54 protein-coding genes (2 of these 54 cut by a window edge) are annotated in these 57,671 nt (G+C 43.7%); 27 read left to right on the top strand and 27 right to left on the bottom strand.

What is annotated here, in order from left to right; genetic code table 11:
* The 3 genes in view from AB2J24_RS14680 to AB2J24_RS14670 are tightly spaced (at most 2 nt apart) and all read left to right on the top strand, a layout consistent with a single transcriptional unit that may run on beyond the window.
* A protein-coding gene (locus AB2J24_RS14680) for a di-heme oxidoredictase family protein (RefSeq protein ID WP_367385983.1) crosses the window boundary here: on the top strand, positions 1-256 show its 3' portion. It extends 1,274 nt beyond the left edge of the window; 256 of the gene's 1,530 nt are visible here — the last part of the coding sequence; its start codon lies beyond the left edge, outside the window; the stop codon is at positions 254-256.
* Positions 256-1,332 (top strand): imelysin family protein, encoded by a 1,077-nt coding sequence (locus AB2J24_RS14675; protein WP_367385982.1) that lies wholly within the window; start codon positions 256-258, stop codon positions 1,330-1,332. Before AB2J24_RS14680 ends, AB2J24_RS14675 begins: the two co-directional genes overlap by 1 nt.
* A gap of 2 nt (positions 1,333-1,334) precedes the next feature.
* Entirely contained in the window at positions 1,335-2,435 is a 1,101-nt protein-coding gene (locus tag AB2J24_RS14670) for a DUF1513 domain-containing protein (RefSeq protein WP_367385981.1), read from the top strand.
* A 24-nt stretch (positions 2,436-2,459) separates the two neighbouring features.
* Here AB2J24_RS14670 and AB2J24_RS14665 read toward each other — a convergent pair whose 3' ends face one another.
* Positions 2,460-3,107, bottom strand: a complete 648-nt coding sequence (locus tag AB2J24_RS14665; RefSeq protein WP_162654682.1) for a TetR/AcrR family transcriptional regulator — start codon at positions 3,105-3,107, stop codon at positions 2,460-2,462.
* 176 nt (positions 3,108-3,283) lie between these two features.
* On the opposite strand from AB2J24_RS14665, the gene AB2J24_RS14660 reads away from it, so the two are divergent.
* The 9 genes from AB2J24_RS14660 (at position 3,284) to preA (ending at position 12,703) form a co-directional block, all read left to right on the top strand.
* Positions 3,284-3,568, top strand: coding sequence for a hypothetical protein (locus AB2J24_RS14660; RefSeq protein ID WP_367385980.1), 285 nt, complete (start codon positions 3,284-3,286; stop codon positions 3,566-3,568).
* A gap of 37 nt (positions 3,569-3,605) precedes the next feature.
* Positions 3,606-4,856 (top strand): Zn-dependent hydrolase, encoded by a 1,251-nt coding sequence (locus AB2J24_RS14655; RefSeq protein WP_367385979.1) that lies wholly within the window; start codon positions 3,606-3,608, stop codon positions 4,854-4,856.
* A 14-nt stretch (positions 4,857-4,870) separates the two neighbouring features.
* A complete protein-coding gene (hydA, locus tag AB2J24_RS14650) occupies positions 4,871-6,328 on the top strand; it encodes a dihydropyrimidinase (RefSeq protein WP_420883660.1) in 1,458 nt (485 codons plus the stop codon).
* A gap of 8 nt (positions 6,329-6,336) precedes the next feature.
* Entirely contained in the window at positions 6,337-7,113 is a 777-nt protein-coding gene (locus tag AB2J24_RS14645; protein ID WP_162654679.1) for an ABC transporter ATP-binding protein, read from the top strand.
* A gap of 9 nt (positions 7,114-7,122) precedes the next feature.
* A complete protein-coding gene (locus AB2J24_RS14640; protein ID WP_367385978.1) occupies positions 7,123-8,010 on the top strand; it encodes an ABC transporter permease in 888 nt (295 codons plus the stop codon).
* Positions 8,007-8,873: an ABC transporter permease gene (locus AB2J24_RS14635; RefSeq protein WP_367385977.1), complete on the top strand. Its 867-nt coding sequence runs from the start codon at positions 8,007-8,009 to the stop codon at positions 8,871-8,873. Before AB2J24_RS14640 ends, AB2J24_RS14635 begins: the two co-directional genes overlap by 4 nt.
* Before the next feature lie 42 nt (positions 8,874-8,915).
* Complete coding sequence (locus tag AB2J24_RS14630; RefSeq protein WP_367385976.1) at positions 8,916-9,902, top strand: ABC transporter substrate-binding protein; 987 nt, start codon at positions 8,916-8,918, stop codon at positions 9,900-9,902.
* 134 nt (positions 9,903-10,036) lie between these two features.
* Positions 10,037-11,368, top strand: coding sequence for an NAD(P)-dependent oxidoreductase (locus AB2J24_RS14625; protein WP_367385975.1), 1,332 nt, complete (start codon positions 10,037-10,039; stop codon positions 11,366-11,368).
* A 24-nt stretch (positions 11,369-11,392) separates the two neighbouring features.
* Positions 11,393-12,703 carry an NAD-dependent dihydropyrimidine dehydrogenase subunit PreA gene (preA, locus tag AB2J24_RS14620; protein WP_162654674.1) on the top strand — a complete coding sequence of 437 codons (1,311 nt, stop codon included), beginning with the start codon at positions 11,393-11,395 and terminating at the stop codon, positions 12,701-12,703.
* A 154-nt stretch (positions 12,704-12,857) separates the two neighbouring features.
* Here preA and AB2J24_RS14615 read toward each other — a convergent pair whose 3' ends face one another.
* The 4 genes from AB2J24_RS14615 to AB2J24_RS14600 are packed head-to-tail and all read right to left on the bottom strand — an operon-like array spanning position 12,858 to position 17,556.
* Entirely contained in the window at positions 12,858-13,934 is a 1,077-nt protein-coding gene (locus AB2J24_RS14615; protein ID WP_367386010.1) for a BMP family ABC transporter substrate-binding protein, read from the bottom strand.
* A gap of 42 nt (positions 13,935-13,976) precedes the next feature.
* Positions 13,977-14,921: an ABC transporter permease gene (locus AB2J24_RS14610; RefSeq protein ID WP_367385974.1), complete on the bottom strand. Its 945-nt coding sequence runs from the start codon at positions 14,919-14,921 to the stop codon at positions 13,977-13,979.
* Positions 14,921-16,006, bottom strand: coding sequence for an ABC transporter permease (locus AB2J24_RS14605; RefSeq protein WP_162654671.1), 1,086 nt, complete (start codon positions 16,004-16,006; stop codon positions 14,921-14,923). Before AB2J24_RS14605 ends, AB2J24_RS14610 begins: the two co-directional genes overlap by 1 nt.
* Positions 16,003-17,556 (bottom strand): ABC transporter ATP-binding protein, encoded by a 1,554-nt coding sequence (locus tag AB2J24_RS14600; protein ID WP_367385973.1) that lies wholly within the window; start codon positions 17,554-17,556, stop codon positions 16,003-16,005. Before AB2J24_RS14600 ends, AB2J24_RS14605 begins: the two co-directional genes overlap by 4 nt.
* 264 nt (positions 17,557-17,820) lie before the next feature.
* Between AB2J24_RS14600 and AB2J24_RS14595 the strand changes: the two genes are divergently transcribed.
* From AB2J24_RS14595 to AB2J24_RS14540, 12 genes are all read left to right on the top strand, one after another.
* A complete protein-coding gene (locus AB2J24_RS14595) occupies positions 17,821-18,642 on the top strand; it encodes an alpha/beta hydrolase (protein ID WP_367385972.1) in 822 nt (273 codons plus the stop codon).
* A 31-nt stretch (positions 18,643-18,673) separates the two neighbouring features.
* Positions 18,674-19,852 (top strand): kynureninase, encoded by a 1,179-nt coding sequence (kynU, locus tag AB2J24_RS14590; RefSeq protein ID WP_367385971.1) that lies wholly within the window; start codon positions 18,674-18,676, stop codon positions 19,850-19,852.
* Between the two features lie 108 nt (positions 19,853-19,960).
* Positions 19,961-20,200: an Lrp/AsnC ligand binding domain-containing protein gene (locus tag AB2J24_RS14585; protein ID WP_162654899.1), complete on the top strand. Its 240-nt coding sequence runs from the start codon at positions 19,961-19,963 to the stop codon at positions 20,198-20,200.
* Positions 20,201-20,418: 218 nt separating this feature from the next.
* Positions 20,419-21,612 (top strand): ABC transporter substrate-binding protein, encoded by a 1,194-nt coding sequence (locus AB2J24_RS14580; protein WP_162654668.1) that lies wholly within the window; start codon positions 20,419-20,421, stop codon positions 21,610-21,612.
* 71 nt (positions 21,613-21,683) lie between these two features.
* Positions 21,684-22,499 carry an ABC transporter ATP-binding protein gene (locus tag AB2J24_RS14575; RefSeq protein ID WP_367385970.1) on the top strand — a complete coding sequence of 272 codons (816 nt, stop codon included), beginning with the start codon at positions 21,684-21,686 and terminating at the stop codon, positions 22,497-22,499.
* A complete protein-coding gene (locus AB2J24_RS14570; protein WP_162654666.1) occupies positions 22,496-23,200 on the top strand; it encodes an ABC transporter ATP-binding protein in 705 nt (234 codons plus the stop codon). Before AB2J24_RS14575 ends, AB2J24_RS14570 begins: the two co-directional genes overlap by 4 nt.
* Positions 23,201-23,204: 4 nt before the next feature.
* Positions 23,205-24,218 (top strand): branched-chain amino acid ABC transporter permease, encoded by a 1,014-nt coding sequence (locus AB2J24_RS14565; RefSeq protein ID WP_367385969.1) that lies wholly within the window; start codon positions 23,205-23,207, stop codon positions 24,216-24,218.
* Positions 24,215-25,534: a branched-chain amino acid ABC transporter permease gene (locus tag AB2J24_RS14560; RefSeq protein WP_367385968.1), complete on the top strand. Its 1,320-nt coding sequence runs from the start codon at positions 24,215-24,217 to the stop codon at positions 25,532-25,534. Before AB2J24_RS14565 ends, AB2J24_RS14560 begins: the two co-directional genes overlap by 4 nt.
* Before the next feature lie 379 nt (positions 25,535-25,913).
* Complete coding sequence (locus AB2J24_RS14555; RefSeq protein WP_367385967.1) at positions 25,914-26,933, top strand: amino acid ABC transporter substrate-binding protein; 1,020 nt, start codon at positions 25,914-25,916, stop codon at positions 26,931-26,933.
* An 85-nt stretch (positions 26,934-27,018) separates the two neighbouring features.
* Positions 27,019-28,203, top strand: coding sequence for an amino acid ABC transporter permease (locus AB2J24_RS14550; RefSeq protein ID WP_162654664.1), 1,185 nt, complete (start codon positions 27,019-27,021; stop codon positions 28,201-28,203).
* A 1-nt stretch (position 28,204) separates the two neighbouring features.
* A complete protein-coding gene (locus AB2J24_RS14545; RefSeq protein ID WP_162654663.1) occupies positions 28,205-29,332 on the top strand; it encodes an amino acid ABC transporter permease in 1,128 nt (375 codons plus the stop codon).
* A 23-nt stretch (positions 29,333-29,355) separates the two neighbouring features.
* Positions 29,356-30,147 carry an amino acid ABC transporter ATP-binding protein gene (locus AB2J24_RS14540; protein ID WP_162654662.1) on the top strand — a complete coding sequence of 264 codons (792 nt, stop codon included), beginning with the start codon at positions 29,356-29,358 and terminating at the stop codon, positions 30,145-30,147.
* Positions 30,148-30,208: 61 nt separating this feature from the next.
* On the opposite strand, the gene AB2J24_RS14535 is transcribed toward AB2J24_RS14540, so the two are convergent.
* The 13 genes from AB2J24_RS14535 to katG all read right to left on the bottom strand — a co-directional run bounded on the left by AB2J24_RS14535 (position 30,209) and on the right by katG (position 44,555).
* Positions 30,209-32,563, bottom strand: a complete 2,355-nt coding sequence (locus AB2J24_RS14535; protein ID WP_367385966.1) for a heavy metal translocating P-type ATPase — start codon at positions 32,561-32,563, stop codon at positions 30,209-30,211.
* A 77-nt stretch (positions 32,564-32,640) separates the two neighbouring features.
* Complete coding sequence (locus tag AB2J24_RS14530; RefSeq protein WP_162654660.1) at positions 32,641-33,561, bottom strand: LysR family transcriptional regulator; 921 nt, start codon at positions 33,559-33,561, stop codon at positions 32,641-32,643.
* 36 nt (positions 33,562-33,597) lie between these two features.
* A complete protein-coding gene (locus tag AB2J24_RS14525) occupies positions 33,598-34,623 on the bottom strand; it encodes an ABC transporter ATP-binding protein (protein WP_162654659.1) in 1,026 nt (341 codons plus the stop codon).
* Positions 34,620-35,612, bottom strand: coding sequence for an ABC transporter ATP-binding protein (locus AB2J24_RS14520; RefSeq protein ID WP_367385965.1), 993 nt, complete (start codon positions 35,610-35,612; stop codon positions 34,620-34,622). Before AB2J24_RS14520 ends, AB2J24_RS14525 begins: the two co-directional genes overlap by 4 nt.
* A 4-nt stretch (positions 35,613-35,616) precedes the next feature.
* Positions 35,617-36,561, bottom strand: coding sequence for an ABC transporter permease (locus AB2J24_RS14515; protein ID WP_367385964.1), 945 nt, complete (start codon positions 36,559-36,561; stop codon positions 35,617-35,619).
* A complete protein-coding gene (locus AB2J24_RS14510) occupies positions 36,558-37,538 on the bottom strand; it encodes an ABC transporter permease (RefSeq protein ID WP_162654656.1) in 981 nt (326 codons plus the stop codon). Before AB2J24_RS14510 ends, AB2J24_RS14515 begins: the two co-directional genes overlap by 4 nt.
* 113 nt (positions 37,539-37,651) lie before the next feature.
* Entirely contained in the window at positions 37,652-39,211 is a 1,560-nt protein-coding gene (locus tag AB2J24_RS14505; protein ID WP_162654655.1) for an ABC transporter substrate-binding protein, read from the bottom strand.
* Between the two features lie 187 nt (positions 39,212-39,398).
* Complete coding sequence (locus AB2J24_RS14500; protein ID WP_162654896.1) at positions 39,399-39,617, bottom strand: DUF6500 family protein; 219 nt, start codon at positions 39,615-39,617, stop codon at positions 39,399-39,401.
* 29 nt (positions 39,618-39,646) lie between these two features.
* The gene (locus tag AB2J24_RS14495) at positions 39,647-39,943 is read right to left on the bottom strand and encodes a putative quinol monooxygenase (protein WP_367385963.1); all 297 of its coding nucleotides are present in this window, start codon (positions 39,941-39,943) and stop codon (positions 39,647-39,649) included.
* Between the two features lie 81 nt (positions 39,944-40,024).
* On the bottom strand, positions 40,025-41,338 hold the full coding sequence (locus AB2J24_RS14490; RefSeq protein WP_162654653.1) for an NAD(P)H-dependent oxidoreductase: 1,314 nt from the start codon (positions 41,336-41,338) through the stop codon (positions 40,025-40,027).
* Between the two features lie 245 nt (positions 41,339-41,583).
* On the bottom strand, positions 41,584-41,988 hold the full coding sequence (cueR, locus tag AB2J24_RS14485; protein WP_162654652.1) for a Cu(I)-responsive transcriptional regulator: 405 nt from the start codon (positions 41,986-41,988) through the stop codon (positions 41,584-41,586).
* 16 nt (positions 41,989-42,004) lie between these two features.
* Positions 42,005-42,184 carry a hypothetical protein gene (locus tag AB2J24_RS14480; RefSeq protein ID WP_162654651.1) on the bottom strand — a complete coding sequence of 60 codons (180 nt, stop codon included), beginning with the start codon at positions 42,182-42,184 and terminating at the stop codon, positions 42,005-42,007.
* Between the two features lie 199 nt (positions 42,185-42,383).
* Positions 42,384-44,555, bottom strand: coding sequence for a catalase/peroxidase HPI (gene katG, locus AB2J24_RS14475; protein ID WP_367385962.1), 2,172 nt, complete (start codon positions 44,553-44,555; stop codon positions 42,384-42,386).
* Positions 44,556-44,717: 162 nt separating this feature from the next.
* On the opposite strand from katG, the gene AB2J24_RS14470 reads away from it, so the two are divergent.
* Together AB2J24_RS14470 and AB2J24_RS14465 are read left to right on the top strand one after the other, a co-directional pair.
* Positions 44,718-45,605, top strand: a complete 888-nt coding sequence (locus AB2J24_RS14470; protein ID WP_162654649.1) for a hydrogen peroxide-inducible genes activator — start codon at positions 44,718-44,720, stop codon at positions 45,603-45,605.
* Between the two features lie 68 nt (positions 45,606-45,673).
* On the top strand, positions 45,674-46,360 hold the full coding sequence (locus AB2J24_RS14465; RefSeq protein WP_162654648.1) for a fumarylacetoacetate hydrolase family protein: 687 nt from the start codon (positions 45,674-45,676) through the stop codon (positions 46,358-46,360).
* A 1-nt stretch (position 46,361) separates the two neighbouring features.
* Here AB2J24_RS14465 and AB2J24_RS14460 read toward each other — a convergent pair whose 3' ends face one another.
* The 4 genes from AB2J24_RS14460 to AB2J24_RS14445 form a co-directional block, all read right to left on the bottom strand.
* Positions 46,362-47,162: an ABC transporter permease subunit gene (locus AB2J24_RS14460; RefSeq protein WP_367385961.1), complete on the bottom strand. Its 801-nt coding sequence runs from the start codon at positions 47,160-47,162 to the stop codon at positions 46,362-46,364.
* The gene (locus AB2J24_RS14455) at positions 47,159-47,962 is read right to left on the bottom strand and encodes an ABC transporter permease (RefSeq protein WP_197742898.1); all 804 of its coding nucleotides are present in this window, start codon (positions 47,960-47,962) and stop codon (positions 47,159-47,161) included. The genes AB2J24_RS14460 and AB2J24_RS14455 overlap by 4 nt, the downstream gene beginning before the upstream one ends.
* A gap of 111 nt (positions 47,963-48,073) precedes the next feature.
* Complete coding sequence (locus AB2J24_RS14450; RefSeq protein WP_367385960.1) at positions 48,074-48,811, bottom strand: transporter substrate-binding domain-containing protein; 738 nt, start codon at positions 48,809-48,811, stop codon at positions 48,074-48,076.
* A gap of 19 nt (positions 48,812-48,830) precedes the next feature.
* Positions 48,831-49,604 (bottom strand): ABC transporter ATP-binding protein, encoded by a 774-nt coding sequence (locus AB2J24_RS14445; RefSeq protein ID WP_162654644.1) that lies wholly within the window; start codon positions 49,602-49,604, stop codon positions 48,831-48,833.
* Between the two features lie 226 nt (positions 49,605-49,830).
* Between AB2J24_RS14445 and AB2J24_RS14440 the strand changes: the two genes are divergently transcribed.
* Positions 49,831-50,433, top strand: a complete 603-nt coding sequence (locus AB2J24_RS14440; RefSeq protein WP_367385959.1) for an HAD family hydrolase — start codon at positions 49,831-49,833, stop codon at positions 50,431-50,433.
* Positions 50,434-50,435: 2 nt separating this feature from the next.
* On the opposite strand, the gene AB2J24_RS14435 is transcribed toward AB2J24_RS14440, so the two are convergent.
* From AB2J24_RS14435 to AB2J24_RS14415, 5 genes are all read right to left on the bottom strand, one after another.
* Complete coding sequence (locus AB2J24_RS14435; RefSeq protein WP_367385958.1) at positions 50,436-53,780, bottom strand: error-prone DNA polymerase; 3,345 nt, start codon at positions 53,778-53,780, stop codon at positions 50,436-50,438.
* Positions 53,777-55,303 carry a Y-family DNA polymerase gene (locus AB2J24_RS14430; protein WP_367385957.1) on the bottom strand — a complete coding sequence of 509 codons (1,527 nt, stop codon included), beginning with the start codon at positions 55,301-55,303 and terminating at the stop codon, positions 53,777-53,779. Before AB2J24_RS14430 ends, AB2J24_RS14435 begins: the two co-directional genes overlap by 4 nt.
* Positions 55,284-56,276 carry an ImuA family protein gene (locus tag AB2J24_RS14425; RefSeq protein ID WP_367385956.1) on the bottom strand — a complete coding sequence of 331 codons (993 nt, stop codon included), beginning with the start codon at positions 56,274-56,276 and terminating at the stop codon, positions 55,284-55,286. The genes AB2J24_RS14430 and AB2J24_RS14425 overlap by 20 nt, the downstream gene beginning before the upstream one ends.
* Positions 56,277-56,389: 113 nt before the next feature.
* The gene (locus tag AB2J24_RS14420; protein ID WP_367385955.1) at positions 56,390-56,626 is read right to left on the bottom strand and encodes a DUF2164 domain-containing protein; all 237 of its coding nucleotides are present in this window, start codon (positions 56,624-56,626) and stop codon (positions 56,390-56,392) included.
* A 31-nt stretch (positions 56,627-56,657) separates the two neighbouring features.
* Positions 56,658-57,671 carry the 3' portion of a CoA transferase gene (locus AB2J24_RS14415; RefSeq protein ID WP_367385954.1) on the bottom strand. Its footprint extends 357 nt past the window's final position, so only the last 1,014 of its 1,371 coding nucleotides appear in the window; the start codon falls outside the window, past its right edge; its stop codon occupies positions 56,658-56,660.

The raw sequence follows: 57,671 nt of genomic DNA, 5'->3' as shown, positions 1-57,671 counted from the left end.
CATGGGCGAAGGGTTGGCCGATGGTCAACAGGTTGGCATTGCCAATGGTCGGGAATGGCGCACACCACCATTATGGGGAATTGGGTTAACTAAAACCGTCAATGATCATACTTTTTTCTTGCATGACGGTCGCGCCAGGAACCTTACCGAAGCAATTGTCTGGCATGGTGGCGAAGCGGAAACTGCGAAAAATAAATTCTTGGAGCTTGATAAATCAGCGCGGGATAATCTTATAAAATTCTTGGCTTCGTTGTGATGCAGATATTTGTCAAATGTGTTGCGTCTTTAGGGATATTGCTAACCACACAACAGGCTATTGCGGCACCCACGACGGACCAGGTTAAATCTGTCATGCGGCAGACCATTGAGGATGTCGTGCGCCCAGCCTATCAAAATTTTGGGGCTCAGACGGAGCTTTTAAAAAACCAAGTTTCTCAGCTATGTACTTCACCCAATAATGCGGCTCTATCTACTGCGCAGAACCAATTTACAACAACGGCACATTCGTGGGCAAGTATTGAACTATTTCGATCTGGCCCGGTCATGGACAAGAATCGACTGGAACGCGTTCTCTTTTATCCAGATAGAAAAAGTACAGGGCTCAAACAGGTACAAAGGCTAGTTGCTAAAGGTGATTTGGCCACAATTGCACCGGATATCATTGACCAAAAGAGTGTTGCGGTTCAGGGTTTAGGTGCTTTGGAGTTTTTATTATTTGGCACTGGGCACTCAGAGCTTTCTACGAAAGTAAATTCATTCCGCTGTCAATTTGCAGCCAGCGTTACAAATAACCTTCATTCTATAGCCACAGAATTACAAACCAAATGGAATAGCGAGTATTCGGAGCAATGGATCAATACCGGGCAAAAAAATTCTGTTTTCATCAATGATCAAGAGGCAGTTATTGAGCTTTTAGGCACCGTTGTTCATGGATTAGAAGCAATAAAAGACATTCGCCTGAAAGCATTTTTACGCGAGGAACAACAAAGAGATCGTCCAAAATCAGCATTGTTCTGGCGTTCGGAAAACACACTTTCCATGATGAAGGCCAATCTTGAATTTGTCCACTCGCTGCTACGCGATGGTGGACTATATTCACTGGTTGGCAAAAACAGCCGCATTGCTGATCAGATCGAATTCGAACTAAAACAAAACAAAAAAGCCATCAACGCAATTGAAGGACCATTACTTGAAGCCCTCAAAGATCCAGCGCTTCGCAAAAAACTGGTGTATTTCGGGACCAGTCTCACATTTGCAATTGACCGTATCGATCAGCAATTTGCACAAGAGTTGGGTCTAAGTTCCGGTTTTTCATTCTCAGACGGTGACTAGTCATGGGATTATTTGAACTTGATAGACGACATTTCCTTGCAGGCGCGGGTAGCCTGTTTATATCAACCATAAATAGCCAAGCAAAAGAAAAAGTCGATCAATCCGACAGTCTGTTAGCATCTTGTGTCAAGCACCGTGACGGACATTATGGGGCGGTGTTACTCGATCATAATCTCGATCTGGTAAAACATATATCACTACCAGATCGAGGACATGATATTGTCTTCTCTCCAACCGCTCATAAAGCGGTGGCATTTGCCCGACGTCCGGGAAACTTCGCGGTGATCTTCAATACCTCACAAACATCCGAACCCATGATTATAATGGCACCTACTGGACGCCATTTTTATGGACACGGTGTATTCTCCAAAAACGGCAAACTGCTCTATGCGAGTGAAAATGATTTTGAGAATGCAATTGGGAAAATTGGCATCTATGACGCGACTTCAAAATTCAAGAGAGTTGGAGAATTCGACAGCTTCGGCATTGGTCCTCATGAAATCCTTCTTTTGGAAGATGGAAAAACACTTGTGGTTGCTAATGGCGGTATTGAAACACATCCAGATTTCGGACGCGCAAAACTAAACTTGGCAACAATGCAATCATCTATCGCATTTATCGATATTACAGATGGCTCATTGCTGGAACGGCATCTGCTGCCAGATAGCCTAAATAAATTATCTCTCCGTCATATGGTGCAAATTACCAATGATACAATTGTATTTGGTGGGCAATATCAAGGGTCAAAACAAGATAGGCCACAACTGATCGGAACTTGCAAGTTTGACGAAGGTTTGAAATTTTGGCGCCTTGCTAAAGATGATCTAGACATATTTGCAAACTATACCGGATCATTAGCCGTCGATCGAACCTTAAAACAAGTTGCTGTTTCATCACCAGTGAGAGGTGTTACGGGAATTTTCGATACGACTAATGGCTCACTACTATCAGTGATAAAACTGAAAAATGGAAACGGTGTTACGTATCAAAGCAACAACCTTCTTAGTAGTTCCGAGGGTGGTATATTGATGTCATCTCAGCCGCTTTCGAAACAATATGGTTTTGCTTTCGACAATCACTTGTCTTCAAATCAGATCATCTAATAATCAGTTACTGGCATTCTACCGTCACTCAGAGCTTTCATCATGAGGGCCAGTCATCCCAATTCCTCGCAATATAATCTCAGTGACGGTATTCTTCGCCTCGACCCACTGCTCATCACTCAATGAATTATCATTGTTCAATGCCTCAATCTGACATGAAAAATCGGCATAGTGCTGCGTCGTTGACCAAATCATATAAAGAATAGTTTTAGGATTGTTTTCTTTCAAATAACCCTCACTCATCCAACGGCGCAAAATTGATTCGCGAGATGCCGTCCACTCTTTGAGTGGACCTTCTATATAGGGTCCAATAAAGGGAGCTCCGTGTATAATTTCATTTGCCCAAACCTTGGAACCATATGGACGCTCACGAGCCGAATCCATTTTTTCATGGATGTATGATGTTAGAGCACCTGCGGGATTATCTGTATCATCCATTTCATTAGAAGCCTGTAACCAAAGGCTACAAATATCTTCCATCAAACGATTATAAAGCCCTTCTTTAGATTCAAAATAGTAAATAATATTGGACTTCGGAACGCCTGCCTCTTCTGCAATTACGCTAAGTGAAGCACCTTTATATCCTGAGATTGCAAAGATCTTTTCCGCAGCTTGCAAAATATTTGCGATGTTACGCTGCCTTGTCTGCGATTTAGTTTCATTTACGTACATACGGTCTCATTCCAAATCTGTTTTCGAATCTTAGCTTACTATCTATAGCGATTACCAGAAGAATAAACATGACTATTTTAGTCAAGTAAAGCAATTACTTACTTGAGTCAAAAAAAACTTGACCGATCGTGCAGAATGTTCTTGTATTAGATCAATAGAGGCTTGGGAGGGTCGATATGATCGACAAGCATGAACACAAAAACGGCACAACGATCTTTGCAAAAGATAACAATACCGCTCGCGATATTGATAATTACATTGAGGTTGAGCTAGGCAGCTTCAACAAATATGTTCTAGCTTTGGCTGTCAAATTTTCTATATCTAGATCTAGCACCGAATATGTTTCTTTAGATACTCCTATAAAAATGATGTTTCGACGCGGGTTCGACGAAATTAGAAATAATGTGGCCATTACATTTTTCTTAATTCCTAGAGGGAAATTCATAGGACATAACTTTTAAGCTGAATAATTTACAGACCGACCTTGGAGACACTGACATGACAGCACCGGGTGAAAACCTTCGTATCAATGGCGATAGACTTTGGGAATCAATTCATTCAATCGCGCAAATTGGACCGGGCATTGCAGGTGGCTCAAACCGTCAAACCGTCACAGATGAAGACGCTGAAGGTAGAGCATTATTTCAAAAATGGTGCGAAGATGCAGGCATGACGATGGGTGTTGATCAAATGGGAACAATGTTCATGCGCCGTGAAGGCACTGATCCAGATGCGCTCCCCGTCTATGTCGGTTCTCACCTCGATACACAGCCCACAGGCGGCAGGTATGACGGCGTACTCGGGGTCTTGGCGGGATTGGAAGTAGTTCGCACACTAAATGATCTCAACATCCAGACCAAACATCCGATTGTTGTCACCAATTGGACCAATGAAGAAGGTACACGCTTTGCACCAGCCATGATGGCATCCGGCGTATTTGCCAAGCAATTCACCCAAGATGAGGCTTATGCAAAAGAAGATGCAGAGGGCAAAACATTCGGTGATGAATTGGCACGTATCGGTTGGAAAGGTGACGAGGAAGTCGGCATGCGCGACATGCATGCATTCTTTGAACTTCATATCGAGCAAGGACCAATTCTGGAGGCAGAAGGCATCGACATTGGTGTCGTAACACACGGCCAGGGCCTGTCTTGGACGCAAGTTACCATCACTGGTAAAGAAAGCCATACGGGCTCCACACCAATGCCAATGCGCAAAAATGCTGGCCTTGGCATGGCGCGCGTTCTTAATTTGGTTGATGAAATTGCATGGAGCCATAAGCCCGATGCCGTTGGTGCAGCAGGCCACATAGATGTCTATCCGAATTCACGCAACGTTATTCCAGGCAAAGTTGTTTTCACGGTTGATTTTCGCTCGCCAAATCTTGATGTGATCAAAGATATGGAAAAACGTCTCGACATTGGCGCAAAACAGATCTGCGGCGAAATGGGCCTTGATATCGAAATCGAAAAAGTCGGTGGCTTTGACCCTGTTGCATTTGATGAAAATTGCGTTACCGCTGTTAGAAACGCTGCTGAGCGTTTGGGCTATTCACACCGCAACCTTATCTCTGGCGCAGGTCATGATGCTTGCTGGATTAACCGCTGTGCACCAACAGCTATGGTTATGTGCCCGTGCGTAGATGGCCTGAGCCACAATGAAGCAGAAGAAATTTCGCAGGAATGGTCGACAGCAGGCGCCGAAGTGTTGTTTCATGCCGTTGTCGAAACAGCCGAAATTGTTTCTTAGAAGGAGAAGTCCGCATGAGCATGACAACTATTAAAAACGGAACTGTTGTAACAGCCGATCTGACCTATAAGGCTGATGTTCAGATCGAAAATGGTATTATCTCAGCAATTGGTCCAAATCTTTCTGGTGGCGACGAACTGGATGCAACTGGCTGTTACATCATGCCGGGCGGCATTGACCCCCATACGCATCTTGAGATGCCATTTATGGGCACTTACTCCTCTGATGATTTTGAAAGCGGTACACGCGCAGCATTATCGGGTGGCACAACAATGGTCGTCGACTTTGCCCTTCCTGCCCCCGGACAATCTCTGCTCGAAGCGCTACAGATGTGGGATAACAAATCAACACGCGCGAATTGCGATTATTCATTCCATATGGCGATCACGTGGTGGGGTGAGCAAGTTTTCAATGAAATGGAAACCATTGTCAAAGACAAAGGCATCAACACATTCAAGCATTTCTTGGCCTATAAAGGTGCATTGATGGTCAATGATGATGAGCTTTATTCATCATTCTCCCGCTGCGCAGAACTTGGCGCCATCCCAATGGTCCATGCAGAAAATGGTGATGTTGTCGCCGAGTTATCAGCCAAACTTCTAGCCGATGGCAATAATGGACCAGAAGCACATGCTTATTCTCGTCCACCGCAAGTAGAAGGCGAAGCCACAAACCGCGCGATCATGATTGCAGATATGACTGGCGCACCGCTTTACGTGGTTCACACATCTTGCGAGGACAGTCACGAAGCTATTCGCCGTGCTCGCCAACAAGGTAAACGTGTTTGGGGTGAACCACTTATCCAGCACCTCACACTTGATGAAAGCGAATATTTTAACAAAGATTGGGACCATGCTGCGCGTCGCGTCATGTCCCCGCCGTTCCGTAACAAACACCACCAAGATTCGCTCTGGGCTGGCCTGCAATCTGGCTCACTATCTGTTGTCGCGACAGATCATTGTGCCTTTACAACGGATCAAAAACGCTCTGGCGTTGGTGACTTTACAAAAATTCCAAACGGCACAGGTGGCCTGGAAGATCGTATGCCAATGCTTTGGACTTATGGCGTTTCTACGGGACGTCTAACCATGAATGAATTTGTTGCGGTTACATCAACCAACATTGCCAAAATCATGAATATGTACCCGAAGAAGGGTGCCGTCCTTGTGGGTGCCGATGCCGATCTTGTCGTCTGGGACCCAGAAAAATCGAAAACCATTGCAGCTTCAACACAACAATCAGCCATTGATTATAATGTATTTGAAGGTAAGCAAGTTAAAGGCCTGCCGCGTTACACTTTATCTCGTGGTCATGTTTCAGTAGCTGATAGCGAAATTAAAACACAGGAAGGCCACGGCGAGTTCGTCAAACGCCAACCAAATGGCACAGTCAATAAAGCGCTTTCTACGTGGAAAGAATTGACCAACCCGATGCCAGTGCAACGCACCGGTATTCCAGCAACTGGGGTTTGATCTAGTTTATGACAATTGTTTCAGCTAAAAATCTTGACCTGACATTCCAGACAAATGATGGTCCCGTTCATGCCCTATCCGATGTAAATTTGGATGTTGAACAAGGCGATTTCATATCATTTATCGGTCCATCAGGCTGTGGCAAGACAACATTTTTACGTGTGATCGCTGATTTAGAAAAACCAACAGGTGGAACCGTAACCGTAAATGGTATGTCACCTGAAGAAGCCCGAATGCAACGTGCCTATGGTTACGTTTTTCAAGCTGCATCTCTTCTACCTTGGCGAACAATTGAAAAAAACATTGCGGTCCCACTCGAGATAATGGGGCTTTCGGGAGCCGAGCAAAAGGAGCGAATTGATCGCGTTCTACAGCTTGTTGATTTGGCAAATTTTGGAAAAAAATACCCTTGGCAACTATCTGGTGGCATGCAGCAACGTGCGTCCATTGCCCGTGCTTTAGCTTTTGATGCTGATCTTCTTTTAATGGACGAGCCTTTTGGCGCATTAGATGAGATTGTGCGTGATCACCTCAATGAACAACTTCTCAAACTTTGGGCAAATACAAATAAGACAATTTGCTTTGTAACGCACTCCATACCTGAAGCGGTCTATCTCTCAACAAAGATCGTCGTCATGTCACCCCGCCCCGGTCGCGTTACTGATGTAATCGATTCAACTTTGCCAAAAGAACGACCTTTGGAAATTCGCGAAAGTGAAGAGTTCCTCAAAATAGCTCACCGTGTACGTGAAGGCTTAAGAGCGGGGCATTCCTATGAGGAATGAGGGCATACGATGAATAAAGGCAAAACTATACCGGTATTAACAATCCTCACGATTATCGTGATGATTTGGTATGCCTGTGTTGTCTGGATGAATGCGCCTTTTGAGTATGATCAAGCAGAACGTCAAGGTCGTACTGCACCAAGTTTCTCGGAACTGATCCCTTTAACTATGGCACAAGAACGCCCTGTTTTACCGTCACCTCATCAAGTTTTTGAGGAGATTTACAAAACGACTGTGCTGAAAAAAATCACATCCAAACGATCACTCGTCTACCATGCATGGATTACTCTTTCTGCGACATTGCTTGGTTTCGTCATCGGAACTGCATTAGGGATTTCACTGGCAGTCGGCATCGTTCATAATAAGGCGATGGATAAATCTGTCATGCCCTGGGTTATTACATCCCAAACGATCCCCATTCTCGCCATCGCACCTATGATTATCGTCGTGCTGAATGCAGCAGGGATTTCAGGCCTTTTGCCAAAAGCTTTGATCTCGACTTATCTTTCATTCTTCCCTGTCGTGGTTGGAATGGTTAAAGGGCTTCGCTCGCCGAGCAGCAGTGAACTTGATCTTATGCATACGTATCACGCATCAAATGCACAAACATTCTGGAAGCTTCGCTGGCCGTCGTCCATGCCGTATCTATTTACGTCATTGAAAATTGCAGTGGCAATATCACTTGTAGGTGCAATTGTTGGTGAAATGCCAACAGGTGCCGTTGCTGGTCTTGGCGCAAGGTTGCTTGCTGGTTCTTACTACGGTCAAACTGTTCAAATCTGGTCTGCCTTATTTATGGCCGCAGCTCTTGCCGCCGTCTTGGTCATACTTGTCGGTGTTGCTCATAACCATGTTTTAAAACGTATGGGGCAAAAGCCTGAAGGAGCTACATCATGAGTTTAGTCGTCGCAGCTTTTGGGTTTTGGCTTATCGCATGGTTCATAAACCAGCGCCTTGTTGCGATCCCAACAGGAACGAACCTGGCGCTCGCACGTACCATCAACCTCCTTGTGCCAATTATATTTGGTGTCACGATCTTTGTAATGTGGGAACTTATCGTACGTGGCTTAAATGTGCCAACAGTATTGTTACCACCGCCATCTATGATCGGTACAAGATTTGCAAGTTCCATCCCAACACTTTGGGCGGATTTTCAGCAAACATTTTTGAAAGCTGTTCTTGCGGGCTATGTTCTTGGATGCGGATCCGGTTTCATCGTAGCTTTATTGATTGACCGCTCACCATTTTTACAACGCGGATTATTACCGCTTGGCAACTTCGTTTCTGCGTTACCGATAGTTGGTGTCGCGCCAATCATGGTCATGTGGTATGGGTTTGACTGGCACTCAAAAGCTGCCGTCGTCGTGATCATGACGTTCTTTCCAATGCTGGTAAACACTGTTCAAGGCCTTGCAGCATCCAGTAATATGGAACGCGATTTGATGAACACTTACGCAGCAACATGGTGGCAAACACTAACAAAGTTACGCCTTCCTTCTGCTGCACCATTTATTTTCAACGCGTTGAAAATTTGCTCAACTCTTGCACTTATTGGCGCAATTGTAGCAGAATTCTTTGGTACACCGACTGTTGGGATGGGATTTCGCATCTCGACAGAAGTCGGTAGAATGAATGTAGACATGGTTTGGGCCGAGATCGCCGTCGCGGCGCTCGCAGGTTCAGCCTTTTACGGATTGGTGGCACTCATCGAGAGAGCAGTCACCTTTTGGCACCCGTCAATAAGAGCGGGAAACAATTAAGATCAATGACATGTACAACTTTTGGAAAACGGGAAAGATAATATGAAAAAACTCACAACTGTACTTCTAGCAGGCGCTATGTCTATGGCCGCTTACAGCGCATTAGCCGCGGATAAAGTGACGCTTCAACTCAAATGGGTAACTCAAGCTCAATTTGCCGGATATTATGTCGCAAAAGACAAGGGCTTTTATGAAGCTGAAGACATCGATATTGAAATCAAGCCAGGCGGACCAGACATTGCTCCAGCACAAGTTTTAGCTGGTGGTGGTGCTGATGTTGTTCTTGATTGGATGCCTTCTGCGCTTGCAACACGCGAAAAAGGTGTGCCGCTTGTTAACATCGCGCAACCATTTAAATCATCTGGCATGATGCTCACTTGTCGCAAAGATTCAGGCATCACATCACCGGCGGACTTTGCAGGTAAAACATTAGGTGTCTGGTTCTTCGGAAATGAATATCCATTCCTATCTTGGATGAGCAAGCTTGGTCTGAAAACAGACGGCAGTGATGGTGGCGTAACAGTTCTTAAACAAGGCTTTAACGTTGATCCAATCCTGCAAAAGCAAGCAGCTTGCGTATCTACTATGACATATAATGAATATTGGCAGATCATTGATGCAGGCCTTTCCGCGGACGATCTCGTAACTTTCAAATATGAAGATCAAGGCGTTTCTACATTAGAAGATGGAATTTATGTTCTTGAAGATAATCTCAAAGATGATGCGTTCCAAGACAAAATGGTTCGTTTCGTTCGCGCTTCTATGAAAGGCTGGAAATACGCTGAAGAAAATCCTGATGAAGCAGCAGATATTGTTCTTGAGAATGATGCATCTGGTGCGCAAACTGAAAAACATCAAAGACGTATGATGGGCGAAATTGCCAAGCTAACCGCTGGTTCAAACGGCGCATTATCTGCAGATGATTACAAGCGTACGGTGGAAACACTGTTGTCAGCAGGTGACGATCCAGTAATCACCAAAGAACCAACAGGTGCTTGGACATCAGTCATTACTGATAAAGCGCTTTAATAGAACAAGACTAAATTAGCTTAGGTCTTCGGACCTAAGTTTTCGATGAATGGCAATGTGATCTTTCGCTGAAAGTTCGCAAACGGGATTTTGCTTTCTAAATTTAGAAAGCCCAAACTTAGAAAGAATTCACCATGGCAGATATCAAAACAGCCCGGCTAAACTCCGAGAAACTGGCAGATAATTTTGACGACCTTCATGCTCCCATGACCCAACATGAAGCTTTAGTTGAAGCAGATCGATGTTATTTTTGCTATGATGCACCATGCATGACGGCATGCCCAACCAGCATTGATATTCCAATGTTCATTCGTCAAATTTCAGTAGATAATCCTGCTGGATCTGCAAAAACAATTCTCCAATCAAACATCATGGGCGGCATGTGCGCTCGAGTTTGCCCTACGGAAACATTGTGTGAAGAAGTTTGTGTTCGAGAAGTAGCAGAAGGCAAGCCCGTTAAAATTGGCCAGCTTCAACGTTATGCGACCGATCACCTGATGAAAACAACGGATGCGCACCCGTTCACACGGGCAGCAAGCACTGGCAAGAAAGTTGCTGTTGTTGGTGCAGGTCCTGCTGGCCTATCCTGCGCGCACAGACTTGCAATGCATGGTCATGCCGTTACAATTTTTGAAGCGCGAGAGAAAGCTGGCGGGTTGAACGAGTATGGTATCGCAGCTTACAAATCAACCGATCAATTTGCAGCTAAAGAAGTTGAGTTCATTCTTGATATTGGCGGTATTGAGGTCAAAAACGGTGTTAGTCTAGGAAAAGATATTTCCCTTGATGCACTAGAGTCAGATTATGATGCCGTATTCTTGGGTATGGGGTTACCTGGCGTAAATGGATTGGGTCTTGACGGTGAAGATACAAATGGCTGCATTGATGCGGTCGATTACATTTCCCAACTTCGCCAAGCCGACGATTTGTCTACGTTAGAGGTTGGCAGGAATGTTGTTGTTATCGGCGGTGGCATGACCGCAATTGATGTAGCGACGCAAGTAAAGCTTCTTGGAGCCGAGAATGTGACAATTTTCTATCGTCGCGGCGTTGAAAATATGAACGCATCTGAGTACGAGCAAGAAGTTGCTCAAACAAATGGTGTTACTATCCGCCACTGGCTGCAGCCAAACGCGCTGGAAGTGAAAAATGGTGCGATTTCAGCAATTACTATGGAATATACATCTGCATCTGGCGGTTCTTTGTCTGGAACTGGCGAAACTGTTACAGTGGAGGCCGATCAGGTGTTTAAAGCTATTGGCCAAACACCAGCGACAGAGCTTATCACATCATCTGGCATAACAGTTGAAAAAGGCCGCATTGCAGTTGATGAAAATCGCAAGACCAACAAATCAAAAGTCTGGGCTGGCGGTGATTGTGTAGCTGGTGGCGAAGATCTCACTGTTGTCTCTGTTGAAGATGGCAAACTCGCAGCTGAAGACATTCACAAAGCGCTTAGCGCATAACCTGAGCGTATAGGAGAAATTATCATGGCAGACCTCACAACTAATTTTATTGGCATTAAGTCTCCAAATCCATTTTGGCTGGCATCAGCTCCACCGACAGACAAAGAGTATAATGTCCGGAGGGCGTTTGATGCAGGCTGGGGTGGTGTTGTTTGGAAAACACTGGGTGCCGAAGGACCGCCCGTCGTCAACGTCAATGGCCCACGTTACGGTGCTATTTACGGCGCTGATCGTCGTCTGCTTGGTCTTAACAATATCGAACTCATTACCGATCGTGACTTATTTACAAATCTTGAAGAAATGAAGCGCGTTAAGGAAGATTATCCTGATCATGCGCTGATTGCATCCATAATGGTGCCATGTGAAGAGGAAGCATGGAAGGCTATATTACCACTTGTTGAAGAAACTGGCTGTGATGGCGTGGAGCTAAATTTTGGTTGCCCACACGGAATGGCAGAGCGCGGTATGGGATCTGCTGTTGGTCAGGTACCAGAATATATTGAGATGGTGGCACGCTGGTGTAAGCAATACACAAAATTGCCGGTTATCGTGAAATTGACACCAAATATCACCGATATCAGATACCCCGCACAGGCGGCCAAAAATGGTGGTGCTGATGCCGTAAGTCTTATCAACACGATTAATTCAGTTATTGGTGTTGATCTCGATAGTTTTGCACCGCAGCCAACTATTGGCGGCAAAGGCTCACACGGTGGCTATTGTGGCCCAGCGGTCAAACCAATTGCATTGAACATGGTGGCTGAAATATCACGCGACCCGGCAACCGCTGGATTGCCAATTTCAGGAATCGGTGGCATCACTACCTGGCGTGATGCGGCAGAATACATTGCTCTTGGTTGCGGCAATGTACAGGTTTGTACCGCCGCAATGACTTATGGTTTCAAAATCGTTGAAGAAATGAAATCCGGATTAAGTGATTGGATGGATGAAAAGGGATATTCTTCAATTGAAGATTTTCGAAATCTGGCTACGCCAAACGTCACTGATTGGCAGCATTTAGACCTTAACTATGTTGCAAAAGCAAAAATTGATCAAGATCTTTGCATCAGTTGTGGTCGTTGTTTTGCAGCATGTGAAGATACATCACATCAAGCAATTTCCATGAGCGATGATCGCAAATTTGAAGTCATTGATGCCGAATGTGTTGCTTGTAATCTATGTGTGAATGTCTGCCCAGTCGAAGGCTGTATCTCAATGGATGAGATGCAAGCAGGTCAGACGGATCCGCGTACTGGCAAGGTCGTAGAAGATAAATATGCAAACTGGACGACACATCCGAATAATCCAATGGCAAATTTGGAACCTGCGGAATAACACTTGAAAACCTTTCCCGTGGTTTTCGCAAGGCAGCCTTCAGGCTGCCTTTTTCATGCTCAACATATTGAAAATTATTATTTTAATAAAGTTCCCCCAAACAAAAAATGCGCCGAAAATCTCCGGCGCATTTAATAGAATAAGGGGTTGATACTTACTGAGGAATATCGCCAGTAATACCTTCAACATAGAAATTCATTCCAGCTAAAGTACCATCATCAGCGGTCTCGCCTTCTGCAAGCCAATCAGAACCGTCTTGTTTCTTCAATGGACCAGTAAATGGATTATATTCACCGCTGGCTATTGATGCTTTTAGCGCGAGAGCTTCAGCCTTAACATCAGCAGGAACTTTATCTGAGATCTCGCCTATTCCTACCATGCCTGGTGCAATACCATCCCATGTGTCTTTGCTTTCCCAGGTACCATCCATAACCGCTTTTACACGAGCGATGTAGTATGGTGACCAATTATCAATGATTGATGACACACGCGGATAAGGCGCATATTCAGCCATATCAGATGCCTGACCAAATGTTGCAACATTGCCGGCTTTTTGGGCCGCCGCTTGTGGCGCAGTTGAATCTGTATGCTGAAGAATAACATCGGCACCTTGCTCAATCAGCGCGGTTGCAGCGTCAGCTTCTTTTGCAGGGTCAAACCAAGTGTAAGCCCAAACAACTGAGAATTCGACCGCAGGGTTTACTTTTTTGGCATGAATGTATGCAGAGTTAATTCCACGGATAACTTCTGGAATTGGGAAAGATGCGATGTAACCAACTTTGTTGGATTTAGTCATCTTACCAGCAATGTGACCCTGGATAGCACGGCCTTCATAAAAACGCGCTGAATAAGTTGAAACATTGTCTGCACGCTTATAACCAGTTGCATGTTCAAATTTTACATCAGGAAATTTGGCCGCAACTGCAATTGTTGGATCCATATAACCAAAGGATGTTGTGAAAATAAGCTTTGCGCCTGAAAGCGCCATCTGCGTAATCACACGCTCAGCGTCTGCCCCTTCTGGAACATTTTCTTGAAACACTGTTTCTACTTTATCACCAAATTCAGCTTCAACAGCCTTACGGCCCTGATCATGCTCATAAGTCCAGCCGCCGTCGCCAACAGGTCCAACATATACAAACCCTACTTTAGTTTTATCCATAGCAAATGTTGCTGACATGGACAGTGCCATCGCAGCAACGGTTCCTAAAAGGACGGATCTACGTTTTATCATCGTTGTTTTCTCCTTGGTTTTTCTTTTTATATTCAATGCTTAATGTGAAGCATGGAAAGGGCGGCCCAAACAAGCGGGCGCTGTGAGTGAGGCACGACCTTGGCCTCGTTTTCTGGGTGCCGACATGATGACCAACACGATTATAGTAATCAGATACGGCGACATCGACAAATATTCAACAGGAACGGCGAGACCCGCTGCCTGTAAATTAAGCTGCAAAACAGTAACGCCACCAAATATATATGCGCCAAGTAAAACACGTAACGGGCGCCATGAACCAAAAACCACAATGGCAAGTGCAATCCATCCAGCGCCTGCTGTCATGCCTTCCGTCCATTGCGGAACACGAACAAGGCTGAGATATGCACCACCTAAACCCGCACATCCGCCGCCAAATAATATGGCAAGAACGCGAACGCGAATAACCTTATACCCAAGAGCGTGTGCAGCATCATGATTTTCTCCGACGGCACGTAATATCAAGCCAATACGTGAGTATTTAAGCATCGCCCAAATTGCAAAACAAAGACCAAGTGTAAGATAAACCATCAAGTCATGGTTAAAAAACATGGACCCCAGGATAGGAATATCCGTAAGTGGTCCAAGATCAAGTTTTGATACAGCAGGCGGCCGAATTCCAACATACCCTTGTCCAATGAGAGAAGAAAAACCAAGGCCGAAAAGCGTAAGCGCCAAACCAGTAGCAACCTGATTAGACAACAAATATTGCGTTAAAAATGCAAAAATGAGCGATAAAGCAGCCGCACCAACTGCACCGGCAACAAAACCTAAAGAAGGCGATCCTGTTTCAACCGCAACTGCAAAACCACAGATAGCACCAAGGATCATCATACCTTCAACACCCAAATTAAGAACACCTGCACGCTCAACAACAAGTTCGCCGAGAGCCGCAAGAATAATGGGTGTTGCAGCCACCATTAAAGAAGCAATGAGAAGACTGGGAGAAATTGCTGATAGATCCATTATGCTACTCCCCGCGTACTAATTCGAAACCGATAATTCGTCAAAACGTCAACTGCGAGAAGAAAGAATAGCAACATACCTTGGAATGCTTGAATAGCTGCGCTTGGCACATTGAGCATGAAGCTCGCAAGCTCACCGCCAATATAAGTCAACGCCATTAACAATCCGGCCAGCAAAATACCAATAGGATGTAGCCTCCCCAAAAACGCAACGATGATGGCAGTAAATCCATAACCAACATTAAAATCAATATTAATTTGGCCGGCAGGGCCTGATACTTCAAACAAACCTGCAAGACCAGCAAGCGCACCTGATGTGCCGAGGCAAAATAAGACCAATACCCCGGGAGAAACTCCGGCAAATTTAGCAGCTTTTGGTGCTTCTCCTGCAAGACGAATTTGAAATCCCATCATGTGACGCGCAAATAGAACATATGCAAAGATGACAGCAATCAACGCGGCAACAACACCCCAATGCATACCAGTTCCTGCAATAAGTTCAGGATTATAAGCGGATGCATATTCTTTCAAATTTCGGGAACCTGGAAAACCAGCGCCATCCGGGTTTCTTAGAGCACCCAATGATACAGACGCTAAAATGAATTCGGCTACATAAACTAAAAGCAACGATACCAGTATCTCATTCGTGTGATATTTAACTCGTAAAAATCCTGGGATCATTCCCCATAAAAAACCACCAACAGCACCTGCAATGACCATGAGCGGGAAGATAAAAACACTTTCCGTTGGATAGAATGCGAGCCCAACCGCTGCACCACAGATAGCGCCAATAATATACTGCCCTTCAGCACCAATATTCCAAACACCAGCTTTAAAGCCGATTGATAGGCCTATCGCGATTAAAATAAGAGGGGCTGCCTTGACCAACAATTGCGGACGTGAAAATGCAGCAAACTGCTCACTGAATAGCGGGTCCCAAAAAATCGTCCGGATTGCTTCAAATGGGTCTTTACCTAAAATCGCAAACATAATGCTTCCTGCGATCATAGTTGCAATAACCGCAAGTAAGGGTGTTGTAACAGTCCAGAATTTCGACGGCTGTGGTCGTTTTTCAAGAATAATCATACAGCAGGCTCCGCTAGTTCTGATAAAGCAGGTTGGTCAGAACTTTGCGCGCCACCCATCATAAGACCAATTTTTTCCAAACTCAGTGATGTCGTTTCCACCGGCTTAGATAATTCTCCAGAATTAAGCGCCGCAAACCAGTCTGAAATTTCTAACAACTCATCAAGGTCTTGGGATATTACAATAACAGCGGCGCCCTGATCAGCAAGATCTAGTAGGGCCTGCCGAATTGTTGCAGCTGCGGCGGCATCAACACCCCAAGTCGGTTGATTAACAATAAGCACCTCAGGATCTTGCAGAATTTCCCGCCCGACTACAAATTTTTGCAAATTACCACCGGACAAAGCTCGTGCGGCAGTATTTTCAGACGGTGTGCGAACATCAAATGATTTTATAATCTCTTTGGCAAAGTCACTTGTTTGCCGCCAATTTATAAATCCATTACTTTCTAATGCTTTACGTCTTGATGCGCTTAACAAAGCGTTCTCCGTCAAAGACATGTTCGGCGAAGCGGAATGCCCTAAACGTTCTTCTGGAGCTGCAAGTATTCCTAGTTCACGACGTTGGTTCGGCCCTAGTTTCCCAATAGGCTTATCATGCAGTTTGATTTCATGGTCTGGACTTTTGATTTCACCAGATACCACCGACGTTAACTCATCCTGACCGTTACCAGCTACGCCGCCAATACCCAAAACTTCGCCCGTACGAATTGAAATATTTATGTCTTTAAGTGATGTTCCAAACATACTAAGCGCAGGCAAACTAAGATTGTCAATCTTAAGAACCACATCGCCAACATTTCGCTGCTTCTTTTCAGGAACATGAAGCGTTGCATCAACCATCATCTCGGCCATAGCGCGGGCTGTCTCAACACGTGGATTGCATGTTGCAACCTTTTTGCCATGTCGCAAAATCGTAGCCGTATCACATAGAGTACGTATCTCTTCGAGTTTGTGAGAAATGTACAAAATTGACCGCCCTTCACTACGTAACTTCTCCAGTGTGTGAAACAGGATCTCAACTTCTTGCGGCGTGAGTACACTCGTCGGCTCATCCATAATAAGCAGCTTAGGGTTCTGCAAGAGACAACGAATGATCTCAACACGTTGGCGTTCACCAGCAGACAGATCACCCACAAGTTGCGCCGGATCAAGCGGCAGTCCATAGCTTTCTGAAACATCTCGAATTTGCGCTGCTAAATCCTGCATCTTTGGTGGGTTTTCCATTCCAAGCGCAATATTTTCGGCGACATCCAGCGCTTCGAAAAGCGAAAAATGCTGAAACACCATCGCAACGCCTGACGCGCGAGCGGCCCTTGGTTCACTAGGCGCATAGGTCTGACCTAAAAGCTGCATCTTTCCAGCATCAGGTTTAACCAGTCCGTATATCATTTTGACAAGAGTAGATTTACCGGCACCATTTTCACCCAAAAGAGCGTGAATCTCCCCAACACCAATATCAAAACTCACATCATCATTAGCTTTAACGCCTGGATAAGTCTTTGTCAGACCGCTAATTTCTAAAAGATTTTCGTCACTTACAATGTTCAAACTGCTCCACCCAAACCCAATTCAACATGAAATTAAGTGTATCGAAGTCCGTCTCCGACGACAATGGCTTCAAGCTTGTCCACAAGCAGATTTACCTAAATTATGAAAGTTTAGTCATGATAAGATCAGACTTTCATCAATATGTATAAGAACCTTCAAATGGATGCATAGAAAAGCATATCTGAGTAAAACTTGGCGTTTAAGAGGGTTTCATTCAATAAATATTACAAGTACATTCGCTCTCAACGCGATATGAGGATTAAAATGGCAGGCTTTGAAACTCGAGATTGGGACAATGCATATGAGAATCGAGGCCATATTGTTGGAAGCACAGAAATTGCCGAGGCTTGGGTTAAAAACGCAAAAGCATTTCGCAACCTCGCAAAGTCCGATTTAAACATTACAACCAATGACAGTGGAGCATCACGTTACGATATATTTTGGCCGAACGATAAGCCAAAAGGTATATTTGTCTTTGTACATGGCGGCTATTGGCAAGTTACAGATAAATCAACATGGTCGCATTTAGCTAAAGGTGCAGTCGATGCTGGTTGGGCTGCAGTCATACCGGCGTATGATCTGTGCCCCAAAGTCAGTATCGATAACATTATCACAATGGTTGCAACGTCCATAAACCATGTAGCAAAAACAATTCCAGGACCTATTATTTTGACCGGTCATTCTGCTGGCGGCCATCTTGTTGCAACGATGTGCACAACCAACACCCGGTTGGATCATACAGTCTGCGAACGCATAAAACACGTCGTACCCATATCAGGCCTTTGTGATCTTCGACCCCTTCTTAAAACCAAGATCAACGACGCATTACGACTGGACTGGCAAACAGCCAGCGCACTAAGTCCTGTGCTGCAACAGCCTATACCAAATACTCGGTTGACCGCTTGGGTTGGCGCAAATGAACGTTCAGAATTTTTGCGCCAAAATAGGTTGCTCGCCGACATGTGGCATGGACTGGGTGCAAACACGCAAATCATCGAAGAACCTGATAAGCATCATTTTTCGGTTATCAATGGACTAGAAGATCAAAATTCCATTTTGATGAAAACAATACTTAATGACATTTGAATAAGTAGACTTGTTCAAACAGGAGCACAATTTGAAGAAAGAAGCATTCCACCTCCCCGAGGACACAATCTATCTTGATGGCAATTCGCTTGGTCCATTGCCAAAAACTGCTTCTGAACGGTTAAGTAAAACCATCCATAATGAATGGGGTGAGATGCTCATAAAAGGCTGGAACGAAGCCGGTTGGATGGATCAACCAAGAAAGTTAGGCGACAAACTAGGTTTACTTCTAGGTTGCGCCCAAGGCAGTATAGTTTTGGGTGACACACTTTCTATCAAAGTTTATCAAGCACTTGCAGCGGCGTTGAATATGTCTGCCAATCGTAAAGTTGTTTTATCCGATAGCGGTAATTTTCCAACAGACCTTTACATGGCCGATGGCCTGCTTAAAACCCTCGACAAAGGACACGAATTACGTATAGTGGCGCCAGAAGATGTCATAAGCAACATCACTGATGAAATAGCCGTCCTGATGCTTACACAAGTAGATTATCGAACAGGCCGAATGCATGACATGAACCAACTCACTCAAGCGGCACATGATGTCGGTACTGTTGTCATCTGGGATTTAGCTCATTCGGCTGGCGCTGTGCCTGTAAATATGGCCCAAAGCAACGCCGAGTTTGCCGTTGGTTGCACTTATAAGTACCTTAATGGCGGACCAGGTGCCCCCGCCTTCATCTATTCTCGGCCAGATATCGCAGACCTGATCGAACCAGCGTTAAGTGGATGGCTAGGTCATGAAGCGCCATTTGAATTTGATAGAGATTATCGGCCTGCAAAAGGTAATGAACGAATGCGCGTGGGAACGCCTCCGATAATTCAACTAGCTGTACTTGAGGCAGCATTGGATATTTGGGATGACATATCCATTGAAGATATCCGAACCAAATCTATTGAGCTTTCTGAGTTGTTCATCAAGGAAGTGGAAGAACGCTGCCCGCAGTTAAAACTTGCTAGCCCACGCAATCCTTCAACTCGAGGTTCACAAATCTCTTTTACATTCGAACACGGATACGCTGTAATGCAGGCGTTAATCAATGAGGGTGTCATAGGTGACTTTCGCGCACCAGATATAATTCGGTTCGGTTTCGCTCCTCTTTATAATGATGCCGACGATGTGTTGGGAGCTGCCAACATTCTAGAAAACATCATGACCAACAAGATCTGGGATCAACCAAAGTTTAAAAAACGAGCAGCTGTCACTTGAGCCAAGAAGACCGGCGGTGTTAAATGCAACTCAAATATCAATAGAAAAGGCGGTTCAATATTTGGAAACCGACCGCTGGAAGGAAAAATAATGGGTACTGAAGGGTTGATGAACGTTGTTTTCGTTCAAATTAGATGCAAACCGGGCTCAACATATAAAGTTGCTGATGCACTCTATGAAATGGAAATTTGTTCAGAACTTTTCTCCACCAGCGGAGAATGGGACTTGATGGCAAAGATTTACCCACCTGACAATGCCGATGTAGGTATTTTTTTGAATGATCATGTTGGTTCTATTGAAGGCGTAGAACGAACACTTACGACACTAACTTTCAAAGCTTTTTGCTAGTTCTTGTCCAATTTTAGCAGCCCCTCATAGTTCAAAAGCAGATGGATTCATCCACAACTTAACCATTTAAAAAAAACGACCTTACGAGTTGTGAAAAAGACTCGCAAAACTCGCTTTAGGTGACTAGAGTGCTTCATTAATGCAGGGCAAAAACAATAAATACCTTGCACGATACATAAATATGTATTTCCACGATTAGTTTTTTACGGGAGACAAATATGAAAAAACTACTTCTTGCAACGGCTGCAGCGGCAGCTCTTCTAACATCACCAGTTCTAGCAGATGACCACGGTCCTATTAAAATTGGTGTACTTCTTAGCTTTACTGGTCCAATTGAATCTCTAACACCTGGCATGGGCGGCAGTGCTGAACTTGCTATGAAAGAAGTCAATGAAAGCGGAAAGCTTCTTGGCGGCAAACAAGTTGAATCTGTTCGCGCTGATGCGACATGTATCGATTCAGCTGCAGCTACTGCAGCGGCAGAACGTTTGGTTACATCTGATAAAGTGTCAGTCATCATGGGTGCTGACTGTTCTGGTGTTACTGGCGCAGTGTTGCAAAATGTTGCACGTGCAAATGGTATCGTGATGATTTCACCATCAGCAACCTCTCCTGCTTTAACAACAGCAGAAGATGATGGGCTTTTCTTCCGCACAGCTCCATCTGATGCACGTCAAGGCGAAGTTCTTGCCGAAATCATGATGGAAAAAGGCATAAAATCTGCTGCGTTGACATATACAAACAACGATTATGGTAAAGGTCTTGCTGATGCCATTCAATCAAGCTTCGAAGCAATAGGTGGTAAAGTTACTATCTCTGCAGCTCATGAAGATGGTAAAGGCGACTACTCAGCTGAAGTTGCAGCGTTAGCGCAAGCTGGTGGTGATGCTCTGGTCGTTGCTGGTTATCTTGACCAAGGTGGTAAGGGCGTTATCCAAGGTGCACTTGATTCAGGTGCTTTTGACATGTTTGCTTTACCCGATGGTATGATAGGCGATTCACTTCCTGCTGCAATCGGCGCGGACCTTAACGGCTCATTTGGAACAAAACCAGGTTCTGAAAGCAAGGGTAATGAAATATTTAATGCAATGGCTGACAAAGCTGGCATTAAATCAGATGCATATTCAGCAGAATCATATGATGCTGCTGCGCTTCTAATGCTAGCAATGCAAGCTGCAAATTCTTCAAAATCTGCCGATGTTAAAGGTAAGATCATGGATGTAGCAAATGCTCCAGGCGAAAAAATTCTTCCTGGCGAACTCGGCAAGGCACTAGAAATTCTAGCTGCTGGTGGTGACGTTGATTATGTCGGCGCAAGTGCTGTCGAATTGATCGGTGCTGGAGAATCTGCTGGTACTTACCAACAAATTCTCATTGATGACGAAAAAGTAACCGTCACAAATTTCCGCTAGTTTTAAAAGATAATTGCAGCCCTGCCTCTCGGTTGGGCTGCTTTTTTCAATCAGATGATTAGGTCATACATATGATTGTTGTGAACGATTTGCACAAGCATTTCGGAGGGCTTCGTGCCGTCGATGGGGCATCACTTGAAATTAAAACCGGTTCAATCACTGGACTTATTGGCCCAAATGGCGCTGGAAAAACAACGCTGTTTAATATTATTGCTGGGCATTACAAACCCACATCCGGACAAGTGTTTTTAGATGGTGAAGATATCAGCGGATTAACACCGCATGAATTATTTGCCAAAGGTCTTTTGCGTACCTTTCAAATCGCACATGAATTCTCTTCCCTCACAGTTCGTGAAAATTTGATGATGGTGCCTGATAGACAGTTAGGCGAAAACCTGATCGACACATGGATCAGACCTTCCAAAGTTCGCGAACAAGAGGAAATAGTTCGTCAGAAAGCAAATGACGTTATTGAGTTTTTGGAAATCTCACATGTTGCCGATGAACTTGCCGGCAACTTGTCTGGTGGACAAAAGAAGCTCCTAGAACTTGGGCGCACGATGATGGTCGATGCAAAAATCGTCTTCCTTGATGAAGTCGGTGCCGGGGTAAACAGGACGTTGCTCAATACAATTGGTGATGCAATTTTGCGGCTTAACAAAGAGCAAGGTTATACATTTTGCATGATCGAGCACGACATGGAGTTCATTTCTAGGCTCTGCGATCCTGTTATCTGCATGGCAGAGGGACGCGTGCTCGCACAGGGCACTGCCGAAGAAGTTAAAAACAACGAGGAAGTTATTGAGGCTTATCTCGGTACTGGACTAAAAAACAAAACACCAAATCAATCAAAGCCCGTTCAATCAAAAAAGGAAACCGTAAAATGAGTTTTCTGATTGGCAAAAATATGACCGGCGGATATGGCAGCGCAGATATTTTGCACGACTGCACCATCGGTGTGGAAAAGGGTGAAATCGCAGTTATCGTTGGACCTAACGGCGCAGGAAAATCCACAGCAATGAAAGCCGTTTTTGGCATGCTCTCTCTCCGTAAAGGCGGCGTCTTCATGGATGGTGAGGATATCACAAAACTTTCACCGCAAGATCGGGTCAAGATCGGCATGGGATTCGTTCCCCAAACCAGCAACGTATTCACCTCAATGTCTGTTGAAGAAAATTTGGAGATGGGTGCATTTATCCGCAATGATGATATCAACGAAACCATGGAACAAGTCTTTGAATTGTTTCCTATTTTGCACGCAAAACGAAAGCAGGCAGCGGGTGAATTATCCGGCGGACAACGTCAACAGGTTGCTGTAGGACGTTCACTGATGACCAAACCAAAAGTACTTATGCTTGATGAACCGACCGCTGGCGTATCGCCTATTGTAATGGATGAGTTATTCGATCGGATTATTGAGATCGCTAAAACCGGAATTGCAATTTTGATGGTGGAACAAAATGCCAAACAAGCTTTGAATATTGCTGATAAGGGCTATGTTCTAGTACAAGGCGAAAATAGATACACAGATACAGGCGAAGCATTGATGAACAATCCTGATGTTCGTCGCGCTTTCTTGGGAGGATAGCGCCATGATGGATTTTCTAAACAGCCTTGTCCTGCTCGCCAACTTTCTCATTATTCCCGGGTTGGTATATGGGTCCCAACTCGCTTTGGGCGCACTTGGTGTTACACTCATTTACGGCATTCTCCGGTTTTCAAATTTCGCTCATGGTGAAACCATGGCATTTGGGACAATGCTTACCATTTTGGTAACGGCGGCGATGAAATCCGCCGGTGTATCTTTTGGCATATTACCTACTGCATTATTGGCACTGCCATTTGGCATAGCAGGTGCGATCATTTTATGCCTCACAACCGATAAGCTGGTTTATAAATTTTACCGCCAGCAGCGTTCAGTTCCTGTAATTTTTCTCATTGCATCGCTTGGTGTGATGTTCTTCTATAATGGTCTCATCCGATTTGTTATCGGCCCTGGGGATCAAATATTCACAGACGGAACACGCTTCATTGTCAAAGCGCGAGAATTTAAGGAACTTACTGGGCTGAATGAAGGATTAGCGTTTAAGACAACGCAAGGAATAACCATTCTTGTCACCATTTTGATCGTGGCTGGCCTATTCTGGTTCTTGAATAAGACAAAAACCGGAAAGTCTATGCGTGCCTATTCCGATAACAGAGATCTGGCATTGCTTTCAGGTATCAATCCAGATCATGTTGTAAAAATTGTATGGATTCTAACAGCTATATTAGCAACCGTTGCTGGCACGCTTTACGGCTTGGACAAAAGTTTCAAACCTTTCACATATTTACAACTACTCCTGCCAATCTTTGCAGCCGCTATTGTGGGTGGTCTTGGAAGTCCAATTGGTGCCATAGCCGGCGGTTTTATTATTGCCTTTTCGGAAATTTCTGTGACATTCGCTTACCGTAAGTTTTTAACTTATAATCTTCCGGAAGGATGGGCACCTGAAGGTCTCGTACAACTTCTATCCACGGATTATAAATTTGCCGTTTCATTCGCAATTCTAGTCGTTGTCCTCCTGGTCCGACCAACAGGTATATTCAGGGGGCAATCGATATGATGAGTAATTTTAAAGGCGCAACAAGAAACGTCTCCATGTTCGCCATTATGGCGGTTTTATTTATCGTCGTTGGCCAAGCTCAAAGCTGGCCGTTAGCACTTACTATTCTTAACCTTTGCCTCATCTCATCGATCATGGCGTTGGGGGTTAATATTCAATGGGGATATGCTGGACTTTTAAATGTCGGCGTTATGGGGTTTGCAGCTCTTGGCGGCGTTGCCGCTGTGCTTGTATCATCACAACCTGTGCCTGCCGCATGGGAAGCGGGCGGCTCTGGAATCTTATTGATGCTACTCACATATGTTGTCGCAATAGCGTTGATCACATTTATATATTTCAAGCTTAAACGCCCTCTTCGGGGTATTGCTATCTTTATAGTTGCCGTCATTGGCTATTTTGTATCTCGTAGTTTTTATGACCCAGCTTCTGTCGCCATCGAGGCAGTTGATTCCGCTGCAACAGGTAATTTGGGAGGTTTAGGCTTACCCATTATGCTGTCATGGCTTGTTGGCGGGTTATTTGCCGCTGCCGCTGCGTGGGTTGTTGGAAAAATTTCACTCGGATTACGATCGGATTATTTGGCCATAGCCACCTTAGGCATTTCTGAAATTATCATTGCTTTTTTGAAAAATGAAGATTGGCTAACTCGAGGTGTAAAAAATGTTACGGGTCTTCCGCGCCCTGTTCCTTATGAAGTTGATATACAACAATCAGCTTATTATCAGCAATTGGCTTCAGATTGGGGAATGTCGATAATTGACCTCTCATCTGTAGTTGTAAAACTATGTTACGCCGGTTTATTTGCGGTCGTTCTACTCGCACTTCTTTATCTGGCTGAAAAAGCGCTTCGCTCACCGTGGGGCCGAATGATGCGTGCAATTCGAGACAATGAAACTGCCGCAGAAGCTATGGGGAAAAATGTTAAAGGCCGCCATTTACAGGTGTTCATATTGGGATCCGCTGTCATTGGGATTGCGGGCGCTATGCTCACCACATTGGACGGTCAGTTTACCCCTGGTTCCTATCAACCATTGCGTTTCACATTCCTTATCTGGGTAATGGTGATCGTCGGAGGCTCCGGAAATAACTGGGGTGCTATCCTGGGTGGTTTTGTTATCTGGTTCTTCTGGGTTGAAGCAGAGCCGTTGGGCCTCTGGTTAATGGATACGATTACATCTGGCATGGCAGATGATAGCCCACTGCGCGAGCACCTTCTAAAGAGTGCTGCCCATATGCGTCTTATGACTATGGGTGTTATTCTTCTGCTCGTTCTTCGATTCACACCGCGAGGATTAATTCCAGAACGAAAAGCCTGAGTAAGTTCAAGCATTTAGTCGAACACAGTCTTAATAAATGATGCTCGTCTATACTTAATAATCATAGTATTGTTTTTGTAATCGAAGTATTATTTTTTTATACTGAAATCGGAAAAATGAGCAAAAGGAGCATATTTTTCCTCATTTTTGTATAAAATCCATAAAAAACGTAAAAATTTGAAATTTTCCTATGCAAAATACGCATTGCAGTCCAATTTTCAGCATTAGACTCTCATTTCTCAATATACTAGATCTTTTGCTTTACAAGTAATAGTTTTTAATTTTTACTGTAAAAGCTCACTTCTAAAAAATTGGTGGGTGAGGTTTTTTAGACCCTCAATTTTAATATAAATTAATAATAATTCTAAGGGAAAATATAATGAAAAATGTAACAAAAGTTTTGACTGCCGGGCTTATGCTTGGTGCCAGTTTGGGAGTTGCACACGCAGACGGAACTTTAGATCAGGTCAAACAACGCGGCTCGCTCATTTGCGGTGTAAGTGGTGGCTTGCCTGGTTTTTCTGCGCCAGATGATGCTGGTTTAATGCAAGGAATTGATGCCGACGTATGTCGTGCAGTTGCAGCGGCTATATTGGGAGATGCATCCAAGGTTGAATTCCGCCCGCTAAATGCAAAAGAGCGTTGGGCGGCGCTTACATCAAGTGAAATCGATGTACTTTCACGCAACTCAACACACACGTTGACACGTGACGCATCACTTGGTGTTGATTTCACATATTACAACTATATTGATGGCCAAGGTTTCATGGTCAAAAATGATCTAGGCCTTTCAAGCGCTCTTGAGCTTGATGGAGCAAAGATTTGTGTACAAGCCGGTACAACAACAGAGTTGAATATGGCGGACTATTTCCGTTCAAACGGTATCACATTTGATCCAGTTGGTTATGAAACGTCTGTTCAAACTCGCGAGGGTTATGAAGGTGGTGCATGTGATGCTCTAACATCAGATAAATCACAGCTTGCAGCTATTCGTTCTGAGTTAGCTGATCCTGCCGGTTCAACAATTTTGCCAGAAACAATTTCTAAAGAACCTTTGGGTCCTGTCGTTCGTCAAGGTGATGATCAGTGGAATAAAATTGTTCTTTGGTCAATGCATGCTTTGATCAATGGTGAAGAGCTTGGTCTAACTTCTGCAAATGTTGATGAAATGAAAGCTTCATCTGACAACCCGGGCATTAAGCGTTTCCTTGGTACAGAGGATACAATGGGGGCTCACTTGGGTCTTGAAGCCGACTGGGCTTACAACATCATCAAGCAAGTTGGTAACTATGGTGAAGTTTATGACCGCACAGTTGCTCCACTAGGCATCGCACGTGAGGGAAGCGTGAATGACCTTTGGACACGCGGTGGTCTTCTTTATTCACCACCTATCCGCTAAATTGGGATAATATTAAGGCTCGGAACCCACGTTCCGAGCCTTTTTCATAGATATAAAAATAATAATATTTTGGGGGAATGTAATCGTGAGTCCTACAGATCACGTTCCATTTCATAGAAATCCGAAAGTAATTGCCGTCTTCTCGCAATTGCTGATTGCTACATTGCTAGCGGGATTTTTGTATTGGATCTACAGTAATACAATCGAGAATTTAAACAGAGCTGGCATTCAGACCGGTTTTGGATTTCTCGATCAAGTCGCACCATTTAAAGTAGGGTTTTCTGCTTTTCTTGAGTTCAAGTTGGGTGAAAGCACCTATTGGCGGGTATTTTGGATAGGAGTTCAAAATACAATTTTCGTCAGTATCTTGGGAATTATCGCCGCCACACTGCTTGGCTTTACAGTTGGCATTATGCGGTTATCACCAAACTGGATCATCTCGCGGTTTGCACTGGTCTATATTGAAACTTTGCGCAATATTCCTTTACTACTTCAAATTCTATTTTGGAATTTCGCAATTTTCCTTCCGTTCTTCCCCGTACCAAAAGATTCGATTTCAATTGCAGATTCTATCTTCATCAACAAACGCGGGCTTTATCTACCAAAGGTAGTTTCAGATAATCCTACCGGAACAATGATTGTCGCAGGTTTCATAATTGCGGCGATTGTCGGCGCATTCTACTTACGAAACTGGGCCAAAAAACGCCAAAACGAAACAGGACAAACTTTCCCGGTTTTCACGGCGAGCCTTGCAGCTATCATTGTGATGGCATTTTTGGGTGTAATCGTTTCCGGCTTCCCGCTAAGTTTAGAACTTCCAGAACTTGGCCGATTTAATCTTAAAGGCGGTGTTGAATATCCGCTTCCGCTGTTCTCGCTATGGTTCGCACTGTCTACTTATACGGCAGCCTTCATCGCAGAAAATGTACGAGCAGGCATTCAGGCTGTTCCAAAAGGGCAAACCGAAGCATCGTCGGCACTGGGCCTCAAGCGAAATCACGTTTTAAATCTTGTTGTGATTCCACAAGCCATGCGGATCATCATCCCTCCAACAATTTCACAATATCTTAACTTAACGAAGAACTCGTCTCTGGCCGTTGCCGTGGCATTTGAAGAATTATTTGCGATTTGGGCGGGTATCTCACTTAACCAAACAGGGCAGGCTCTGGTTATCATTGGAATGACATTCCTCGTTTACCAAATCTTGTCGATGATCACATCAGCAGCAGCGAACTACTATAATAAACGTTCGCAGTTTGTGGGGCGTTAATATGTTTAAAACAGTTCCTGGAGAATTTGAATTTCAACCACCACGCCCTGCTCCCATTGCAAATGCAGGCCCTATTGGGTGGATGCGAGAAAACCTGTTTTCTTCGCCACTAAATATCATACTCACATTGATAGGCGTGTATATAATTTGGAGTACAATACCACCTCTACTTAATTGGGCTATTTTTGAAGCAAGCTGGGCCTGGGGTGATCGCACACTATGCGAAGAAGCGGCCGGTGCTTGCTGGACATATGTTCGTGTGCGTTTTAGTCAGATTATTTATGGTCCATTTTATGGCCAAAATGAAAGTGAGATCTGGCGACCACTTGTCGTGTTTGCACTATTTGCAGGTATTGTATTTTGGCTGATATATCCAAAGACACCTTATAAGGGTCGCGTTGCAATTGCATCGCTAATCCTTCTGCCTGTTGCCAGTGTCTTGCTAATTCATGGGGGGTTGCTTGGATTAAAAGTCGCACCAACCAGCCAGTGGGGTGGTTTTATGCTCACGCTAATTCTGGCGGTCACGGGCATCATCGGGGCTTTACCGATTGGTATAATAATGGCGCTAGGTCGACAATCAGACCTTCCGATTTTCAAGGCGTTATCTGTTGTCTTTATCGAGTTCTGGCGGGGTGCACCGTTGGTAACGGTACTCTTCATGGCATCCGTTATCTTTCCGCTGTTTTTCCCTGCAGAAATGGACTTTGATAAAGTGGTTCGCGCACTTGTTGCCATCACCTTGTTCCAATCTGCTTATACCGCAGAGGCTATTCGTGGTGGATTAGCATCCTTACCACGGGGGCAAGCAGAAGCTGCAGATGCGCTGGGATTAGGGTATTGGCAAAAGACTTTCCTGATCATCCTTCCTCAAGCCTTGAAAGTGTCCATTCCTTCGATTGTAAACACGTTCATTGCATTGTTTAAGGATACATCTTTGGTTTACATTATTGGCCTTCTTGATCTCTTGGATATGGCAAGGTCAACAGCCAATTCACTCGAGTGGCGTGGCGTATCCAACATTACCGCCTATGTTTTTGCAGCCATGATCTTCTTCATGTTTACATCAGCAATGTCAGCCTACAGCCGCGGTTTAGAGCGTAAGCTCGATACTGAACATAAATCATAATTTAAGATTGACGGGTAAATATTATGAGTAATACATCAACACAAAAAGCAAACGAAACCGTGGCACGTCAATTATCTGATGAAGTGGCGGTAAGCCTTGAAAATCTAAACAAGTGGTATGGTCAATTTCATGTTTTGAAAGGGATCAACTTCGAAGTTAAAAAGGGTGAGCGAATTGTTGTTTGCGGACCATCGGGTTCTGGTAAATCAACTATGATTAGATGCATCAACCGACTTGAGGAGCATCAGGAAGGTAAAATCGTCGTCGACGGAACACACCTGACTAATGATGTTAAGAAAATCGACGAGGTCCGTCGTGAAGTTGGTATGGTATTTCAACACTTCAACCTTTTTCCGCACCTTACAGTACTGGAAAATTGTACGCTTGCACCCATTTGGGTTCGCAAAACGCCAAAGGCTGAAGCTGAACGTGCTGCGAGGGAATACTTGGATCGCGTAAAAATCCTTGATCAGGCAGATAAGTTTCCAGGTCAACTTTCGGGTGGTCAGCAGCAACGTGTCGCTATTGCCCGTTCACTTTGTATGAACCCCAAAATCATGTTGTTTGACGAACCAACGTCAGCGCTCGATCCTGAGATGATTTCTGAGGTTTTGGACACTATGATCGATCTGGCAGAATCTGGCATGACGATGGTTGTCGTAACCCACGAGATGGGTTTTGCGCGAAAAGTGGCCGACCGTGTGGTCTTCATGGATCGAGGCGAGATTGTTGAAATCAACGAACCCGAAGAGTTCTTCAACAATCCACAGTCAGACAGAACAAAACTGTTCCTATCACAGATTCTTTCGCACTAATTTTTGTTCTTATTATCTAAAAACGGGCCTATGAATTGGGCCCGTTTTGTTGCCTCATAACCTAATCCAGATTCACTGAACGCAGGCGCAAAGCATTTGAAATAACAGAAACAGATGACAGACTCATCGCTGCAGCAGCAATCATAGGCGAAAGTAAAGTCCCCGTTATCGGATATAACAACCCAGCAGCAAATGGCACGCCTAGGCTATTATAAGCAAAAGCAAAGAATAAGTTTTGTTTGATATTATTTATTGTTAGTTGAGAAAGTCTTCGAGCGCGAACCACACCGATCAAATCACCATGCAATAATGTTATTCCTGCACTTTCAACCGCAATATCAGCGCCTGTACCCATCGCAATGCCAACATCAGCTGTTGCCAGCGCCGGAGCGTCGTTAACGCCATCGCCGGCCATTGCAACTTTTAGACCTTGTTTATGTAAATCATCGATGAGGGTCTTTTTATCTTCTGGAAGAGTATTAGCTCTAACATCATCAATACCAAGTTCATCGGCAACAGATTTCGCTGTAATTTCATTATCGCCGGTCGCCATAATAATTTTCACACCAAGCGCCTGCATATCTCGTACGGCTTGTTTTGCACTAGGCTTAATTTGGTCAGAAACCGCCAATATCGCCATAAGCCTTTTATCAGCAGCAACAAACATAACAGTCTTACCTGCAGACTGAAGGTTCTTAACATGCTCATCCATTTCTGAAATATCTACACTGATCTCACCCATCATGGCAGAGTTACCAACGGCAAATGTGGTACCATTAGCATTAGCCATCACACCTTTGCCAGTTACCGATTGAAAACTCTCAATATTTGCGGCTTCAATGTCTCTTTGCTTAATACCTTTCACGATTGCTTCTGCCAATGGGTGCTCTGATGCTTGTTCAATTGCCCTTACAACGCCTAAAGTTTCAACATTTGAGATATCTTCTGCCAGAATGCTGATGTCTGTTAGCTGTGGTTCGCCACACGTAAGTGTCCCTGTTTTATCAACAACAATGACATCGATTTTTGCCAGTTGTTCTAAAGTCACCGCATCCTTAACCAAAATACCAGCCTGCGCACCTCGACCCGTTGCCGTCATAATAGACATTGGCGTTGCTAATCCCAATGCGCATGGACATGCAATGATTAACACTGAAACGGCCGACACAATTGCAAATACAAATGAGGGAGCAGGACCAACAAGTGACCAAACTACAAAAGCAATAATCGCTATACACACAACCGTCGGCACAAAGTAAGATGCCACACGATCTGCCATACTCTGAATTGGTGCACGGGATCGTTGAGCAGAGGAAACCATAGAGATGATCTGCGCTAGCATGGTTTCATCGCCAACTTTCAACACTCTTACGATGAGTGATCCATTTTTATTAAGTGTTCCACCGGTAACCTGGTCGCCTACGGTTTTTTCCAGTGGCATGGGCTCGCCCGTCAACATGCTTTCTTCTATTAACGACGATCCCTCCAAAATAACGGCATCAATCGGCACAGCCTCACCCGGTCGGATGCGTAATATGTCACCAACAACAATATTCTCCAAAGGAGCATCATATTCCTCCCCATTCTCCAGTACCCTGCGCGCTGTTTTTGGAGCAAGATCAAGGAGCGCCCGAATAGCATCGCCAGTGCGTTCTCGTGCACGCAACTCCAATACTTGCCCCACAAAAACCAGAGCAACAATTACAACCGCAGCTTCATAATAAACCGGTAGATGATTACTTCCGAACCGCAAATCACTTGGGAATAATTGGGGAAGGAACGTTGCAGATGTTGAATATATATATGATGTTCCAACACCGATCATGATCAACGTCCACATATTTAAGTTCCATGTTTTTATAGATGTCCACCCCCGCATAAAAAACGGCCATGCGGCCCATAGAACGACAGGCGTGGCCAAGAAAAACTCGATATAAAGAGAATTAACCTCACCAAACCAATCCCGAACCGGCAACCCGATCATCGGACCCATGGTTAAAACAAGTAGTGGAACTGAGACAATAACACTAATCCATAGCCGGCGAGTAAAATCAATCAACTCATGATTTGGACCGTCGGCTATTCCATCAGCTGGTTCCAGGGCCATGCCGCATATAGGACATGTTCCTGGCCCTTCCTGCACAATTTCTGGGTCCATCGGGCAAGTAAAAATCGCATTCTTGGGAGCTGTTTGAGTTTGCTTGGCCTTATTACCAGATAGATAAAAATAAGGGTCTGCATCAAATTTATCGTGACATTTTGGGTTGCAAAAATGATAATCATGATCACGGTATTTTAGTGACGGTTTACCCTTGCCCACTGACACAGTCATACCGCATACAGGGTCTTTAACAGCGCCATCAACTGGAGTTGTAGCCGCATTAAATATTTCATCAGAGATCGTTGAAACGTTCATTTTTATAGATCCATATAAGTTTATGGATCATCCATACCCCTTCCAGTCACTGGAAGGTCAAGGAGTTTATTGGATGCTTAGCTACCGGAGATAGCTATCTCTTCCATGCTGCTCCAAAGCTTCTTTAAAGTTTGTTTCTTATTCTCTCGATTTCGATAAAGCCGCACCTCTAACTTGCCAATGTAACTTTCGTCACCGACGACTTCGAGTAACCCTTGAGAAAGCTCCTCTTTACAAAGCTCATATGGCAGCCAACCAATACCAAAACCCTCTAAGATCATGGCTTTTACCGAAACTGCCATGGCATTTCGATTAACAACCAAGATCTTAGGTCCTTCAAGATGTTGATCCAGTGTATAATCAACAATCGACCGCAATGCTGATGCCGTACCATATGACAAAAGAGGTATGGGTTTCTGCTGTGCACCGGTTAAGTTATGCAACGGTCCATTTTTATCCACTTTGGAGACTGGAATCATATCATCCAGGGATAATGTCAGATAATCACACCCGCCAACTTCAAGCGGTGCTAAAAAATCCATAGCAGGATGCCAATATGTCAAAATCACATCACAATATCGCTGCTGGAGAGCAGATACAAACTGATCAGCGGACCAGCTCGTCGAATTTAGATCCACATCCAGTCCACACTGTTCAGCCAACGGCGCAATGTGTGTTTTGAAATGGGTCATATAAAGCGATTGAGACGTCGCAAACCGAATAACATTTTCACCCGCAGCATCGATAATTTGGCAGCGTTCCAGTGTTTCATGATACGTTCTGAGCATAATACGGGCTTGAGGTAAAAACACTTCTCCTGCTGGCGTCAAAGATAAAGGAAGTGTCTGACGATTAATCAGCACAACCCCAACATCTTCTTCAAGCGCTCGAATTCGCCTTGAAAATGCAGGTTGACTGACATTTCTCTCTTCAGCGGCACGAGAAAAATTTTTTTGCGCCACCAAAGCTTCAAAATCTTTTAGCCATGCAATATCCAAATCGATAATCCGTTCCGCATTCAGGAAAAAACGATGCTAAATTCGCTCTTCTTCAACAGCATGACAGGCCACCATAGACCCATCGGCCTGTTGTAGGGTCCGAGGTTTTTCTATTTTACACCTATTATCAGCATAAGCACAACGACTTGCAAAGGGGCACCCCTGCGGCAAATTAATCGGTGTAGGTATCTCGCCCTTCAAACGGATATGGTTTGGTCGATCATCTTTAAGCTGCGGAACAGCGGATAAAAGAGCACGAGTATAGGGGTGTTTAGGGTTTTCAAACAATGTCGCCGTATCACCTAATTCACAGACAGATCCCAAATAAACCACCGCAACACGAGTACCAAAGTGCTGCACAACACTCAAATCATGGGTGATAAACAAGTATGTTAGCCCACGGTCATCTTTTGCCTCTAACATTAAGTTCAGAACCTGAGCCTGAATGGATACATCAAGTGCTGAAATCGGCTCATCCGCAATTATAAATTCTGGATCCACTGTTAACGCACGAGCGATCGCAATACGTTGTCGTTGTCCACCTGAAAATTCATGCGGGTAACGCGTAGACCAACTCGGGTCGACACCAACAGATTTCATAACTTCGGTAACTTTATCTTCCACTTCACCAGAAGATAAGCTTGAATTATGAAAACGGACGGGCTCTTCCAACGCCTGCTGAATTGTCATACGAGGGTTAAGCGATGCGTAGGGATTTTGAAAAATCATCTGCATTTTACTTCGCAAAGGCATCAGTGCTTTACGAGAACGATTATCTATCCGCTCACCACCATAGTGGATTTCCCCACCACTAGGTGACAATAAGCCTGCAACCAGCCGAGCGATCGTAGATTTACCACAGCCACTTTCACCAACCACACAAAGCGCTTCGCCCTTCTCTACATTGAACGAGACATTGTTAACAGCATGAACCTCGCGGCGTTCTTTGATAATCTTACCACCACGAACCTTAATCGTTTCAAGAAGACCTTGATCAAGTTCAAAACGTTTTTCTAGGCTCTTAACTTCTAATAGAGCAGTTTTATTTGTCGGCGCACTCATGACGCTTGCTCCTTGGAACGATCCAGATGCAACCGATTAACCTCATGGCAAGCAACTTCAACATGTGCATATTTTACGACTTCAGGCTTACTCGTCTTACAAACTTCAGTAGCATAATCACACCTCGGCCGAAAAGGGCAACCACTTGGTATTTCAGACAAAGTAGGCATATTCCCAGGAATTTGTTTTAGGCGTTTACCAGGTTGTGTTTGCTGTGGTAGTGCATTTAACAGCCCTTGCGTATAAGGGTGTTGTGGATCATTAATTATCTCACGCGTGCTTCCTGCTTCAATAATTTTGCCGGCATACATAACAAGCGTGCGCTCAGTCATTTGACTGACAACTCCAAGATCGTGCGTAATCAAAATTAAACCAACCTTGTTTGACTGACATAATTCAAGGAGAAGCTCCATAATATCGGCCTGAATAGTAACATCAAGCGCCGTTGTCGGCTCATCCGCAATGATCAACTGAGGATCCAACAATAGTGCCATGGCAATAATAATACGCTGCCGCATACCGCCCGAAAGTTCATGCGGGTATTGATCAAGCCTCTCTTCAGGCGAGGGAATATAAACCTCACGCAATTTGACGATGGCAATCTGCTCGGCTTCCGCTTGGCTTAAGTCTCTATGACTTTTCAAAGTTTCTACCATTTGCTGACCAATGGTCAACACAGGGTTCAAGGTTACCATAGGGTCTTGAAAAATCATTGCCATGCGATTGCCGCGTATACCACGCATTTCCTTCTCGGACATTGTCACAATGTCCTCGCCTTCAAACATGATACTACCCGAATCAATGAAACCAGGCCGAGATAGAAGATTCATCAGCGAGAAGCCAGTGATGGATTTCCCAGCGCCAGATTCCCCAACGATGCCGAGACGTTCACCCTTATCAAGATCAAAACTGATCCCATCAAGTGCAGTCACAGAAAATTTGCGAGAAGCGAATTTAACGGATAGGTCACGTACGGATAACAAAGACATGGCGCTATTCCTTATATAATTTGGGGTTCAAAACGTCACGCATCCAGTCACCTAACAGATTAATGACCAACACCAGAACAACAAGAACAAGGCCCGGAATAGTCGTGATCCACCAGCTGCCAGAAAAGATATAATCAAAGCCAGATGAAATAAGCGAACCTAAAGATGGTTGATTTGGCGGCATACCAAGACCAAGAAACGAAAGTGATGCTTCTGAGATAATTGCATTCGCAACCTGAACTGTTGAAATAACGAATATCGGAGATAATGAATTAGGTAAAATATGACGCAGCATAATGCGCATAGGACCAAAACCAAGAACGCGTGTAGCATCCACATATTCTTTTTTCTTTTCAGCCAGCACCGTTGCACGAACGGTACGCGCATATTGCGGCCATTCAGCTACGCCAATGACGGCTATCAGAAAATAAATGGCATACTGATTAAATGTCTCAGAACCAAACAAAGCTTGGGTAATCGCCAGAAAGATGATCGCAACCATCAATGTAGAAAAAGAAAGTTGAATATCCGCAAAGCGCATCAAAAGACTGTCTAAGCGTCCTCCGAGATAACCGGCGAGCAATCCAATAGAAATCCCCAAAAATGCCTGCAACAACACTGCACACAGGCCAATCAAAATAGAAAGTCTTGTACCATATAGAATAGTTGACCAAAGATCGCGCCCCTGATCATCCGTTCCAAACAAAAATGCCGGATCTGAACCACTAATCCATATAGGTGGGTATTCGCTATTCATAATATCAATCTGTGCAGGATCATATGGATCAAACGGTGCAATTAATGGAGCAAAAAAAGCCATGAACGCAATAATCGCAAATACGATAAATGAGACAAGGGCGACTGGGTTGCGCAAGAAGCTATAGCCCATGTTTGAATTGATAACGCGCTGCAAAAAAGAAGGCTTGGCGCTAAGGCTTTGATCACTCATGCACCCATCCTCGCTAGTTTTATGGTTGGATTGACGAGACCGTAAATCAAATCAACTATTGTATTTGTGATGACGAAAATAAAGCCAACAACAATCAAATAAGCTACGATCAAGGGGGTATCTACGCGATTCACGGCTTCGAGGAACATGAACCCCATACCCGGCCATTGGAAAACAGTTTCCGTAAGAATTGTGTAGGCAACCATTGTCCCGATCTGAACACCACCGACAGTAATTACAGGTAAAAGTGTATTCTTCAGCGCATGAACAAAATAAATACGCCATGGGTGGATACCTTTCGCTTTGGCATATTTAACATATTCACTTTGTAAAACTTCCATCATTTCGGCGCGTATTAATCGCACAAATAGTGGCAACATAATTGAAGCAAGGGCGAGAGATGGCAAAATAATATGCGCCCAACCATCAGCCGATGCAAAGTTTGTATCCCAGGATCCAAAGACATTAACGACATCGCCACGGCCAAAGGAGGGGAGCCATCCCAACTCGACTGCGAATACATAAATTAGAAGAATAGCAGTTAAGAATACGGGTATCGAAATACCGACAATTGACACACCCATAATGACGCGACTGATAATAGTATTTGGCTTTATCGCTGTGTAAACACCTAACGGAACAGATAGACCTACAATAATTAGCGTTGCGCCAAAAACCAGCTCCAACGTCGCAGGCATTTTTTTCAAAATAACATCAAGTGCAGGTTCTTTAAAAAAGTAACTTGTGCCTAAATCACCTTGTAATGCATTTCCAAGAAAACGGGTATATTGGGCGAAAAAACTATCGTTTAGACCAAGTTCATCTCGTAATTCCTGACGAACCTCTTCAGACACAGATTGTCCGACAAGTTCGCGTAATGGATCGCCCAAATTATCCTGGATGGCGAAGCCAATGAGCGAGATAACGAACATCACCGCAATCGCCTGCAAAGTACGTTTCACAAGATATGCAAGCATATAATTGACCTGTCAGCTGGTAGATTTAAGACGCATTTAACGTCAATATTTGAGAATATTCTGGGGGCTAGAAGCCTAGCCCCCAGAAAATTTAAAGAATTAATCGTTTGAACTTACTTGTCTACGACAAGATCACCAAAGTAAGGGAAGTTCAATGCATTAACAATTTTCTCAGCATGTACACCTTTACGAGCGCCCCATGCTAGGTTTTGCCAATGAAGCGGAATAAAGGCAGCTTCTTCGTACAAGATACCTTCTAGTTTCTGAAGCAACTCACCACGCTTTGCAGGGTCTGTTTCAGCATTTGAAGCATCCATCAAAGCATCAGTCTCAGAGTTACAATAGTTACCGGAGTTATATTGACCGTTACCTGAATCTTCATTTGCACATGCAGACAAGAACTGGTGGAAGTTTGCACTATCTTCCGTATCAGCATGCCAGCCAATCATCATCATATCCGCAGCACGTTCGTCAAACTTAGGCCAGTATTGCGCTTTTGGCATTGTTTGAAGGTCAACTTTGATATTGATTTTTGACAACATTGAAGCAACTGCTTGAGCAATTTTGTCATCATTCACATAGCGGTTGTTTGGTGCCATCATTGTGATTTCAAAACCGTCAGCATAACCAGCTTCTGCCATCAGAGCTTTTGCTTTTTCCACGTCAAAACGTGGTGTTAGCGCTGCATCATGACCAAGGTAACCAGCCGGGCTAGCTTGTGCACCAACAGTACCGAAACCACGCATAATACGATCAACAATACCCGCATTATTTACAGCATAATCAATAGCTTTGCGAACACGAGCATCTTTAAAAGCTTCAACGCGGTTCTGGTTCATTTGGAACGTAATGATACGCGTACCAGCCATTGTAATGAGGTTAGCATTATCGCTATCTTCAACACGCTTTAGATCTGTTGGAGGAACAGGGGCAATAAAATCTACATCGCCAGACAACAGAGCAGCAACACGAGTTGGATCCTCTTTAATCGGTGTCAAAACGATTTTATCAACGTTGCCTTCGCTAGCTGTATCCCAGTAATCAGCAAAACGAGAGAACTCAACTTTTACACCCTGCTCACGTGAATCAACAACAAACGGACCTGTGCCAGATGCATTGCGTGATGCGAAGCTATCACCATGCTTTACCAATTCAGCTTTGTCTTTGCCGTCATCTGTTTTACCAGAATAGAACTTGCTATCCATTGGGAAGATGTAAGTTGCTGTGTGCAATACAAGCGGATAAGGCTCTGAAGTGATAAGATCAAACGTGTCTTCATCAATGACCTTCACTTCTGTGAAAAGAGAGAAGATACCTTTAAAATCGGCACTTTCTTTCAGGCGATTAAATGTCCAAAGAACGTCTGCACTTGTTAGCTCATTGCCAGAATGAAATTTCACACCATCACGCAAGTTAAAACGTGTCGTTGTCGCATCAATCTGCTCCCAGCTTTCTGCCAAACGTGCTTCAAACTGCAAATCTTGCGTCCAACGAACGAGCGGATCGAACGTCATATGCGAGAATTGCAATGTACCACCGGAAAGTTGCTCATGTGGATCCAGTGAAACCGGGTCAGCATCATAAGCTACTTTAACAGTAACCTCAGCTTGCGCAACGGCAGTCATCGCAAATGACATCATGCCGACCGCAACAGCGCGTGTAAATATATTCATATTATTTTCTCCATTATAGGTACCCTATATGTAATATTAAAATGATTGCATGAGCCAATGCCGATTTCAAATCACTTATGCATTTCGCGTATGGCGGTTTAGTATTCACTAAAAGAGCGAAAAAGTGAGCAGGTGCAGCAATTTGATCGGTGTATTTGTAAACGACGATGAGCAGTCACCGTGAATGTCATATGCTGTCTAATATCATCTGGCGAATTTTAACGGCTTTTTCAAAGTGGTCCAATTCATGGGTCTGTATCCACCATGTCGCAGCTTCCATAAGAAGCTGAGGGTCATCATTCTTATTGGCAAAAAATGCATAAAAGGAAAGGCCTACATTAACACCTTTCTTTTCAATTTTCTCATCACAAACAGATATGATTTTATCTTTGAGCTGTTGTCTCATCATTTCAGGTTCCCGCGGTAAATCATATCCTATTTTTGCTCGATGTTTTCAGGTGTAATGATCTCAAGTTTTTTGTCGAGAATATATTCCGCTCCCGCATCTCTCCAAGCCAAGAAATGCGACTCTGTGAAATGATTATCTATCGCAGTTTGATCTTTCCAGCGCTCTACGAATGACAAAGTATTCTTATCAGTCGTACTTTGAAAAAGATCATAAGAAATGTTGCCGGCTTCTAATCGCGTTCCTTCTATGCAAGGTGCAACCAATTTCTCTATCGTTTCGAAACTATCCGGTTTTATTTTAAGCGTTGCTATTAGATAGATCATTATTCACTTTCTAAGCTGTAGAATGCCATTAGTATAAGCGCCATTAGATATAAAAAAATTTTATGAACTTATAGAACATGCTTAACTTGCAAAATGTGCATCTGCTTGGTCAAGTTTATGACGGATCTGTGTAATGATAAGATCTTTATCAGGAACACAATTTGCATAGGTTATAATATCACCAGCCTTCACGGGTTTAGATACAACAGCTTTTTCTGCCAAACCTATAGGAACATAACCGCCTTTACGGCCATCCTGCCAGCTCACCGCATAACCGCGATAATCGGCTTGCCCAATCCGACCTAGTATTTCGCCTGGTTGTAAATCACGTTTAGCGACAGCAACGGCATCTGCAACAGGGCGGTCGATTGGCACCATATCAGGTTCACCATGCATAACAGCTCGCGCAGCAGACAATGGCACTTCAAGACTGGTTAAATGGAAAGGTCGAGTAAGTGTGAAATAAGGCCCCTTACCGACTTTCAGATCAGCCATCCGTTCCAAAACACGCGGATGCTTGGTTTCTACGATACAAAAAACTCCAGGTGCAACACCTTTACCGATTGAGTAATCGACAACACCTTTACGGCTCAAAATACCGCCATCTTCCACTGGGCAAAGCACATTCGCCAACTCATCAAGCGATGCCTTTGGGCCATGCATACCTGGAATGTCAGGTATAAGGCCTGTACAATTGGCAATAGCAACCATTTCGATCGCTGTCTTTGATCCATCAACAAACTCTACAAGCATACGAGCATTCATATCACGTGCTCTAGCTTCCTCTTCATATTCAGCGGGTACAGCATGGATATTAAGTGGATTGTTTTTGCCCTTTCCCGCGGCGATAACGTTCATACCAAGACTACGTGCAAAGCCAATCAGTTCTAAAACACAGGCAGGTTCATCACCCGCAGCACCAGTATAAATAACGCCAGCTTTTTTTGCTTCTTCTGCCAAATATCGGCCAATCGTAATATCAGCTTCCACATTTAGCATAACCATATGCTTGCCATTTTTAATCGCGCTAAGTGCAATAAGTGATCCCGTATTGGGATTACCCGTCGCATCAATAATCACATCAACGCGCCCTGCAGCTGTTAACGCCTCAAACCCCTCACATATGGCAATTTTTCCACCTTCAATCGCCACATCAATCGCATTTGCATTGTTTGCAACAATAATATCTTCGTCCGAATGTCCTGCAAGGTGTAATGCACCCAAAGCATTTTCCGCGCGGGTAACAGAAATGCCACCAATTCGTATGCCCGACATCAACGCAACTTGAACAGCTAAATCCTTACCCATCTGACCTGCACCAATCAACCCAATTGTCACAGGTCCGTTTTCAGCGGCATACGCAATAAGTTGTTCCGCAAAATATGGATGGGTCATATCTGTCCTTTCAAAGCAAATGTAACTTGCTAATATTAGAGATGACTGGTCATACACCTAATTTGGCCCAATATGCCAAGGCCTATTTAAAAAATCCCATATAAAAGGATAAAAACTGAACCGAACATCTCCATAATGTCGGGTCAATCGACTCCGTGTACCCAAAACAAATGTGAAGATGATGGGGAAGAATAGAAAAGTTGATTAAGAAATCTATCTAAAAGCAAGCCACGTAAATTGACTTCTTAAACTATACTTGAAACATTTTGCCCTGCAAGATCTGCAATGATTGGACATTCAGGTCTATTATCACCATGACAGTTTTTGGCAAGTGAGGCCAAAGTTTCTTTGAGAGATTGCAATTCACTTATTTTTTGATCAATCTCTTCTATCTTACTAACTGCAATCAATTTTACGTCGGAGCTAGCTCGTTGATCATCATCATAAAGAGAAAGCAGCAGACGACACTCGTCTATTGTAAACCCAAGACTTCGTGAGCGCTGCAGGAACTTTAGCCGATGAATATCAGTATCTGAATAATCACGATATCCATTTCCAGCGCGAGCCGGTTTTATCAAATTAATATCTTCATAATAACGGATAGTTTTTGGTGGAAGGCCCGACTGTTCAGATGCATAGCCTATATTCACGACTTGTCCCCTCTATTCACGACTTGTCTTTTGGCATTTGCTCGCCATAAAGCGCTGCAAGGTCTTTTAATTCTTGCTCACTAAAACCTAAATCCTTGGCACAACGGGCAAGATAATCAAATCTTTCACCTCCTGCCAATCGATCAGGTGGCTCACATTGTCCCAATTTAGAATCTTTCTTTTTGTCGACTGTCATCACTCAAACCAAAATACTTCGTTCCACTGATCATCTTAATCAGCAGACTACTCTTACTAGATGATAGTCGAGCTGTTAAATCAAGGCGAATAAAACAATTGTGATTATAAGTGTATCAAATGAATGAGAGCATCTGATTGCAAAAAGCCGCACCCAAACAGGGTGCGGCTTTCAAGTTTTTATCTTAAATCTCTATCAATCAGGCAAGATCAAAACGGTCTGCATTCATGACTTTATTCCACGCTGTAATAAAGTCCGCTTTAAATTTTTCTTTCGCATCTTCTTGCGCATAAACTTCAGAAATTGATCTTAAAATAGAATTCGAACCAAAGACAAGATCAGCACGAGTCCCAGTAAACTTGACGTTACCAGATGCACGATCACGGCCTTCATACAATTCTGAAGACCCATCAGTTGATTTCCACTCTATGCCCATATCAAGAACATTTACAAAGAAATCATTGCTTAACGTGCCTAGATTGTCTGTGAAGACTCCATGCTTGCTTTTGCCCGCATTCACGTCAAGTGAACGAAGACCCCCAACAAGAACAGTCATTTCTGGTGCACTTAGACCTAACAATTGTGCTTTATCGACAAGTAATGCCTCAGTTGAACGAGGGTCTCTTGTATTTTTATAATTACGAAAGCCGTCATATTTAGGCTCAAGTACTGCAAAAGATTCCACATCTGTTTGATCTTGAGTTGCATCCGTGCGCCCTTGTGTAAACGGAACACTTACACCACTTGCTTTTTCTATTGCAGCACAACCGCCAAGTACAATCAAATCCGCCAATGAGACATTGCCATCGAAATCATTTTTTATGGTCTCAAGTTTTGAAATCACGCTTGCAACATTAGAAGATGTGTTAATCGACCAGTCCTTCTGTGGCGCTAGATTAATGCGCGCGCCATTTGCCCCACCGCGAAGATCTGAACTGCGGAAGGTTGAAGCAGATGCCCAAGCGGTGTTTACAAGTTGTGAAACAGAAAATCCGGATGCGAGGATTTTTTCTTTCAATGAAGCAATTTCTGCATCACTAAGTGCCGAACCGTCATGAGCGGGAATAGGATCTTGCCAGATCAATTCTTCTGAAGGAACTTCCTCACCCAGATAATTTGTAACCGGACCCATATCCCGGTGTGTTAGCTTAAACCAAGCACGTGCATAAGCATCTGCAAACTCATCAGGATTCTCATGGAAATGTTTGGAAATTTTAGCATATTCCGGATCCATTTTAAGAGCCATATCTGCTGTTGTCATCATAAGCGGTTCTGTACGCGATGCATCACCTGCGGCTGGCGCTTGCGCGGCATTTGAGGCTTTAGTTGGTTGCCATTGAACATGACCTGCGGGACTAGTTACTTTTTCCCATTCATAGCCAAGCAAAGCATCAAAATAACCCATATCCCATTGAATGGGGTTCGCCGTCCATGCACCTTCAAAGCCAGCTGTCGTCGTATCGCCACCTTTGCCAGATCCATGACTGTTTGACCAACCAAGACCCATTTGCTCAAGTGGCGCACCTTCTGGTTCAGCACCAACTTTTTCTTCCGGTCCAGCACCATGGCCTTTACCGAAAGTATGACCGCCCGCAACAAGCGCAACAGTCTCATAATCGTTCATTGCCATACGGCCAAATGTATCTCGAATATCATGCCCCGATAAAAGCGGGTCAGGATTACCATTTGGCCCTTCCGGGTTCACATAAATAAGACCCATCTGCACTGCGCCAAGTGGATCAGCTAGATCACGATCACCTGAGTAACGCTTATCATCAAGCCATTCAGTTTCTGGACCCCAATAGATATCTTCTTCTGGCTCAAAGACATCAGCACGACCGCCTGCGAAACCAAAAGTTTTAAAACCCATAGTTTCCATGGCAACATTACCAGTTAAAATCATCAAATCAGCCCAGGAAATTTTATTGCCGTATTTCTGCTTAATTGGCCAAAGAAGACGGCGTGCTTTATCCAAGTTTCCATTATCAGGCCAAGAATTAAGCGGCGCAAAACGTTGTGTACCTGAGCGCGCACCACCGCGACCATCATATGTACGATAGGTGCCGGCACTATGCCAAGCCATACGAACAAATAGACCACCATAATGACCATAGTCCGCGGGCCACCAGTCTTGCGAATCTGTCATTAAATCTGCGAGATCTTTTTTCAATGCTTTTAGGTCAAGTTTTTTAAACTCTTCTGCATAGTTAAAATCTTCACCGAGCGGACCAACTTGTGGGGCGTTTTGGTTTAGAATTCTGAGGTTTAATTGCTCTGGCCACCAGTGCTGAATTGCGGTGGTACCCATTGCATTTGCCTCTTTATTACGACCATGCATTACAGGGCATTTTGCGGGACTCATCTCGTTCATGTTCACTCCATCGGGAAATAGTGTTTTATATATTGCTGATAGTTCAGGTGTAGGACTTCAAGTAAATCGAATCCCTCGCAACCCAAATATTAGGTAAACATTTATCAAATTGTATTCATTAGATAAAGTTGTATTTTCTGATAAATATGATAAGAAATACTTATGAATAATATCACCCTGAAGCAACTACGTTATTTCAATATCTTAGCCCAACAAAGTCACTTTGGACGAGCGGCCGAAATTTGTGCCGTTTCGCAACCCGCATTATCTATGCAGATAAAAGAGCTTGAGGAAACGTTGAATTCAAAGCTCGTAGAACGGGTCGCACGGAAAACTCAACTCACCCATTTTGGCAAAGAATTTGCGGAAAGGGCATCTGCAATCTTGAGGTCTGTGGATGAATTGGAAGAATTTACCCGTTCAATGAGTGATCAATTGTCAGGTCAATTGCGCGTTGGCGTTATTCCAACCATCGCGCCCTATCTTTTGCCAAAAATCATCAATGAACTTGCAAACACATTTCCTGCTCTTGATATCCACATCAGAGAAACATTAACCCAAAATCTGATTAAAGAAGTCTCCGAAGGACAACTTGATACAGCTATTGTTGCACTACCAATCTCAGAAAACTCGTTTACGGAAGTCCCTCTTTTTACGGAAGAATTTGTGCTGGTCAGACCATCGGCAGATAAAGGAAGGCCCGCACCAAACCGCCAGATGTTAAAAGAAATGAGATTACTGCTTTTAGAAGAGGGACATTGTTTCCGCGATCAAGCATTATCTTTCTGTAATATCCAAACTACGAGACCGCGTGAAATGCTTGATGGCAGTTCCTTATCTACGCTCGTCCAACTAGTTAGCGCGGGTATAGGTGTGACGCTTATTCCGGAAATGGCGTTAGATGTTGAAACACGGTCCGCCAATGTTTCCGTCACACGGTTTTTGGACCCAAAACCGTCTCGAACCATCGGCATGATATGGCGCAAAACAAATCCACTCACAGAAAGATTAACCGAGATTTCGCATATCATTCGAAAAATTGCAGAATAAAGAAGCCATTAAAAACACAAACAATGCAAATTCAACTTGTTCAGAAGAGCATACATATTCAGGACCCCATGACATTTCTATTCGAACCACAGCCTCAGCCTTATTTACCGATTAAGAACTCGAGCCAAAAGTTTCCAGTGAGACGTATATATTGCGTTGGGCGAAATTATGCTGATCACGCACGGGAAATGGGTCATGACCCAGATCGAGAGCCACCTTTTTTCTTTCAGAAAAACCCGGATAATCTTCTCATAAATAACGCAGACTTTCCCTACCCTTCAAAATCAAACAACGTACATTTCGAAATTGAGCTCGTTGTCGCACTTGATAGGGGTGGAATTAACCTTTCACTCTCACAAGCCGAAAACACCATATTTGGCTATGCAGTTGGACTTGATATGACCCGTCGTGACCTTCAAAGTGATATGAAAAAAATGGGGCGATCATGGGAAGTTGGCAAAGCGTTTGAACATTCCGCACCTTGTTCATCCATCGTACCAAAAGCAGACGTTGGAACACTTCAGTCTGCGGACATCTGGCTCAATATTAACAGAACACAAAAACAATCAGGCAATATCAGCGAAATGATCTGGAACGTGGCAGAAACAATATCTTATCTATCGGGTTTCTTTAAGCTACAAGCTGGCGATATTATTATGACAGGAACACCAGCAGGTGTTGGCGCGGTTTCCATCGGTGATGAAATGCACGGCCATATTGACGGCGTAGGTGATCTAAAATGTAAAGTTACGTGAGCTACTGATATCTTAAATGAGGATTCATACGCTTATTCAGCCAGCTAAATAACACAATCACAATCAATGTTAAGCAGATAAAATATCCTGCAATAATCGGGTATGCGACGAATGGATTGAACGTCTTGTCCGCAAAATAACTCGCGTAGTAAAGTGAATCTCCTTGTTGTCGCCACGCGGGAAAACTTGAGAAAAAAACCAACGCTGTTGCATGAAGCAGAAAGATCGCTTCATTGGTATAAGACTCCCAAGCAAGACTAATCATCTTTGGCTTTATAATCCGTCTGTTGATTTGCTTTTGCGACATACCAATAGCAAGTGCGGCTTCAATCTCTCCCTTAGGAACCGTCCGTAAAGCACCATAAAAAATCTGGGCTGTATATGCTGTCGTGTTTAAAAATAGTGTAATAAGCGCGCCCATCCAAGCGCGGGTTAGCCATCGTGTTTCAATGGTAATTTCCACAAATCCAAAATTTAAGTCCCACCCTATCCTCGGTAGCAAAACAAACAGCTCATAAACAATGAAGAACTGAATGAACAAAGGTGATCCACGGATGAGAAAAATAAACATTGCCGCCGGTCGCCAAACAAAGCCGTTTGAACTATTTCGCGCAAATGCAATTGCAGCCGCTGCAAAAAAGCCAAGCACCAACGCAACTGCTGCAAAATATATATTCCAAAGCAATCCAGACCCAATCAACACAACTTGTTCACATAAAGTTATATCTGATTTTGGTAATGCACGCGCACCAAACCCAATCGCGCGAAAAGCATAATCAATGACCGTTTGCGTACAACTCATGCACTCGCTCCAATCATCGCCTGACCCTTAGTAAATTTCTTGGTTAGTCGCCCAAATACCGTTTCACTTCCCCACGATAGCAGAAGATAAAATACAAGGAGAAACAAGAAATATCCCAAACGCCAATCACCATGTTCATAAGCAAACCGCGCGGTTTTAGAACTACCAAGTTCGCGCGCCCAATAGACAATATCCTCAACTCCTAAAAGGAATAACAGCGGTGTCGCTTTTATTAAAATCATCCATAGATTTGACAGACCAGGAAGCGCATAAATCCACATTTGGGGCATATGAATACGATAAAAAATCTGTCGCCTGCTCATTCCGAATGCAGCAGCTGTTTCCAACTGATTTTTGGGCACTGAACTTAATGCCCCATAAATCGTATTCGCAGCAAATGCACCAAAAACGATAGCAAATGCAAGTGTTGCTAACGAAAAGCCATACACTTCATGTATCCATTGGGGCGATACACCAAGAGGCATCTTTGCAGCCGCACAAACAACAAAATCATTTCCCTGCCGGATAGGTTCTGTCCATTCTGGGCATTTTGCATGATGGCGCAAATATTCTATCGCTTGATCAAGCCCGATTGGAACGAAAAGAAAAAAGATAATATCTGGAATGCCGCGTACCATCGAGGTATAGGCAACACCAACCCAGCGAACTGGTAATATTCGTGACCGTCGGGCTAATGCCCCAGCAAAGCCAAACATCAAAATAAATGGCACGCAAATAATTAAAAGCGCAAAAACAACTAAGAAGCTTTGATAAAAATTGAAGTGTTTTCCGGTTGTCAAATAACAAGACCACCAAGATAAACCTTCTAATATTTTTGGATCAGTACAATACTCAAACATCGGGACACATATTGTTCGGGCCGCGTTATAGCGGCCCGAACAATAACGTTATCAGTACTTAACCATGCGGCCATCAAACCACTTGGCAATCATCTTGGTAAGCGTACCATCAGCTTTCATAGAAGCAATTGCTGCATTCATTTTTTCTTTAAGCTCTGTATCAGATTCACGAACACCCATGCCAATACCGCCTCCAAGCATCACTGGCTCACCAATAAATTCTAATTCACCATTAGATGCTTTTACAACATCTTGCCAGAAAGCATCATCGGCAATTGCCGCATCAACTTCCCCATTACGAACAGCCGCAGTGACTTCTTCAGGTGTTGCAAATTCAACGACAGCTTTAGCCGTTTCAGCAGCATGGCCAGCTTGAATAGTTCCTGTTTGCGCAGCAACCGTGCCTTTTGTTGCATCCATAGATGTACCCGCAAGACCAACATATGTTGACGGATCCGGTGGGAAATATTCTTGCGTGAAGTCAATCACTTCATCGCGCTCTGCAGTAATAGACATACCTGCAATAATCGTATCATAGTTGCCTGAAACCAAGTTTGGAATAATGCTGTCCCACTCATTGGTTACCCATGTGCACTCAAGCTTTGCGCGTTTACAAAGTTCATCACCAACTTCGCGCTCAAACCCATCGACTTCACCTGCATCATTAATGAAGTTATATGGTGCATACGCTCCTTCTGTACCCATGCGAATTGCATGATTATCAGCCATGGCTGCTGTTGTAATCAAAGCAGCAAGTGCCACTCCCGTTAATGTTTTAAAGACTTTCATTTTTCTCTCCTTTATGACCTCAATATGAACTTGCTAAAAATTCTTTGCAGCGTTCAGATTTCGGATTATTAAACACCTCTTCGGGTGTTCCTTCTTCTTCAATTTTCCCCTGATGGAGAAATAACACGCGATTACTTACATCGCGTGCAAAACCCATTTCATGTGTGACAACAATCATTGTTCGTCCCTCATTCGCAAGATCCTGCATTACCTTTAGCACTTCGCCGACAAGTTCAGGATCAAGTGCTGAAGTTGGCTCATCAAATAAAAGCGCCTTTGGTTCCATAGCAAGCGCACGTGCAATTGCCACACGCTGTTGCTGACCGCCAGACAATTGGCTTGGATAAGCATCTGCTTTTTGCGCAATACCGACCTTTTTAAGATATTCCAAACCGCGTTCTTCAGCTTCTTTTCGGGATATTTTCAAAACCTGTATTGGACCTTCGATCACATTCTGCAAAACAGTCATATGTGACCAGAGATTAAAGCTCTGAAAAACCATTCCAAGCTGGCTGCGTAAACGTTGAATCTGTTTTTCATCGGTCGATGCAACACGACCATTTTGGCCTTTACTAATGATGACTTCTTCGCCATCAAGAACAACTTTACCCTTATCAGGCATTTCAAGAAAGTTGATGCAGCGCAGGAATGTACTTTTCCCCGAACCAGAGCTTCCAATAATAGAGACGACATCACCTTTTTTGGCGCGCAAGGTCAGCCCTTTGAGAACTTCAAGCTCTCCAAAACTTTTATGTATGTCTTCTGCTACGAGACTATAGTCGGGTTTCGTCATGAATCCTCAATACTATGAGGATTTATACTATAATTATGTTTCATTTGTTTGAGACGCTCTACAAATCCAAATTATTGGGCTTGACCATGTTTGATTATGTTTATTTTGTCAACATTGGAGTGAGATTATATTGGTTGGCAAAATTTTAGGCTCTGATTTGCCTTTTACATATTTGACATAGTGATCTACTAGACAAACCTTAATGCAGCAACTTGGGATTAATTTCATGAAAAATGTTATATTTGACGTAGGTCGAGTTCTCATAAATTGGGATGTAAATACATTATTCTTAGATGTAATCGGTGACCAAGATCAGATAAATGCATTTATTGAAGAGACAAATTTTTTCGATTGGAATCTTCAATTGGATTGCGGCCTTTCTTTTGAAGAAGGTGTCAAATTGCACAGTGAAAAATTTCCCGACTATGCGCACATCTTTGATGCTTTTGATAAACGTTGGGCAGAGACAGTTCCCGCTGCAATTGATGAATCCGTGGCAATATTAAACCAACTTAAAGAGAACAATACTCCACTTTACGCCATTACTAATTTTTCAGCAGAAAAATGGGTTGATGCCTGCCAAATGTATCCATTCTTGGCATCCAGTTTTATTGATACGATCGTTTCAGGTGAGGTTAAAATTACAAAACCTGAAGCTGCTATCTATCAATTATTACTTGATCGAAATAATTTAGATGCCAAGGATTGTATCTTTATTGACGATACACAAGCCAATGTCGATGCAGCCTGCACGCTTGGAATTGATGGCATCTTATTTACGTCATCTGAACAATTTGAAAGTGATTTGCAAACACGTGGCATCCTCTAAATTTAGTGAAAATTCCGCCCTTTTGGCATAACTTTCTTTGCCGCATTTTTCTGATGTCCAATCATTGGTACGGGTGCAATTTGCTTTGGTTCTTTTCTCATCCTACTATCTGCATTAGATGATATCATTTTATCTCGAATATTATCAGGCGACGTACTTCTTGTTTGATTGAGTTCAAGTACTTCTAAATGAAGTGTCATATCTTCAATACGATTTGCAACAATATGAATAACGCCAGATTCGCTTTGTAACTTTCCATAAACTCGCAACAAGCGGCCACCAAGAATAATACGTCGATAGCGTTCAAAAACCTTTGGCCAAACAATGATATTTGCCACACCTGTTTCATCTTCCAATGTGAGAAAAATAACACCTTTTGCAGAGCCTGGTCTTTGTCGGACTAACACAAGACCAGCCACAAAAATATTTCGACCATTCCTAATCTGACCCAAATTTTCATGTAGCACCGCATTTGGCCTGTTTAACTTTGGACGGATAAAGGCAAGAGGATGGGCTTTTAAAGACATGCGCAAATATCGGTAGTCATTGATAACTTGCTCACTTAATCGCATAGTCGGAAGCGATAGCTCCTCTTCTTGTTCAATAAATTGATGACCGTGTTTAAAAAGAAGGCCCTCATCATCTGGGTTATTTTTCTCAAGTGCACGAACGGCCCATAAAGCCACGCGTCGATCAAGCCCAATAGAGCGAAATACATCAGCTTCTGCTAACCGCCCAATAATGGAAGGTGAAAGCCGTGTTTTTAGCCAAAGATCACGAATGGAATCATAACCTTTACCACGATGGGACATGATTATTTCCATATCCTTTTGGCGCAAACCTTTAATCTGACGAAAACCAATACGAAGTGCTTTCCTGGTTTTAATTGTACGAACCATATCGCGCCGTGGCACAGCCATTGCAGCTTGATCTAACTGGCCATCCTCAAGCTTGGCATCCCAGTCAGAGTAATTAATATCAATGGGCCGTATATCGACGCCGTGCTCGCGCGCATCACGAATAAGCTGAGCGGGTGCATAAAACCCCATGGGCTGAGAGTTTAAAATTGCCGCACAAAATACATCAGGATAGTAAGCTTTGAACCAACATGATGCGTAAACTAAAAGCGCAAAAGACGCTGCATGACTTTCAGGAAATCCATATTCTCCAAAACCCTCAATCTGCTTGAAGCATCGCTCAGCGAAATCTTGTTCATACCCATTTCGGACCATGCCCTCGATCATTTTAATCTTGAAAGTATGAATTGTCCCAACACGGCGAAATGTCGCCATGGCTCGACGTAATTTATCGGCTTCACCAGGTGTAAAGTTGGCGGCCACAATGGCAATTTTCATCGCTTGTTCTTGAAATAGTGGCACACCCAAAGTACGACCCAAAACATCACGCAGTTCTTCTTTTGGAAATGTAACTTTCTCAATGCCCTGTCGACGGCGCAAATAGGGGTGAACCATGTCACCTTGAATGGGTCCGGGGCGAACGATAGCGACTTCAATGACAAGGTCATAAAATTCACGCGGACGCAAACGAGGTAACATCGTCATCTGCGCACGGCTTTCAATCTGAAAAACACCTAACGTATCCGCAGCACAAATCATATCATAGACAACGGGATCTTCGCTTGGCAGCGTTGCAAGCGTATAGTCGCGACCATAGGAACTTTTTAAAAGATCAAAAGCTTTTGCTAAGCATGACAGCATGCCAAGGGCAAGAACATCAATTTTTAAAATACCAAGCGCTTCAAGGTCGTCCTTATCCCATTCCACCATGGTGCGCCCGTCCATGGCCGTGTTCATAACAGGCACAACTTCATCCAACCGATCACGTGTAATAACAAAGCCCCCAACATGTTGAGATAAGTGCCGTGGAAATCCGATGAGTTCAGACGCATAATCTAAAACACGTCGTGTTGTGGGGTCATTAATATCAAGCCCTGCTTCTCGTGCTTCTTCTTCCGTCAGACTTTTCGACGACCACCCCCAAACCAAACCGGCAAGCGCAGAAATAACATCATCAGACAGACCAAAAGCTTTACCAGCCTCACGGGCTGCCATCCGAGCACGATAAGTCACCACTGTGGCTGCCAACCCTGCTCGCTCACGACCATATTTTTGATATATATATTGAATAACCTCTTCACGACGTTCATGCTCAAAATCTACATCAATATCTGGCGGTTCATTTCGCTCAGGTGAAATAAATCGTTCGAAAAGAAGATCAACTTTTTCAGGATTTACATCGGTAATTCCAAGACAATAACAAACGGTTGAGTTGGCCGCTGACCCTCGCCCCTGACATAAAATATCTTGTGATCGTGCATAGCGCACTAAGTCCCAAACAGTAAGAAAATATGGCGCATAATCAAGGCCTTTAATCAAAGCCAATTCATACTCAATTTGATCAATTGTTTTATTAGAAATTCCATCTGGATAACGCTCATTTGCACCCTTATAAGCCAGATCGCGAAGAACTTCCTGAGGTGAACCTTCACCAAACTTTTCATCAGGATATTGATAACGCAATTCATCAAGTGAAAATGTAAGTGCATTTGCAAAATTAATCGCATGATCCAATGTTTTAGGATATTCGCGCATGATATGCTTCATCTGAGCATACGATTTTAAGTAGCGTTCAGCGTTTTTTGAAAGACCAAACCCCATGTCATAAACAGGCCTGTGATGCTCAATAGAAGACAATACATCACTTAAAGGACGACGCTCTGGTTGATGCATAAACACATCGTTCGTCGCCATTAAGACAAGATCATATATTTTAGATAGTTCTGCCATCGAAGCAAAACGGAACCTGTCATCACCATCATAATGGGCCACTAAAGCAAGATAGATATTGCTTTTTATATGCGATGCTAAAAACCCAAGATTATCTTTAAAATTGTCAAGCTGTACCGTATGCGAATCAATATCTGGCAAGACACAGAACATTATCTCAGATGACCATTTAATAAGATCATCACGCATTAACTGGCAATCCCCCTTTTCAGATCGCAAATTACCCGCTGTTAAAAGCCTGCATAAGTGCCCCCAGCCTTTGCGGTTTTTGGGATAGGCCAACATATCAGGTAAACCATCATAAAACTGAAGCCGCGCACCTGGATGATAATGAATATCAGTTTCTTTTGCAGCCATATGCGCACGCACAACACCTGAAAGCGTATTACAATCAGCAAGCCCAATATGGCTAATTCCTAATTTTGCTGCACGCACGATTATTTCTTCTGGATGAGATGCGCCTTTTAGAAAAGAAAAATTACTTGCAACGCCTAATTCAGCGAATAGGGATTTAGCAACAGGAGTGATATTTTCATTCACGCAAATAACCCATGCATAAACCACCGCGGCACTAAACCATCACGGTTTTCACTTTCACGTTCATAAAGACCTTCCCGAAAAATCCAAAAACGACGCCCGGATTTATCTTCTACTTTATAATAATCTCGTGTTCGTGCATCCTCACCATTAATCCACCATTCCGCGCCAATACGCTCGGGGCCTTCGGCACGAGCAACTTGATAATGGCTACGGCGCCAACGAAATGTAATCGGCGGACCTTCAGGAACTTCAGCAATGGCCAGAACAGGTTCTGGATTTGAGAACAACCGGATAGGGCGGTTTTTTTCTGACTGAATTTCCTCTTTAGAAAAAGCATTCTTCATTAATGAGATAAAAGAAGTAGCCCGTTCTGGGATAAAGCTTTGATGAAAAGCGGGCTTTAAAACCCGCTCGGCGCCCAACCGAACAATGATTTGATCAGCTAACTCATCAATATCCGTTTGAATATTATTTTTCCCTGAAAATGTCGCCTGCTGATCGGATGTTTCAACGGCCGAAACAATACAAAGACGGATCGTTTCAAAACCCGACCCGGCATCAGCTTCATCATAAATGTTATCAAGTTTTTCTGAAAATAGGATCTTAATACGTTTTGGTTCTCGTGATGGTGCAGAAAGACCAATATCAAGCCGGCGAACTATACCATTTAAGCGGAACAATAAAAGCATAAATTGCTGACCCAATAGACCTCGCTTTTCCATATCATTTTGTAATGACTTAGCCAGTTGTTCAATACAAGTTTCAATATCTTCCTGGCGCCCAATGGGTTCGGCTAATCGACGTTCAACCGATAGGCTTGCAACAGGTAATCGCGGGGAAATAGGTTCATCCTCTTGACCAAGCATTTGATCAAGTCTTTTAAGCAAAAATGGCCCAAACCGTTTAGTCAGTGGCTTACGTGGTGCATCTAAAATATCTTTCACATTTTTAAGGCCAACACGATCAAGAGCAACCAACATATCAAGTGGCAAACGCAATGCAGCCATGGGAAAAGATAAAGCAATTATCCTTGCATTGTCCCATGTCATAATTGTATTTCGAAAATCATAATTCTCTGGCGAATGCTGTCGTGCAAGCCCCCAAGAAAACCCAGGCGTCGGAGCAATTGCTCCTTGCGCATAAACTCCCATTTGATGAAGGCGAGATATCATATCTTTTAGCATTTCTTCTTCGCCACCAAATAAATGTGCACAGCCAGTTATATCTAAGAACAATCCTTGAGCTTTACCAAAAGGTGCATCAAGCCCTACAAGCGGCGTATATCGATCTGCCCAATCAGCCAATGCATTTAAAAAAGCCATATCACCATCATGATCTGCGTGAATTGTTTCAATATTCGGGCACATGGCACGTGCTTCCACCATGCCTTGTCCAAGCTTGAGTCCCAAATTTTCTGCTGTCAGATCAAGCGCAGATAGGCGCATGGCACCTTTTTGTTTCTCCATACAAATAGTTGGATATTCATGGGCATTATTCTCTCGCTTATCCAAACGCCACGACACGCCCCATTTCCTTCGCTTGATTCGGTCCGTTGCCAGATAAGGAAGAGCGATCGACAAAATTCGACGATTGGTATTTGTAAACATCGACATCGGTGTGTTGATCGTGGTCTTGATTTTTTGCCCAGTCTTGATCTGTACGTTTGTGGAAAGATTGTGCATCATGGTTCCATTCCAAGATAAATGATTGAAGAGACGGGCTTTTGCTTTTTTCAAGCAAAAGCTGAAATGCCGAATATTGCAGACTATTTGAAAATTTTTGTTGGCTGGGGAGAATTTTTGAACTGGCAGCAGCAGGCTTAATGAAAATTCGCGTACGAGCAGCCGTTGCTTCTGGCTCCGATGATTGCTTCAAAAGGAAAAATGGCCGCTTTGCAGCTTGCGCCCTTAAATGCAAACGTCGCGTACCAGCCATGTCAAGTTCGCCTGGATTACCACGAACTTCCAAAATCGTGGTCGCAAGTGCAGTTTGCTTAGCTGCAAGTTCTGCTGCCCATAAAGCATCATTTAAAGTACGCGGTTGAACAAATATGCATTGTGATGGATCAATCCCTAAGGATAAAAGCCCGGGAGGATAAATCTGACCACCCTCCAACTTGGCTGAAACCTCACCAATCCATAAAATAGGTAATGTGCCATAAGCGGGTTCCAAATTATAAATCAGTTTTTGCATTTGCTGAGCTAGGATCCAAACGAATCCACTTGCTGAACCCACATGCCGCGCTTCATCTGTACGAAACTCGGTAAGTGCATTTAAAAAAATGCCCCCATCTAAACATTCATCAAGGGATGAGTAGCCAAAAGGAAAGATATAGTTTTTATCTTTCTTATTTCGAATCCGATATGATTTGATGTTTGATAATTTTTCTTGTTCTTTATCTGGTTCGTTTAAACACATAAATTGCCGTTCTTCGATTTCAGCTATTTGCTGTCGAAGCTCTGATAGTTCATGTTTTTTAATACCAGAATTCATCATTTTAGCTTATTTGTTCTTCTTTTGTTCTAATATAGATTCCAGAACTTAGAATAAGAGTCAAGCGACTAAAAGGAATTTATTCCTTATTTATTTGAAGTAAAGAAAGGATCGAACTAACGTTCTTCTGGCTCATGGAACTCAGTATCAAGATCATCAAGCTTTTCGGCCAGAAACCCGCGAGCATCCGCAATAGCCTGATTATATTGCGATGGTCCGATCTGACGTAACATGAAGTCAACAACTTCGAGTGCCCGAAACTCACTCAAATCTTCATCAAATTCATCCTGAAAAAAGCCAGAAAGCGCACGTGCAATGTCTGCTTTGCGATCGTCATTTAATTTAATGCGCATCTTCTTACTCCGTCATATCAGAAATTCATCATTAAAACATTGGCGCTGATGAGTGCAAACGAATAGCAGGCGAAGACCAATGCATATCAAGTCCCGAAAACATAATAGGAGACTTTAATCGCTGAATATTACCCCAAGACGTTTGTTTTATATCAGGTAAAAAATCACTTCCAGCTTTAACAGGTGATGTTCCTCCAAATTTATCTTTGCGCGTAGACTTTAAAAGTTCAGCCGTAGCCGCAAGGGATAGCTTTGCTGACATTGCCTGCCCTTTGGTTTTAAGTTGATTTAATCCTGCTAAAACAGTTGCAGCCATCAAATACCCTGTTGCATGATCAAGCGCCTGCACTGTCATAGGGCGCGGCGTACCAAGGCCAGAAACTTCCATTCCATGCTGAGCAATACCTGTACTCATCTGTACCAAACTATCAAACCCCCGCCGATTACGCCAAGGTCCTGTCCAACCATATGCATTTAGTGAAATATCAATGAGGGACGGATTCAATTTTCGCCGTTCCTCATCCCCTAAGCCCAATTTTTCTAGCGCATCTGCACGGAGCCCATGCACCATCACATCAGCCTCTAAAATAAGCTTCTGCATAATCTCAAAATCCGCACACTTTGATAAATCAAGCGTCGCACATTTCTTACCTGGAGTGATATCAATTACATGATCACCTTCATCCCATAAAGGTGGGTCGATACGTAAGACCGTTGCTCCAAACCCTGCCAAAAACCGCGTTGCAATGGGTCCAGCTAAAATTCGAGTAAGATCAAGGACCTTCAACCCCTTCAGTGGGCGAGCCTGATCAATCGAAGGATTAATCACATGGCGCAATTTAGTACCTTCAAACATTTCTGAAATAATTGGAAACTCTTTAGAAAGGGCAATAGCTTGTGGGTGAGAATTCCACATACTCGTACTCATTAAGTTTGCCGCAGCTCCACCCTCCGAGCTAATTACGTCTTCAAGTTCAGCACCAGACCACGTTTCAACTTGCTTTGCCATTTCGGCGCGATCCAAATCACCCAAGATCTTACAAAC

The sequence above is a fragment of the Lentilitoribacter sp. EG35 genome (assembly GCF_040784015.1).
Taxonomy (GTDB): domain Bacteria; phylum Pseudomonadota; class Alphaproteobacteria; order Rhizobiales; family Rhizobiaceae; genus Lentilitoribacter.
The sequence above is the reverse complement of the archived record's forward strand: the minus strand, read 5'-3'. Positions and strand labels throughout refer to the sequence as shown.

Coding starts and splice junctions, on each gene's coding strand:
- AB2J24_RS14465 (WP_162654648.1), top strand. CDS start 45,674: ATGACATTTCTATTCGAACCACAGCCTCAGCCTTATTTACCGATTAAG.
- AB2J24_RS14625 (WP_367385975.1), top strand. CDS start 10,037: ATGGCAGATATCAAAACAGCCCGGCTAAACTCCGAGAAACTGGCAGAT.
- katG (WP_367385962.1), bottom strand. CDS start 44,555: ATGAACGAGATGAGTCCCGCAAAATGCCCTGTAATGCATGGTCGTAAT.
- AB2J24_RS14525 (WP_162654659.1), bottom strand. CDS start 34,623: ATGAGTGCGCCGACAAATAAAACTGCTCTATTAGAAGTTAAGAGCCTA.
- AB2J24_RS14585 (WP_162654899.1), top strand. CDS start 19,961: ATGAACGTTGTTTTCGTTCAAATTAGATGCAAACCGGGCTCAACATAT.
- AB2J24_RS14570 (WP_162654666.1), top strand. CDS start 22,496: ATGAGTTTTCTGATTGGCAAAAATATGACCGGCGGATATGGCAGCGCA.
- AB2J24_RS14630 (WP_367385976.1), top strand. CDS start 8,916: ATGAAAAAACTCACAACTGTACTTCTAGCAGGCGCTATGTCTATGGCC.
- AB2J24_RS14640 (WP_367385978.1), top strand. CDS start 7,123: ATGAATAAAGGCAAAACTATACCGGTATTAACAATCCTCACGATTATC.
- AB2J24_RS14500 (WP_162654896.1), bottom strand. CDS start 39,617: ATGAGACAACAGCTCAAAGATAAAATCATATCTGTTTGTGATGAGAAA.
- AB2J24_RS14675 (WP_367385982.1), top strand. CDS start 256: ATGCAGATATTTGTCAAATGTGTTGCGTCTTTAGGGATATTGCTAACC.
- AB2J24_RS14575 (WP_367385970.1), top strand. CDS start 21,684: ATGATTGTTGTGAACGATTTGCACAAGCATTTCGGAGGGCTTCGTGCC.
- AB2J24_RS14545 (WP_162654663.1), top strand. CDS start 28,205: ATGTTTAAAACAGTTCCTGGAGAATTTGAATTTCAACCACCACGCCCT.
- AB2J24_RS14420 (WP_367385955.1), bottom strand. CDS start 56,626: ATGCGCATTAAATTAAATGACGATCGCAAAGCAGACATTGCACGTGCG.
- AB2J24_RS14510 (WP_162654656.1), bottom strand. CDS start 37,538: ATGCTTGCATATCTTGTGAAACGTACTTTGCAGGCGATTGCGGTGATG.
- AB2J24_RS14445 (WP_162654644.1), bottom strand. CDS start 49,604: ATGACGAAACCCGACTATAGTCTCGTAGCAGAAGACATACATAAAAGT.
- AB2J24_RS14580 (WP_162654668.1), top strand. CDS start 20,419: ATGAAAAAACTACTTCTTGCAACGGCTGCAGCGGCAGCTCTTCTAACA.
- AB2J24_RS14535 (WP_367385966.1), bottom strand. CDS start 32,563: ATGAACGTTTCAACGATCTCTGATGAAATATTTAATGCGGCTACAACT.
- AB2J24_RS14480 (WP_162654651.1), bottom strand. CDS start 42,184: ATGACAGTCGACAAAAAGAAAGATTCTAAATTGGGACAATGTGAGCCA.
- AB2J24_RS14460 (WP_367385961.1), bottom strand. CDS start 47,162: ATGAGTTGTACGCAAACGGTCATTGATTATGCTTTTCGCGCGATTGGG.
- AB2J24_RS14635 (WP_367385977.1), top strand. CDS start 8,007: ATGAGTTTAGTCGTCGCAGCTTTTGGGTTTTGGCTTATCGCATGGTTC.
- AB2J24_RS14605 (WP_162654671.1), bottom strand. CDS start 16,006: ATGATTATTCTTGAAAAACGACCACAGCCGTCGAAATTCTGGACTGTT.
- AB2J24_RS14440 (WP_367385959.1), top strand. CDS start 49,831: ATGAAAAATGTTATATTTGACGTAGGTCGAGTTCTCATAAATTGGGAT.
- AB2J24_RS14490 (WP_162654653.1), bottom strand. CDS start 41,338: ATGACCCATCCATATTTTGCGGAACAACTTATTGCGTATGCCGCTGAA.
- AB2J24_RS14565 (WP_367385969.1), top strand. CDS start 23,205: ATGATGGATTTTCTAAACAGCCTTGTCCTGCTCGCCAACTTTCTCATT.
- AB2J24_RS14540 (WP_162654662.1), top strand. CDS start 29,356: ATGAGTAATACATCAACACAAAAAGCAAACGAAACCGTGGCACGTCAA.
- AB2J24_RS14425 (WP_367385956.1), bottom strand. CDS start 56,276: ATGATGAATTCTGGTATTAAAAAACATGAACTATCAGAGCTTCGACAG.
- AB2J24_RS14665 (WP_162654682.1), bottom strand. CDS start 3,107: ATGTACGTAAATGAAACTAAATCGCAGACAAGGCAGCGTAACATCGCA.
- AB2J24_RS14515 (WP_367385964.1), bottom strand. CDS start 36,561: ATGAGTGATCAAAGCCTTAGCGCCAAGCCTTCTTTTTTGCAGCGCGTT.
- AB2J24_RS14560 (WP_367385968.1), top strand. CDS start 24,215: ATGATGAGTAATTTTAAAGGCGCAACAAGAAACGTCTCCATGTTCGCC.
- AB2J24_RS14520 (WP_367385965.1), bottom strand. CDS start 35,612: ATGTCTTTGTTATCCGTACGTGACCTATCCGTTAAATTCGCTTCTCGC.
- AB2J24_RS14645 (WP_162654679.1), top strand. CDS start 6,337: ATGACAATTGTTTCAGCTAAAAATCTTGACCTGACATTCCAGACAAAT.
- AB2J24_RS14670 (WP_367385981.1), top strand. CDS start 1,335: ATGGGATTATTTGAACTTGATAGACGACATTTCCTTGCAGGCGCGGGT.
- AB2J24_RS14495 (WP_367385963.1), bottom strand. CDS start 39,943: ATGATCTATCTAATAGCAACGCTTAAAATAAAACCGGATAGTTTCGAA.
- preA (WP_162654674.1), top strand. CDS start 11,393: ATGGCAGACCTCACAACTAATTTTATTGGCATTAAGTCTCCAAATCCA.
- AB2J24_RS14660 (WP_367385980.1), top strand. CDS start 3,284: ATGATCGACAAGCATGAACACAAAAACGGCACAACGATCTTTGCAAAA.
- AB2J24_RS14555 (WP_367385967.1), top strand. CDS start 25,914: ATGAAAAATGTAACAAAAGTTTTGACTGCCGGGCTTATGCTTGGTGCC.
- AB2J24_RS14595 (WP_367385972.1), top strand. CDS start 17,821: ATGGCAGGCTTTGAAACTCGAGATTGGGACAATGCATATGAGAATCGA.
- AB2J24_RS14450 (WP_367385960.1), bottom strand. CDS start 48,811: ATGAAAGTCTTTAAAACATTAACGGGAGTGGCACTTGCTGCTTTGATT.
- AB2J24_RS14610 (WP_367385974.1), bottom strand. CDS start 14,921: ATGGATCTATCAGCAATTTCTCCCAGTCTTCTCATTGCTTCTTTAATG.
- hydA (WP_420883660.1), top strand. CDS start 4,871: ATGAGCATGACAACTATTAAAAACGGAACTGTTGTAACAGCCGATCTG.
- AB2J24_RS14505 (WP_162654655.1), bottom strand. CDS start 39,211: ATGAATATATTTACACGCGCTGTTGCGGTCGGCATGATGTCATTTGCG.
- AB2J24_RS14470 (WP_162654649.1), top strand. CDS start 44,718: ATGAATAATATCACCCTGAAGCAACTACGTTATTTCAATATCTTAGCC.
- AB2J24_RS14655 (WP_367385979.1), top strand. CDS start 3,606: ATGACAGCACCGGGTGAAAACCTTCGTATCAATGGCGATAGACTTTGG.